Raw genomic sequence first — 57,255 nt, forward strand, 5'->3', positions numbered from 1 at the left:
GGGGAGAGGTGGCTCGGCGAAGCCGAGACGGAGTGGGGGTCGACCAGCGCTACATTAGCCAATGCATGCGCCAAGCTCCAATGCACGCTATCGCCATAGACCAGCCACTTGGAAATGTGTGCATCCCCCAGGCAATTCCGGGCGGAATTGCTCTACTGCTTGCGCAACGACTTGCCGGTCTCGGCGTCAAACAAGTGAATGCTTTCCTCGTCGAAGCTGTAGCGCACGGGCGCGCGTAACTCTGGGCATTCGCGCGCCGGCACCAGCGCGCTGATCTCCTTGCCGCCGGAGCCGAAGGTCACCAGCGCGTCATTGCCGTGGAACTCGATGAGATCGGCGGTGCCTTGCAGGACGTTGCTTGCACCCACGCCGGCCAGCGTCAGGTCGGGCGGCCGGATCCCGAGCACCACGCGATCGCCGTGCTGCAGGTGGAAACTCTGGCCACCGAGCGACAGCACCGTCCCCGCGCCGGTCAGCGTCCAGCCATCCTTGCCCTTGCCGACCGTCACGTCGATGAAATTCATGTTAGGCGTTCCGATGAAGCCGGCCACGAACAGATTGCCTGGGCGGCGATAGATCTCCGCCGGCGAGCCGATCTGCTCGATCACGCCGTCCTTCAACAACACGATGCGGTCGGCCAGCGTCATCGCCTCGAGCTGATCATGCGTGACATAGACGGTGGTGGTCTTCAACGATTGGTGCAGCCTGGCGATCTCGACGCGCATATGATTGCGCAGCTTGGCGTCGAGGTTGGAGAGCGGCTCGTCGAACAGGAACACTTTCGGCGTCTTGATCATGGCGCGCGCGATCGCCACGCGCTGTTGCTGGCCGCCGGAAAGCTCTGTAGGCTTGCGGCCGAGATAGGACTCCAGCCCGAGCGTCTTCGAGACCGCCTCGACCCGCTTCCTGATCTCGTTCGCCGGCACCTTCTGCCGCTTCAATCCGAAGGCGATGTTGTCGAAGATCGTCATGTGCGGATAGAGCGCATAATTCTGGAACACCATGGCGATGCCGCGGTCACCCGGCTCGAGATCGTTCACCACCTTGCCGCCGATCGACACCTCGCCGCCGCTGATATCCTCCAGCCCGGCCAGCATCCTGAGAAGCGTGGACTTGCCGCAGCCGGACGGCCCCAGGAACACGACGAATTCATGTTCCTCGATCGCGAGGTTGAGATCGCGGATGACGGTCGTGGCGCCGTAGGCCTTGTCGACATGGGAGCAAACGATGGCGGACATGCCTTATCCCTTCTCGCCGGTCAGCAGGATCTGCAGCTTGACGTCCTGCGGCTTGCCTTGGGCGGCGCGCTCGAACGCCTTGATGCTCTCGGAGAAATCATAGGTGCCGGTGATCAGCGGCTTGAGGTCGACCTTGCCGGAGGCGATCAACTGCAGGGCGCGGTCGAAGATGTTGGCATAGCGGAACACGGTCTCGATGCGCACTTCCTTGGAAATCGCCGCCGGCACGTTGAGCTCGACCGCCTCCACCGGTAGCCCGACCAGCACCACCGCGCCGCCCGGCCGCACCACGTCGAACAGGTTGGCGAAGGCCTTCGGGCTGCCGCTCGCCTCGAACACGATATCGGCGCCCCAATTGTCGGTCGCCGCTCGCACCGCATCGACCAGCGACTGCTTGCCGATATCGACCGGCACGATGCCGGGATACTGGGCAGCGATCGCAAGCTTCGGCGCGGAGAAGTCCGAGATCAGCACTTTTGCGCAGCCGCCCGCCAGCGCGGCGAGCGCGATCATGATGCCGATCGGGCCGCAGCCGACGACGACGGCGACATCGCCGGGCACGATGCGCGCGCGCGCCGCCGCCTGCATGCCGATGGCGAAGGGCTCGACCATCGCGCCCTCGGCGAAGGAGACATTGTCCGGCAGCTTGTAGGTAAAGGCCGCCGGATGGACGGCATAGGGCGCGAGAACGCCATGCACCGGCGGCGTTGCCCAGAAGCGGACGTCCGGGTCGACATTGTAGATGCCGAGCTTCGTCGCGCGCGATGAAAGGTTCGGCACGCCTGGCTCCATGCAGACGCGGTCGCCGACCTTGAGATTCGTGACATTGGCGCCGACCTCGACGATGGTTCCCGAAGCCTCATGGCCGAGCACCATGGGCTCGCGAACTATGTAGCTGCCGATGGCGCCGTGCGTGTAGTAATGCACGTCGCTGCCGCAGACCCCGACCGTGTGGATGGCGATCCTGACGTCGTCCGGTCCGACGTCTTGCGGCAGCGCGATCTCGCGCAGCGACAGTTCGCCTTTTTTCTCAAGCACCAGTGCCCGCATCGGGTATCCTCGCATCAACTTTTCTTTTGCCGGAAAACGGAATTCAGGAAGCCGCTCAAAACGCCGAGGAACAAAAGCGGCGGCAGCGACAGAAGCACGACCGAGGCGTTGAGGATTCCCCACGGCACGTTCATGCCTTGCTGGGAGAGCTCGGAAGCCACGATCGGCAGCGTCTTGGCGTTGGAGCTCGACAGCATCAGCGCGATCAGGAACTCGTTCCAGACCAGCACGAAGCTGAAGGCGATGGCGCCGATCAGCGAGCGCGCCGCGACGGGAAGCGCGATCCGCCAGAAGACGGCATAAGCGCCGTAACCGTCGACGAAGGCCGCCTCCTCAATCTCCTTCGGCACGCCCTGGAAGGCGGGAATGGCGAGCCACATGATCACCGATATGGTCAGCAGCGAATAGGTGACGATCAGCGCCGGCAAAGTGTCGTAGAGCCCGACCTGCAGCCAGATCACCATCAGCGGGATCGCCACCGCCACCGGCGGCAGGAAACGCAGCGACAAGACGAAGAACTGGATGTCGCCGGCGAAGCGGTTGGGATAGCGCGCCACCGCATAGGCCGCCGGCAGGCCGAGCACGACGCCGATCAGCACCGCCGAACCGCAGGCGACGACCGAGTTGTAGAGCCCGGTCAGCACGCTGTCGCGGCCGAGGATGTAGCCGATGTTGGCCAGCGTCGGCGTGAAGATCACCTTCGGCACCCGCGTGATGATGTCGACATTGTTCTTCAGCGCGTTGAGCGCCGTCCACAGAAGCGGGAACACGGCCAGGAACCCGGCCAGCGCCAGGATGGCCTTGGCGACCAGACGGCCCGGTCTTATCGGATATGGCTTCATGCCTGCACCCGCTTCCACAGCATGGTGAAGGTGATGACCGTCGCGATCATCATCAGCACCGCCATGGCCGAAGCGTAGGAGACCTTGCCGGACTCGATGAAGCCTTGCGAGAAGGCATACATGTCGAGCGTCTCGGTCGCGACGCCGGGCCCGCCGCGCGTCATCACATAGATCAGGTCGAAGGAGCGCAGCGACTCGATCATCTTGACGAACATCAGGCTGATCAGCGGCGCCTTCAGCATCGGCAAGGTGACATAGGCGTGGATCTGCCAACGCTTGGCGTGGTCGAGCCTGGCCGCCTCGATCGGCTGCGGCGGCAAGGTTTCAAGCAGCTTCAGCACGATGACGGCGAAGAACAGCCCCCATTGCCAGACGTCCACCGAAGCGACGGCGAACAATGCGGTGCCGGGCTTGGACAGCGGATCGAAGATCAGCCCGCCGGTGATCAGCCGGTAGGGATAGGTCGCGATGCCGTAGAGCGGGTGATAGGCGAACTTCCAGACGAAGGCGGCCGAGACGCGCGGCAAAAGCACCGGGATGATGAACAAAAGGCAATAGAAGTTGCGCAGGCGTGGGCCGGCGACCTCGAACATCAGCACACCCAGCCCGATCGCCACCACCATCGTCGCTACCACGGTGACGATCTCCCATTTCACCGAAACCCAGACGGCGTTGAGGAAGCGGCGGTCGAGGAAGAGATCGGCGAAGTTCGAGAACCACACCCAGGAGTAACCGGTCGTGCTCAACTCGCGGTTCTGCAAGGCGATCACGATGGCGTAGAGCGTCGGCACCATCGACAGCACCAGGAGGATGGCGAGGGTAGGAACCAGAAATGTGACCGGCAGGGAAGAGCGTCGGCGCATTGCCTATCCTTGGATATTTACTGCTGTCTGGTGAAGGTCCCGCGGCGCGCAGGTTCTGGCATTCGGACGAATGTCGCGAACCGCGCGCCGCGGGCGGGAGGATTACTTCTTCTTCACAAGCTCGTTGGCATAGGCCTCGAGCTCGTTGAGGCCGCCCTTGATGTCGGTGCGGGTGCCGGTGACCAGTTCCTCGAGGATGATGCCCCAGCGGTCGCCGAGATCCGGCCAGCGCGGATCCTGCCAGAAATTCACCGCCGTCACCTTGCCGGTGTCGGCCAGCGCCTTGCCGAGGTCGGCACCGTAGATATCGGCGAATTCCTTGCTGGAGAGGACGCTGGTACGGTTGAGCTCGCCGAACTGATGCGCATCGAGCCGGCGCTTCTCGTTCTCCTTCGAGGTCGCCCAGGCGATGAACAGGCCGGCGCATTTCTTCGCGGCGTCATCCGCATTGGCCTTGGTGCCGATGGCAAGGCCATGCCCGTAGCCGCCGCCCGGCAGCGGCGAGGGCGGCGGCAGGAAGCCGACCTTGCCGACCACTTGCGAGGTCTTCGGGTCCACCGCCATGCCCGACAGCGGCGTCGATTCGACGAGGATGGCGACCTGGCCGGAGAGGAAGGCGCCGGTCGATTCATCCCAGCTGCCGGTCTGCGTGCCCGGGGCCGAGTCCTTGAACAGCTTCAAATAGGCCTCAGTCGCCTTCACGGCGGCGTCCGAATTGAAAGCCGGCTTGTCGCCGTCGAACCACTTGCCGCCATAGGCCTTGAAGAACGGCATCCAGCGCCAGACATTGGCACCGGAGCCCCGCGCGCCGCGCAGCGCGATGCCGTACATGCCCTTGTCGGCATTGGTCAGCTTCGGCACGTCGGCGATCAGCTCGTCCAGCGTCTTCGGCGGCTGGATGCCGGCGGCCTCGAGCACGTCCTTGCGGTAGACCATCAGGTCGCCGCCGCCGGTCAGCGGCGCGAACCAGACTTTGCCGTCATAGGTGGCGACCTTCTGGCGGCCCGGATCGAAATCGGCGAAATCGTATTCAGCCGGATAATAATCGGTCAGCGGCGCGATCCAGCCCGAGGAAGCGAACAGCGCGACATTGGCCTCGTCGACATAGTAGACATTGTAGTTGCCGACGGTCGAGGCGTCGGCGCGCGACTTGGCGCGGCGGTCGTTCTCGTTGAGATAGTCGATCTGGAACGAGGCGCCGGACAACTTCTTGAACTCGTCCTTGGAGTCCTCCAGAAGCGTCAGCCCGTCGCGCGGCTGCGCCAGCACCTTGACCGGCGCCGAGCAGACCGGCGCTTGCGCCAGTGCTGCGGTTGAAACGGAAGCGGTAAGCACGAAAGCTGCACCGAGGCTGGCAGCGAGCCGGGTTGATTTCATTGATGTTTCTCCTCCAGGAACAAGCAAGTCCGCGGGCTAAGCGACCCTCACCGTCGCCCGCATGACTGCGACCCGCCGCCAAAATGAGGAGTTGGAAGGGGCGAAACTAGAAGCCCCGTTGCAGCAGACCTGTACTTTTATGCATTGTGCGGCGCAAAAAATGGCACCGGCAGAGTCTGTCCGTCACACGAGTATCAGTACGATTAGAGCAATTCCAGGAAAAGTGTGCAGCGGTTTTCCGTCCGGAATTGCGATGAAACAAAAAGCTAGGTGGCGAAATCAGGCCCGCAGCGTCAGCCGCTGCCGCGACAGCTTGCGGTAGGATGACGGCGTCATCTTGTGCTTGCGCAGGAAGGCGCGGTTGAAGTTCGAGATGTTCATATAGCCGACCTGGAAGCAGATGTCGGTGATCGGGATCTCGGTGTCGGCAAGCAGCTTGCAGGCCTGCCAGAGCCTGAGCTTGGCGACGTGGTCGCTGAACGAGTTGCCGGTGTTCTTCTGGAAGAAGCGCGAGAAAGTGCTTTCGCTCATCCCGGCCAACGCCGCCACCTCCGGCAGCTTCAGATCCTCAGCAAAGTGCTGGAACAGATAGGTCAGCGAGCGCTGGATAATATCCAGCGATTCCGCGTCGAGAAGCGGAGAAAAATCCGGCGACGACAGAAGCTCGTATTCCTGAGTGGTGGCCAGAAGGTCCAGCAGTTCGAGGAACATGCGGAACCTCGCCAGCCCATGCACCTCGCCCATTCGTTCCATCAGCTCGGCGCCGTCGAGCGCCGTCTCGCCATGGAAGACCATGCCGCGCAGCGAGCGTTCCAGGAACGGCTCCAGCTCGCGCAGCTCCGGCAGCAGCCCCGAGGAGCCGCGCAGCCGTTCGGGATCGAATTGCAGCACGATATCGCGGCCTTCGATTAGCTCGCCGGGTTGCACTGCCGTCACCCAGTCATGCGGCAGCCCGCCGCCGACGATGGTCAGATAGCCCGGCCCGAACTCGCCGATATGGTCGCCGACCAGCACGACGCCGGACGATTTCCGCAAGAGATGGATTTCGTATTCGGGATGGAAATTCCAGACATTGCGCTCCCACGGATAATCGTCCAACCGCCACAGGAAGCTCTCGCTGGCCTCCGTCACGATGTGCTCGAAGGCGGGCGCCGTGCGCGGGATCGCGGCTGTGTTCTTTCTGCGCCTAAACGGCATTCGTTCCTCCCGGCATGGCGCGCCGGCTTAATATGCCAGGGCATCCGTAGCAGCCCCCGGCCGGCAAATGAAAGAGGCGTCGCGGAATCCCGGCTCCGCCTGGATCAATCGCTAGCCGGGGCTCGTCCCTTGCCAATATGTCGCATTTCGTTCACAAGGCGACGCAAATGGCGCCATTTTGCGCCATTGTTGTGCGGCTTCCGGCCCTTTGGCCGACGCGCCGTGTTCTGAAAGAGCGGAACAATGTCTGCGATCGAAGCCGGCGCTCGCGCGCCGGAAAACCTTTGGCGTCAGGAAATCAGGGCAACGATCGCGCTCGCCTGGCCGATGGTGCTGACCAATCTCGGCCAGACCGCCATGACCGCGACCGACGTCATGATGATGGGCCGCCTCGGGCCCGACACGCTCGCCGCCGGCGCGCTCGGCTCCAATCTCTATTTCATGCCGCTGATCTTCGGCCTCGGCCTGATGCTGGCGACCTCGCCGATGATGGCGACCGAGCTCGGCCGTCGCCGCCATTCGGTGCGCGACCTGCGCCGCACCGTGCGCCAGGGCCTGTGGCTGGCGATCCTCATCTCGATCCCGATCTGGATTTTTCTCTGGCATGGCGAAGCGGTGCTTTTGGCCATGGGCCAGAAGCCGGAGCTCGCGCATGAGGCGGGCATCTATCTGCATTGGCTGCAATGGGCGGTGCTGCCCTTCTATGGCTATATCGTGCTGCGCTCCTTCATCTCGGCGCTGGAGCGGCCCGGCTGGGCGCTGATCATCGTTTTCGTCGCGGTCGCCTGCAACGCCTTCTTCAACTGGGTTTTCATGTTCGGCAATCTCGGCGTCAAGTCGATGGGCATTGCCGGCTCCGGCCTCGCCACCACTCTGTCAAGCATGCTGATGTTCGCCGGCCTGGCGGCGGTGGTGTTCAAGGAGAAGAAGTTCCGCCGCTACCGTCTGTTCGGCCGCTTCTGGCGCTCCGACTGGCCGCGCTTCCGCGGCCTGCTCAGGCTCGGCCTGCCGATCGCCGGCATCCTCGCCTTCGAGGTGACGATCTTCAATGCGGCCGCCCTGCTCATGGGCCTGATCGACGCGGATTCGCTGGCCGCTCATGCCATCGCCATCCAGATCGCCTCGATCTCCTTCATGGTGCCGCTCGGCCTCAACCAGGCCGTCACGGTACGGGTCGGCCTGGCGCATGGCGCCGGCAACCCTGAAGGCGTTTCGCGCGCCGGCTGGACGGCCTTCGTCATCGGCGTCTCCTTCATGGCGCTGATGGGGCTGGTGATGATTCTGTGGCCGCATGCGCTGATCAGCGCCTTCATCGATCTCACCGATCCGGTCAACGCCAGGGTGATCACGCTTGCCGTATCGTTCCTGGTGTTTGCAGCGCTTTTCCAGATTTTCGACGGCGCCCAGGCGGTGGCCGCCGGCATGCTGCGCGGCTTGCACGACACCAAGGTGCCGATGATCTACGCCGCGATCGGCTATTGGGGCGTCGGCCTGCCGCTCGGCGTGCTGCTCGCCTTCCATTTCGGCCTGAACGGCGTCGGCATCTGGATTGGCCTGGCCTCGGGACTGGCCGTGGTGGCGGCGCTGCTCCTGGCGCGCTGGCTCAGGCGCGACCGCATCGCGCCGCAGCTCGCCTTCGGGCATTGAGGCGGCATACTCTAACGCTACAGACTAATCTCGCGCGAGCCGTAGCTGTCCGGAGAGAGCACGACATAGCCGAGAGCTGCGAGCCGTCTGCCCCAATCGGCGTGGCATGGGCTGAGCCTTATGGTCCTGCTGTTCCACAGCCCGCTGCAACCCTGTGGCCTGAACAGCCTTGCGTCCAGCACCCCCGGCCGGTTCTCGCCGGCGGCCGAGATACTGACCCTTTCAGGCTTCTGCCCGGCGACCATGACCGACTGGGTCAGCCAAACGACGAACAGGCCCGCGAGAGCGACAAGATATTCGCGTGCATCGCCGACCGTCCCCCTCCCAAATTGCCGTTGCTCACAGTGAGGCGTACGCCGGCTTTGCTGCAAATCACGGTTGCGTGGTGTGAGGGGGCGAGGCACCACACCTGCTACTTGAATGTACGGACAAAGAGCCGTATATTACGTACAAAATACCGTACAGATGGCGAAATCTGGAGAATAGCAATGGTTCCGAAAACCGAGCGCTTTGAAATGAGGCTGGACCCGCGGACCGTCGAGTTGATCGACAATTGGGCAGATGAGCACCCTGAGGTGGCATCCAGAGCGGAAGCGATGCGGCAGCTCGTCGAGGCCGGCCTCGCGGCTGATGCCAGCCAAGCTCGGCTTAATCCTTCGCGGAGCGAGAAGCTGATCATCTGGTTGCTGACTGAGCTTCTCAAGCAACAGGACGACTATGAAGATCAGGAGACGGTTAAGCTCATCCAAGATGCCATCTACGGAGGGCATTTCTGGGCGCTCGAATGGAAGTTGACGGGCCTCTTCGACCCCCAGAACGCCAAGCCTCACGAAGTCGATTTCGTGGCTCGCACGATGACGATGTGGCGCCATATCGAAAGTGCAGCCGCCAAGTGGAGTGACAAGGACCGCGATCGTGTCAAAGCGGAGACAGGAGAGTGGAACCGCGATCCCAAGTTCGACGGGTTCGATGGCAACGAGGAAGGCACCTACTTCGGTATTGCACGGTTCCTCGTCCGAAACATGGGACGATTCGAAGAGTTTAAGAACAGGTCGCTCAACTCACATTCCAACCGGGTCGCCGAATACCGGGCGATGCTGGCCGTGTACGATCGCATCGAATGGAGCCCCACGCGCGATGGTCTTACGCTCGACGACGTGATCAAGATCCTGAAGCACGGATAGCCTTACCGTACCGCCTACCGATGAATATCGGCAGGCTGACTTCTTTCTGCCGACTTTGCACTCATCGGACTTTCCCGCTGTACGAGCAGGTGAGTCGTGCGATCACTAATAGCTTGGTTGCCCTCTGCTCAGCGCGCCCCTGCACGCTGCTCCAGCCGCCGTGCATATTGCGTCAGCGGAAAGCACATGACGAAGAAGATCAGCGCCACCAGCCCGTAGACCTTGAACGGCTCGAAGGTCGCGTTGTTGATGGCGTTGGAGGTCCTGACCAGTTCTTCGAAGCCGATAATCGAGGTCAGCGCCGTCGATTTGATGAGCTGCACCAGGAAGCCGACGGTCGGCGCGCGGGTGATGGCGAAGGCCTGCGGCAGGATTATCAGCCTCAGCTCCTGCAGATAGTGAAGCCCAAGGCTGGCGCCGGCGTCCCATTGGCCGCGCGGCAGCGCGTCGACGCCGCTGCGCCAGATCTCGGCCAGATAGGCGCTGGCGAAAAAGGTGAGGCCGAGCGCCGCAGCCGTCCAGGGTTCGATGCGCAGCCCCAGCATCGGCAGGCCGAAGAACATCAGGAACAGCTGCATCAAGAGCGGCGTGCCCTGGAAGAGCGCGATATAGCCCGAGGCTATCCGTTTGACCCATTTGTTCCTGGCGATGCGGAAGAACAGCACCGCCAGCCCGACCAGCGCGCCGCCGACGAAGGCGGCGAGCGACAAGAGCACCGTCCAGCGCGCGGCGAGCAGCAGGTTGCGGACGATGTCCCAGAAGGTGAACTCGATCATGACACGCCCGCCCCCAGAACACGGCGGCCGCCGCCGACCAGCAGCCGGCGCAGCCCCATAGACAGGCCGAGATACACTATCGTCACCACGAAATAGGTCTCGAAGGCGCGAAAAGTGCGCGCCTGCAGCATGTCGGCCTCGTATGTCAATTCGCGCACCGCGATCTGCGACACCACGGCCGATTCCAGCATCATGATGACGATCTGGCTGGTCAGCGCCGGGTAGATCACCTTCAGTGCCTGCGGCAGCACGATCTTGACGAACACCTGGCGGGGCCTGAGGCCGAGCGCTAGCGCGGCTTCCGTCTGCCCGCGCGGCACGGCGTCGAGGCCGGCGCCGACGATCTCGATCGTATAAGCCGCCATGTTGAGCGTCATCGCCAGCATCGCGGCCAGGATCGGGTCGAGCCTGACGCCTAGGCTGGGCAGTCCGAAAAAGATGAAGAACAGCTGCACCAGGAATGGCGTGTTGCGCATCACCTCGACATAGATGCCGATCGCCAGCTGAAGCGGCTTCGGGCCGTTTCTCTTGCCGGCCGCGCCGAGGATGCTGAGGAACGTGCCAGCCAGCGTGGTGACGGCGATCAGAAGGATCGTCGTCGCCGCGCCGCGCGTGATCGCGCCCACAGCGCCCGCAAGCCAGCCGAAGTCCAGGCTGTAGCCCATGGCGATTGACCTTGTTGGAGCTGCCTGACCGAAGAGAGGGTTCGGTGCCCCTTACGGCGCCGAACCGATAGGCAGATCAGTCCTTCAGGTTGTCCGGATTAAGCGGCGTTTTCAGCCAGGCCTTCGAGCTCTCGTCAAGCTTGCCGTCGGCCAGCATCTTGGCGACGGCGTCGTTCACCGCCTTCTTCAGCCGGTCTTCATTCTTGTTGAGGCCGATATGCGAGGGCGAGGTGAGCAGCTGGAATTTCTGCTCCGGCTTCAGCGCGTCCTGCTTGGCTAGCACCTGGGCGCCGACATCGTTGCCGACCACCATCAGCTGCGTCTGGCCGGAGATGAAGGCCTGGATGACGGAATTGTAGTTGTCGAAGCGGCGGATGTCGGCCGAAGAAGGCGCCGCCTGGGTCAGCGAGGTATCCTCAAGCGTGCCGCGATTGACGGCGACCGACTTGTCGGCGAGGTCTTCCTTGCCTTTGACGGCAAGCTCGGCCGGGCCAATGACGGCGATGTAGTAGGGCGCGTAGGCGGCGGCGAAATCGATCACCTGCTCGCGCTCCTTGGAGTAGCCGACGCTCATCAAAATATCGACCCGCTTGTCGGTGAGATAAGGGATGCGGTTCTGGCCGGTGACGCTGACCAGGTTGAGCTTCACCTTGAGTGAATCGGCGATCGCCTGTGCGACGTCGATGTCGTAGCCCTTGATGCTCATGTCGGCGCTGGCCGACGAGAAGGGCGGGAAGTCGGAGAAGATGCCGACATTGATGGCGCCGGCCTTGGTGATGTCGTCGACGGCGTCGGCCTTCGCTTGCGTGGCGAGGCCGGCGGCGCCGAGCAGTAAGGCTGCCGTGATGGCGGATTTCAGTGCGTTGCGAAGTAACATTGTTATTCCCCTGCGGAAGCTTGTTGTTGAAACCGGCCGCCGGCTCCAGCGCGGCGGTCGTGTTGGTAGAGCAATTCCGGAAGACGCGGTTTAGGCTTGGCGCCTTGGCCATAGCTTCCGTCCGGAATTGCGCGAGGCATCAGCCCTTCTTGATCGCCGGGCTGAACACCATCAGGCTCAGAATCTCGAACAGGACTTGGGCGCCGACATGGGCGGTGTTGGTGGTCGCGTCATATTGCGGCGCCACCTCGACCACGTCGCCGCCGACGATGTTGAGGCCCTTGAGGCCGCGCAGCAGTTCGAGCACCTCGCGCGTCGTCAGCCCGCCGACTTCCGGCGTGCCGGTGCCGGGCGCGAAAGCCGGATCGATGCTGTCGACGTCGAAGGAGATGTAGGTCGGGCCGTCGCCGACGATTTTCCGAGCCTTCTCGATGATGGCAGGAATGCCGAGCCCGGTCACCTCCTCGGCATGCACGACGGTCATGCCGGACTCGTAGGTGAACTCCCACAGATATTCGGCCGAGCCGCGGATGCCGATCTGAATCGTGCGCGAGGGGTCGAGCACGCCGTCCAGCACCGCGTTGCGGAACGGTCCGCCATGGTGGAACTTGGTCATATCGAACAGCCCGCTGGTATCGCAATGGGCGTCGATATGGATCATGCCGACCGGCCCCTTCTTGCCGACCGCCTTCAGGATCGGATGGCTGATCGAATGATCGCCGCCGACGGAGAGCGGCAGCACGCCGGCGTCGACGATCTGATTGGTCCGCTTTTCAATGTCCTCGTGGCTGATCTCCAGCCGGTAGCGGCTGCGGAACGGCGTGTCGCCGATATCGGCGACGCGCAGCTCATGCGTCGGCGCGCATTCCAGCACATGATTGTAGGGGCCGATGCGCTCGATGGCGCGCAACGCGCGCGGCCCGAAGCGCGAGCCGGGACGGTTGGTGACGCCGAGATCCATCGGCACGCCGATCATCGCCACCTGCAGGTCGCCAAAATCCGGATTGTCGGCCGCGATTTCGCGGTAGGGCGCGGCGAGGAAAGTCGGGATGCCGGAATAGGGGGCGAGGCGTGTGCCCGACTTGTTGAAGATCTTGTCGGCGACCTTGCGGAATTTCGGGTCGAACATCTCGCCGCCATGGCTCTCGCCATATTTGCGGCGCAACGCTTCGAGCTTGCCGCGATCATAACCCATGTCCGGTCCTCCTCTTGCCTACCTGCAGCGCTGCCCGCATGGACGATTTGCCAAGCCAGCCTGCTGTCCGGCTGGATCGCTGTCCGCCGCTGCGTTGCGGATTCCACGTCTCTTGAAAGCTGTTTCCGGGCAAAAGTGTCGGGCAGCCGCATTGAAAAATCAATTGATATTGTTAGGGTCTTGGCTGTGAGAAAATCTCACAAAGGAGGAGCCCCTCATGGCCAAGCGCCTGCCGCCGCTGAACCCTCTGCGCGCCTTCGAGGCCACGGCGCGGCACGCCTCACTGACCAAGGCGGCGGGTGAGCTCAATGTCACGCACGGCGCCGTTAGCCACCAGATCAAGGCACTCGAGCAGTCGCTGGGCGTAAAGCTCTTCGAGCGCAGCGGGCAGCGCGTGAAGCTCACGCCGCATGGCGCCGAATTCCTGCCGGCGGTATCGGCCGCCTTCGAGGGCATTGCCGCCGCCACCCAGCGCATGACGCGGCCGGCAAGCGCCGGCGCGCTGTCGGTCTCCTGCGTGCCGGCGCTGCTCTTGCTCTGGATGACGCCGCGGCTCGGCTCCTTCACGGCGCAATATCCGGACATCCAGCTGACGCTGATCCCGTCCAACGATCCCAAAGACATCCGCGCCGCGGACATCGACGTCTGCGTGCATTATGGCGACGGCAGCTGGAGCGACTGCTGGATACGCAAGTGGTCCGGCCTGGAGCTGTTTCCGGTTGTCAGTCCGACGCTGATCAACAACCGCCCGATCCGCAGCGTCCGCGACCTCGCCGACCACGTCTTCCTGCATGGCGACGATGGCCGTGAATGGCACACCTGGCTGGCCGCCGCCGACGCGCTCGATCTCGAACGCGGCCGCCGCCATCGTCTGGGCGATGCCCGCATGGCGACGGAGGCCGCCGTGCACGGCCATGGCGTGGCGCTCGGCGATTCCGTCACCGCGCGCGCCTTGCTCGCCAGGGGCATGCTGGTGGCGCCCTTCAGTTTGTCGGTTCCGGCGGTCGATGATTTCTACGTCGTCTGCCGCAATGAGATGCGCTCGGCGCCGATCGTCCAGCTCTTCATCGACTGGCTGTTCGCCGAGAAGGAACAGGACGAGGCCCGCGCCGATGCGCCGGTCGCCGGCCGCGTGCCGAGCCGCAGAAAACGCCCCGCCCTCAAGGTCATAGGCGCCAGGACCGCATCCTGACGGCTGGACTTGCAAAGCTGCTTTTTGTCGGGCCAGCTTGCAAAGCAGCAAGCGCGTTCGAAAATACGGTGCTAAGAGGCAGTTGCTAAAGCAATTCCGCGCAACGGGGTTCCGTCCGGAATTGATCGAACAAGGATTTGAAGCGTGGCGCCCGCGTTCCCGTGCGTTGTGCTTTATGGGTGAGCGAGCATGGCAAAGACCGATATAGCGCGGCGCGTCTACAACCACACCTGGAAGCTCGACCCGATCGTCCGCAGCCTGCTGGACACCGACTTCTATAAGCTTCTGATGCTGCAGATGATCTGGGGCATGTATCCCAAGGTCGATGCCACCTTCTCGCTGATCAACCGAACCACGTCGGTGCGGCTGGCCGATGAGATCGATGAGGGCGAGTTGCGCGAACAGCTCGACCACGCCCGCACCTTGCGCTTCTCGAAGAAGGAAATGATCTGGCTGGGCGGCAACACCTTTTACGGCCGCAAACAGATCTTCGAGCCGGAATTCCTCGCCTGGCTCGAGGATTTCCGCCTGCCCGAATACGAGCTTTCCAGGCGCGGCGGCCAGTTCGAGCTCTCCTTCGCCGGGCCGTGGATGTACACCACGCTTTGGGAAATCCCGGCACTTGCGATCATCAACGAGCTGCGCTCGCGAGCGGCGATGCGCTCCTTCGGCCCGTTCGCGCTCGACGTGCTCTATGCCCGCGCCAAGGCCAAGATGTGGGCCAAGACCGAGCGGCTGAAGGCGCTGCCCGGCATCCGCATTTCCGACTTCGGCACAAGACGCCGCCATTCCTTCCTGTGGCAGCGTTGGTGCGTCGAGGCGCTGAAGGAAGGCATCGGCGATGCCTTCACCGGCACCTCCAACGTGCTTCTGGCCATGGATAACGACCTCGAGGCTTTGGGCACCAACGCGCATGAACTGCCTATGGTCTTCGCGGCGCTTGCCAATTCCGAAGAGGGGCTGAGGCAGTCACCCTACAAGGTGCTGCAGGACTGGCAGCGCTACTATGGCGGCAATCTGCTGATCGTGCTCCCTGACACTTTCGGCACGGCCGCGTTCCTGCGCGATGCGCCGGACTGGATCGCCGACTGGACCGGCTTCCGCCCCGACAGCGCGCCGCCGATCGAAGGCGGCGAGAAGATCCTCTCCTGGTGGCGTGAGAAAGGCAGGGATCCCAAGCAGAAGCTGCTCATCTTCTCCGACGGCCTGGAAGTCGAGACCATCGAGGAGACCTACAAGCATTTCCGCGGCAAGGTGCGCATGTCCTTCGGCTGGGGCACCAACCTCACCAATGATTTCGAGGGTTGCGCGCCGACCGAAACCAAGAGCCTCGACGCCATCTCGCTCGTCTGCAAGGTCAGTGAAGCCAATGGCCGGCCGGCGGTGAAGCTGTCGGACAACCCCGCCAAGGCGACTGGGGACGAGAAGGAGATCAAGCGGTATCTGAGGATTTTTGGCGAGAAGGGCCGGGTGGAGCAGCTGGTGAAGGTGTGAGGCTTAAGGCCCGGACGAATGGAATTCCCGGATAAGCCGAGTTCCTTCGCGCCCCCCTCTGTCCTGCCGGACATCTCCCCCTCTAGGGGGGAGATTACGCTGTCATCTCCGCTTTCGCCAATCTCCGACGTCGCAGGAGGAGAGCTGGCGCCGAAACTGCTAATCTCCCCCCAAGAGGGGGAGATGCCCGGCAGGGCAGAGGGGGGCGCCGTAGAGCGCTATCGTCATAGGTTGGCTTTTCTAGCCGCCGCCCTTGCCTTCCTCCCCACCCCCGTTTTCGCCCATGCCTCCGACCGCGGCCACGTCCTGCTCCTCCCGACCGGTTACTACATCGCCGGCGGCGCGCTGGCGGTAGCCGTCAGCTTCCTCGTCCTGGCCCTGCTGCCGGCCGCTGCCCTCGGCAATTTCTGGCGTCGGCGCCTACCCCTATTTGCCTTCAGCGACACCCCCCGCATTGTCGTCAGCCTGATTTCCTTTGCCGGCTTTGCGCTTCTCGTCGCTGCCGGTCTCTCCGGCAGTCGCGACCCGCTTTCCAACCCTCTCCCACTGGTGATTTGGACGCTGCTCTGGGCCGGCTTCACCCTGCTGCAGGGCATGCTCGGCGACCTGTGGGCGTGGCTCAACCCATGGTATGGGCCCTGGCGCGTCGTGAGCCGGCTTGTGGGCGACCGATGGAGCGAAGCCCAGCCGTCACATCTGCCGTTAAGACTCGGCTACTGGCCGGCCTTCGTGCTGTTCTTCGCCTTCACCTGGTTCGAGCTGATCGATCCGGCACCCGACGATCCGGCCCGCCTGGCCCTTGCCGCCGGCCTCTACTGGCTGGCCAGCCTCGTCGCGATGCTCATCTTCGGCTACGACCCCTGGAGCAAGCGCGGAGAATTCCTCACTGTCTTCTTCGCCATGGTCGCCCGCTTCGCGCCTGTCGAACGTCTCGATGGTCGGCTCTCGCTCTGCTGGCCCGGTGCGAAGCTGCTTGCCGGCGACCCGCTGCCGCTGAGCGGCACGGCTTTCCTCCTGCTGGCGCTTTCTTCAGTGTCCTTCGACGGCCTGTCGAAGACCTTCTTCTGGCTCAGCCTGTTCGGCGTCAACCCGCTGGAATATCCCGGCCGCACCGCGCTGGTCGGCATCGGCAGCTTCGGCCTCGTGCTGACCCTTGTCCTGCTCGCGGCGGTGTTCGCTTTGGCCGCCTTTCTTGGACAGCGCCTCGCCGGCGATGCGCAGTCGTTCGCAAAAGCCGCCGGCCTGCTGGTCTGGTCGATCGTGCCGATCGCGCTCGCCTATCATGTCGCGCATTACCTCGCCGTGCTCCTGGTCGACGGCCAGTATGCGCTGGTCGCGCTCTCCGATCCTTTCGCGCTCGGCTGGAACCTGTTCGGTACCGCCAACAGGATGGTCGAGGCCGGCGTAGTCGCCGGCGCCGAGTCCGCCTGGTGGCTGTGGAACCTGCAGGCCGGCGTCATCATCGCCGGCCATGTGCTGGCGGTCCTCGTCGCGCATGGCCTTGCCTGGCGTCTTCATCCTCAGCCGTCGCGCGCAGCGCTCAGCCAGCTTCCACTCACGCTGCTGATGATCGCCTACACAATGTTCGGCCTGTGGCTGCTTGCCACGCCGACGGCGGGATGAGACAAGGGCCGCCGCCATGACGCGAGGGAAGCTAGCTTGCCACGTCGCGGCTTTGGTGATTTAGTTTGTACACATGCAATTTTCCCATCCCTCGGAAGGGGATGGCTTAGCCGCCTTATCGCTGGTCAAGACTGAAAAAAACAGGGGAACCGACATGGCTGACAAGAACGGATTTTTCGACCTCTCCAAGACGACGCTGTCGCGCCGCACCGCGCTGAAGGGTATCGCCGCCGGGGCCGGCCTGGCGCTGGCGCCGGGCTTCGTCCGTTACAGCCAGGCGCAGAGCTCGGCGCCGATCAGAATAGGCTTCCAGTTGCACCGCACCGGCATCGGAGCCGCCTATGGTCGCTGGTACGAGAAGACGAGCGCCGCCGCTGTCAAGGCGATCAACGACGCCGGCGGTATCGGCGGCCGCAAGGTCGAGCTGGTCATCGAGGATGACGGCACCGATCCGGCGCGCGGCGCCGAGGTGGTCAACAAATTCGCCAAACAGCATAAGACCGACATCGTCTTCGGCACCTTGTTCTCGCATGTCGTGATCGGCTCGGCGCCCGCCGCCGGCGAGAACAAGATCCCCTATTTCGTCGTCAGCGAAGGCCATCACGTCGCCTCCACCAAGCTTAACCGCTACGTCTTCCAGCCCGGCATCACCGACGTGAAGAGCCAGATCCAGTCGATGGCGCCGTGGATCGCGGCGAACGCGGGCAAGAAGGTGACGCAGATCTTCCCCGACTTCGCCTTCGGCTACGACCATCGCGACTACCTGCCGCCGGCGCTGAAGGCGCAGGGCGCCGACGTGATCGCTCAGATCGCCATCCCGCCGACGGAGTCGTCCTTCACGAAATATTTCCCGCAGATCCCGGCCGAGACCGAGGTGATCTACCATGTCATGGTCGGCCCTGCGGTGCTCACCTTCGTCAAGGAGCTCGGCGAATTCTATGGTTCGCAACGGCCGCAGCTCTTCGGCTTCATCGACTCGCTCGAAGCCGTCGACATCAACAGCCCCGGCCTCGAATTCCTCGACGGCAGCCATTTCTGGGAAGGCTCTCCGCGCTATGCGCAGCCTGACGATTCTGCGGCGCAGAAAGCCTACCGCGCCGCGGTCGGCATCGACGACAACGGCGCCGCGGTCGGTGACCCCAAGGACGTCTCCACCGCCGCCCACATGTTCGGCTGCTGGGAAACGCTCTACGTGGTCAAGAAGGCGATGGAAGACGCCGGCTACAAGGGACCCGAAGACCGCGCCAAGCTGGTCGAGGCGACCGAGGCGCTGAAGGAGTTCGCCGAAGGGCCGGAGCATCCGCAGGGACCGAAGACCTTCAACGGCAAGATCCACCAATGCTTCGGCGTCCAGAACATCTCCAAGGTCGAAGGCGGCAAGCTTAAGGTCGTCCACAAGACCAAGATCGAGGACGGTCTCTACGAGCCGGAAGGGGACTACACGACGCAGGCGCTGTGAGCTTAGCTGCTCCTGCAAACGTGAGCGCCAAGGCACCCCCCTCTGGCCTGCCGGCCATCTCCCCCGCAAGGGGGGAGATCGGCAGTTCGTGCGGCAGCGCCTATTTTCTTCCTTTTGAGATTGGCGAAGCCTTAGGTGAAGGCCAATCTCCCCCCTTGAGGGGGAGATGCCCGGCAGGGCAGAGGGGGGTGCCTCGCGCATCCGTTCGCGTTTAGATGCACTTCGGACCCCATCTCCTCCTCGCCGCCCTCGAAGGCCTCGTCACCTCCGCCGTGCTGGCGCTGACGGCGCTTGGCCTGTCTCTGGTGTTCGGCGTCATGCGCGTCGTCAATGTCGCGCATGGCGAGTTCTTCATGCTGGGCGCGGTGCTCGCCTGGGCGGTTTCGACGGCGATTTCCGGCCACCCGGCGATCGGTTTCGTCGCCGCGCTGGTGATCGCGCCCTTGCTGGTCGGGCTGGTCGCGCTGATTGCCGAACGCCTGGTGCTGCGCCGCCTCCACTACAATCCCGAAGGCACCATCGTCGCCACCATCGGCATGCTCTACATCATCCAGCAGCTGGCGCTGACCTTCTATGGTCCCGAGGCGCGCCCGGTCGAGCCGCCTTTCAGCTACCGCATTCTCCTGCCGTGGTTCGGCTATTCCGGCTACAAACTCTCGGTGGTCGCCGCCTCCGCCATTCTGCTGGTCATCACCTGGCTGGTGCTGACGCGAACGAAGATCGGCCTGATCATGCGGGCAACCCAATATGACCGCGAGACGGCGCAGGCCTTCGGCATCCCGGTCGAGCGCGTCTATGCCGGCGTCTTCGCCGTCGGCGCCATGCTGGCGGCGATCGCCGCGGTGCTGATCGTGCCGATCAGCCAGGCGCATTACCTGATGGGGCAGGATCCGCTGCTGCTCTCCTTCATCGTCGTCATCATCGGCGGCCTGGGATCGCTGCGCGGCACCGTGGTGGCCGCCGTCCTGATCGGCCTTTCCGACGGCATCATCTCGATGTTTTTCTCGCCGACCCTGGCGAAGATTATCGCCACGCTGGTCGTCGCCATGGTGCTGGTGTTCCGGCCGCAAGGCCTGTTCGGGACCACGCCGCGATGAGGGATGCTTCGCCGGCAAAGACCTATGCGCTGCATGTCGGCGTCATCGCGCTTCTCTTCGCGCTGAACTTCGTCCTGCCGGACTACCACCAGGGCCTGTTCGCCCGCATCATGGCGCTCGCCGTCTTCGCCATGGGCTACAATCTGCTCTTCGGCTATGTCGGCCTGCTCAGCCTCGGCCACGCCATGTTTTTCTCGGCCGGCCTCTACGGCGCCGGCTTGACCGTCTATCATCTCGGCTGGGGCGTCCCGGAAGCTTTTGTCGCCGGTATCGCCTGTGGCGCGCTGCTCGCCTTGGTCATCGGCCTGCTGGCGCTGCGCACGTCCGGTGTTGCCTTCATGATCGTCACCATGATGTTCGCCCAGGTCTTCTATCTGCTCATCCTCTATTTCGCCGCATGGACGGGCGGCGACCAGGGCTTGGTCATCCAGCAGGCGTCGCGGGTGATCGCGATCGGCGGCGCATCCTTCGACCTGACCGACCCGACCGTGCGCTACATGAGCGCGCTGGCGCTTTTCTCGATCATTCTGCTCGTCACTCTAGCCGTCGTCCGCTCCCGCTTCGGCCGCGTGCTGGTCGCCATTCGCGAGAATGAGGAGCGCACCAAGATGCTCGGCCACGACACGGTCGCCAACAAGCTCGCCGCGGTCGTCGCCTCCGGCGCCATCTGCGCGGCCTCGGGCGCCGCCTATGCCTTGCTCTTCGGCTATGTCGGCTCGGGCTTCGCTTCCGTGCAATATTCCATCCTGCCGCTGCTTTGGGTGCTGCTCGGGGGTGCCGCAACCACGCTCGGGCCGCTGATCGGCACGCTGTTCATGTATTATGTCACCGACATCACCAGCGGCTTCACCTCCGCCTATCTGCTGATCGTCGGCGTGGCGCTGATCCTGTTGGTGCTGTTCTTCCCGAAAGGCATTCTGGGCAGCATCCGCGAGCGCTGGCTGGGGTGGCTGCCATGATGCCGCTGCTCACCACCAAGGGCCTGTCGCGCCGTTTCGGCGGCCTGCGCGCGGTCGACGGCGTCGACTTCGCGCTGATGCCGGGCGAGATCCGCGCCATCATCGGCCCGAACGGCGCCGGCAAGACCACCTTCGTCAGCCTGCTTTCAGGCCGCATCCGGCCGTCCTCCGGCATGGTCGTCTTCGACGGCGCCGACATCACCGCCATGCCGGCTTACAAAAGGGTTCGCCTCGGCGTCGCCTATACATTCCAGATCACCAGCGTCTTCGCCAATCTCACCGCCTTCGATAATGTCGCGCTGCCGGTGCAGCGCACGTTGACCGACGGCCGCACGAATGGCCAGGTGAGAAGCGGCGTGATGGCGGCACTCGAACGGACCGGTCTCGCCGACCGCGCCGGCACGCTTGCCGGGCAGCTTTCCTATGGTCACCAGCGCCTGCTCGAAGTCGCGATGGGCCTGGCGCTGAAGCCGCGCCTGCTGATCCTCGATGAGCCGACGCAAGGCTTGGCCGACAGCGAGATCGACAATTTCATCATGCTGGTGCGCGAGATCGCCAGGGACGCCACGGTGCTTTTGATCGAGCACAACATGCCGGTGGTCATGCAGCTTGCCGACCGCATCACCGTCTTCAATTCGGGAAAGATCCTCGCCGAGGGCACGCCGGAGCAGATCCGCGCCAACACCGAGGTGCAGGACGCCTATCTCGGAGCGACCCATGGCTGACTCCGTTAGAACCAATGGCGGATTGCTCACCATTTCCGGCCTCGATTGCTTCTACGGCGAGGTGCAGGTGCTCTACGGCCTGGACCTCACGCTGAACAAGGGCGAGGTGCTTTGCCTGTTTGGCCGCAACGGCGCCGGCAAGACGACGACGCTGAAGGCGATCATGGGTGTGGTTCCGGCGGCTGCCGGCTCGATCAGGCTGGACGGCAAGGAACTGACCGGGCTCGCCGCGCATGACGTGCCCAAAGCCGGCGTCGCCTATGTGCCGCAGGGCAGGCGGCTGTTCGCCGAGATGACGGTGGCGGAAAACATCGAGATCGGCCTGATGGCGCGCGGCAAGGGCAAGCAAACCCGCGAGAGCGTGCTCGATCTCTTCCCTTTGCTCAGGGAGCGGCTGAGGCAGCGCTCCGGCACGCTCTCGGGCGGCGAGCAGCAGATGCTGGCGATGGCCCGCGCGCTCTGCCTCGAGCCGCAAGTACTGCTGCTGGACGAGCCGACCGAAGGGCTGATGCCGTCGATGATCGCCAAAATCCGCGAGACGGTGGCGAAGCTGCGCGAGCTTGGCGTTTCGACGATCCTGGTCGAGCAGCGCGTCGACGCCGTGCTCTCGGTCGCCGACCGCGTCTCGTTCATCGAGAACGGCCGCAAGCGCGAGACGGTAGAGGTCGAAGCACTGCGCGCCGACCCGTCGGCGGTGCGCAGGTATGTGGGGGTGGGATAGGGCGCCGAATGCGCGTCGGTGCCAAGACTATCGGCGGCTGCGCTGCCCCTCATTGCCCTACCGGGCATTTCTCCCCGTGAACGGGGAGAAAGAAGCTGGCCGCGACCTCGGCGGTCATTCTGCAACGTTGGTGATTGGCGAAATCGGCGATGCCAGCCCCCTTCTCCCCGTTCACGGGGAGAAGATGGCGGCAGCCAGATGAGGGGCAGCGCCGGCGGTGGAAATTGAGTAGCTCAGCTCAACTAAAAAACAAAATCCCCGCAACCAAGAACGTCGGGATCAGCACCAGCCCCGACCACGCCATATAGCCGAAGAAGCCGGGCATCTTGAAGCCGCGATGCCGGGCGATGGCGAAGACCATGAAGTTCGGCGCATTGCCGATATAGGTGTTGGCTCCCATGAACACGGCGCCCGCCGAGATCGCGGCCAAAGTCGAGGCGGCCTCGGTCATCAAGTGGTGCGCCTCGCCGCCGGCAAGCTCAAAGAACACCAGATATGTCGGCGCATTGTCGAGAAACGACGACAACGCCCCGGTCAGCCAGAAATAGGCGAGATTGTTCGGCTGGCCGTCGGCGGATGTGACCAGGGCCACCAGCGGCGCCAGCGCGCCGTTATGGCCGGCCCGCAGGATGGCGATCACCGGCACGATGCAGGTGAAGATGCCGGCAAAGAGCTTCGCCACCTCGGCGATCGGCTCCCAGGTGAAGCCGTTCGCCTCGCGGTGGCTCTTGTACGACACCTTGAGGGACAGCAAGGCGAGCGCCATGATGATGGCGTCGCGCACCAGGTTCTGCAACTCGAGGCCGACGCTGAGGATCGGGATGCTGACGCCCGGCTTCCAGCTCGCCGAAAGCAGGATCGCGCCGATCACGCCGGCAAGCAGCGGCAAATTGGCGAGGCCGCGCAGGCGCACCTTCGTGTCCGGCGTCGGATCCTTGATCTTCGGCATGCCGCCTTCGCGGCGATGCAGCATGATGTCGAGCGCCAGGAAGACGGTGAGCACCAGCCCGCCGCTGAACAGCGTCTCGCGCCACAGATTCGCGGTCGTCCAGAAGAAATCGACGCCGCGCAGGAAGCCGACGAACAGAGGCGGATCGCCAAGCGGCGTCAGCGAGCCGCCGATGTTGGAGACCAGGAAGATGAAGAAGATCACCACATGCGCGTTGAACGGCCGGTTGTCATTGGCGCGCAGCATCGGCCGGATCAGGATCATCGAGGCGCCGGTGGTGCCGATCACCGAGGCAAGCAGCGCACCGATGAGCAGCAGGCCGGCATTGACGAGCGGCGTGCCATGGATATTGCCGGCAAGCAGGATGCCGCCCGAGATGGTGTAGAGCGCGAACAGGAGGATGATAAAGGACAGATATTCGGTAAGCAGCGTGTGCAGCACCGCTTCGCCTGCCGATGGAAGGCCGAAGGCGATCGTCAGCGGCACCACCGCCAGCATGGCCCAGGCAGCGGCGATCTTGCCGTAATGATGCTCCCACGCATGCGGGAAAAGCAGCGGTCCGGTCGCGATCGACAACAGCAGGCCGGCAAAAGGCAATCCCCACCACAGCGGCATCGCGGCGCCCGGCAGCCCGTGAATTTCGGAGGCGAAAGCCTGGACCGGAAGCAGCATCGCGATGGCGAGCGCGATGAATGCGAAAAGCTCCTTCCTTCGGCCGCGGCGCGCCCTCCCCTTCTCCCCTTGTGGGAGAAGGTGGATCGGCGCGTAGCGCCGAGACGGATGAGGGGTGTTCCAGCGGAGTGAGGCGCTGGCGTTCCCTGGAACACCCCTCATCCGTCGCCTTCGGCGACACCTTCTCCCACAAGGGGAGAAGGGGGAGCCCGCATCTTGGCTCCGCAAACTGGTGGCCTCTCCCCACCAGGAAGATACGAAAGGAACCGTCGCTTGCCCCACGATCCGGTCAGTCCGCCGAATGGTCTTCGAGCGTCACGCCGGCGTCGCGCATCCGCTTCAGCATCGCCTCGACCGAGCCGTTGAGGTCGATGCCGCGGCAGGCGTCGAGCCGCACGGTCGTCCTGAAACCCTGCTTCACCGCGTCGAGCGCAGAGAAGGCGACGCAGAAATCGGTGGCGAGGCCGACCAGGGTGATCGTGTCGATGCCGCGTTCCTTCAGATAGCCTCCGAGACCGGTCGGCGTCTTATGGTCATTCTCGAAGAAGGCGGAATAAGAATCGATCGCCGTGCGGAATCCCTTGCGGATCACCAGTTCCGCCTTGGTCCACGCCAGTCCCGAATGGAAATCGGAGCCGAGGCTTCCCTGGATGCAGTGATCGGGCCACAGCGTCTGCGGCCCATATGGCATCTCGATGCCCTCGAAAGGCTGCTTGCCCGGATGGCTGGAGGCAAAGCTCGAATGCCCGGCCGGGTGCCAGTCCTGGGTCAGGATCACGTGCTCCGTTCGCCGGATCAGGTCGTTGACCAAAGGCACGATCTCGTCGCCGCCGGCAACCGCCAGCGCGCCGCCGGGGCAAAAATCGTTCTGCAGGTCGATGACGATGAGCGCTTCTTCGGCCATGCGGTCCCTTTCGTTCCGGCCCTCTCGTCTGGCTTGGGGCACCTGTCCAAAAGCCGCTGACGCGACCGGACACGGAACCTTGACCAGATGGCCGGCGGCGTCAACCTCCGGCGTCATAACAATCGCGTTCAGCTCCTCGCGGCGTCAACTCCGGCTTTGACAATTCCGGCCGGCCTGATATCATTTGCATACGAATGAATTTGACCGGTCCGGAGACCGGCAAGAAGACCTGAAGCGGCACTTCGGGAGGCCAGGGGAAGGCCTAAAGGTCTGGGAAGGCCCTAATTGTCTGGAAGGCAGAGCGTGATCCGTTACGCAAAACCCACCACGGTCGACGAAGCGCTCGCTTTGCTTGGCGAGGACCGCTGGCGCATTCTCGCCGGCGGCACGGATTTCTATCCGGCGCAGGGCGCGAAACCCTTCCGCGACAACGTCCTCGACATCAACGGTCTCGCCGAACTGCGCGGCATCGCCGAGACCGGGGAGCATTGGCGCGTCGGCGCGCGCACGACCTGGACCGACATCGTGCGCCACCCGTTGCCGGCCGCGTTCGATGCGTTGAAATCGGCCGCGCGCGAGGTCGGTTCGGTCCAAATCCAGAATGTCGCCTCGGTGGCCGGCAATCTCTGCAATGCCTCGCCGGCAGCGGATGGCGTGCCGGCGCTTTTGGCCCTCGATGCCGATGTCGAATTGCGCTCGGCGAAAGCCGTCCGCTATCTGGCCCTCGGTGACTTCATCCTTGGCAATCGCCGCACCGCGCTGCAGCCGGGCGAGATGGTCACCGCCATTCGCGTGCCGAAGCGCTCCGCGGTTGGCACCTCTGCCTTCGTCAAGCTCGGCGCCCGGCGCTATCTCGTCATCTCGATCGCCATGGCGGCGGCGCGGCTGGTGGTCGAGAATGGCGTCGTCGCCGATGCGGCGATCGCCGTCGGCGCCTGCTCGGCAGTCGCCCGCCGTCTCGCCGGTGTCGAGGCGGCGTTGCGCGGGCAGCCAGTTACTTCTGCCCTTGCCGATGCGGTGCTATCCGCGCCGATCGACGAACTGTCGCCGATCGCCGACGTGCGTGGCAGTGCGGAATACCGACAGGATGCCGCGCGCGAGATCGTAGCCCGCGCGGTGCGCGCTGCGATCGGCCACGGCGAAAGCAAGGTGGCCGCATGAGCATGACCCAGTCCGGTGCTGCCAAATCCGGCATGGCTCAATCTGGCATGGCCCGATCCAGTATGGACCGCTCCGAGATCGCCTTCGAGGTCAACGGCGCCGCCGTCAGCGTGTCGGTGCCGCCGGTCAGGCGTCTGTCGCAGGTGTTGCGCGACGAGTTGCGGCTGACCGGCACCAAGGTCGGCTGCGATGCCGGCGACTGCGGCGCCTGCACGGTGCTGGTCGACGGCAATCCGGTCTGCGCCTGCCTGTTGGCGGTGGCCTCCGTGGCCGGCGCCTCCGTCACCACTGTCGAGGGCCTCGCCGACGGCCGGCTGTCCGCCTTGCAGGCCTCCTTCCTCGAACATGGTGCCGCGCAATGCGGCATCTGCACGCCCGGCCTGCTTGTGGCGGCCACCGCGCTGCTGGATCGCAATCCCACGCCGAGCGAGGCCGAGACGCAGGACGCGCTGGGCGGCGTCCTTTGCCGCTGCACCGGCTACAGGAAAATCGTCGCGGCGGTGATGCAGGCCTCGCAGCACATGAACAGCGTGGATCTTCGCCTGCCGGAAGCCGGCCATGCCGTCGGTGCCTCGCCGATCCGGCTCGACGGCGTGCCGAAAGTCACCGGTGACGAAAAATTCGGCGGCGATTCCTTCCCGTCCGACGCACTGGCGGTGCTTGTGGTGCGCTCGTCGCATTATCATGCCTGCTTCAGCGTCGGCGATCTCGATGCCTGGTCAAAAGCGCACCCCGGCATAGCAGGCGTCTTCACCGCCAAGGACATTCCGGGAAAGAATTGCTTTGGCGTCATCGGCCCCTTCGCCGACCAGCCGGCGCTGGCCGATGGTTTTGCGCGCCTGCGCGGCGAGGCCGTGGCCCTGGTGGCCGGCGAGCGCGAGGCGATCCTCGATCTCGACCTGACGGATTTCCCTATCGCCTGGACCGAGCTGCCGCATCTGCTGCAGCCGCGCGAGGCGAAAGCCGAAGGGGCGACGCTGATCCATCCGCACCGGCCGGCAAACCTGCTCACCTCCGGCTATGTTGAGCGCGGCGATCCCGATGGCGCGCTCGCCGGCGCAGCGGTCACTGTCTCCGGCGCCATCGAGACCTCCTTTGTCGAGCACGCCTATATCGAGCCGGAAGCCGGCTACGCTTACATGGATGGAGACACGCTGGTCGTCGTCGCCTGCACCCAGGCGCCCTATATGGACCGCGACGACACGGCGAAAGTGCTGGGCCTTCCTGTGGAGAAGGTGCGCATCGTGCCGACGGCGACAGGCGGCGGCTTCGGCTCGAAGCTCGATGTCTCGCTGCAGCCTCTCATCGGCCTTGTGGCGATGAAAACGGGTCGGCCGGCCGCACTTGCCTATACCCGTAATGAATCGATGATGTCGACCACCAAGCGCCATCCGGCCGAGATGAAGGCGACCATCGGCGCCGATGCCGAAGGCCGTGTCACAGGCATGGTCTTCGAGGGCGATTTCAACACCGGCGCCTATGCCAGTTGGGGCCCGACCGTCGCCAATCGCGTGCCGGTGCATGCCTCCGGCCCTTACCTCACGCCGAACTACCGGGCGACGGGCTACGCCATCCACACCAATGGTCCGATCGCCGGCGCCTTCCGCGGCTTCGGTGTGCCGCAAGCCACCATCATGCAGGAAACGCTCTATGACGAGCTCGCCGCAAAGCTCTGCATGGATCGTCTCGATTTTCGGCTGAAGAACTGCCTTCGTAACGGACACGAAACGGTCACCGGTCAGCGCCTGGAATCCGGTGTCGGTATCGGCGAATGCCTGGAACAGCTCAAGCCGCACTGGGCGCGTGCGCTGGCGGATGCGGAGGCGTTCAACGCAACCCATGCCGCGAGCAAGCGCGGCGTCGGTATCGCCTCCTGCTGGTATGGCTGCGGCAACACTTCGTTGCCCAATCCATCCACCATCAAGGTCGGCATCTCGGCCGCGGGTGACGTCGTCCTGCACCAGGGCGCGGTCGACATCGGCCAGGGCTCCAACACCGTCATCAGCCAGATATGCGCCGACGCGCTCGGCCTGCCGCTGGCCAGTTTCAAGCTGAAGAGCGCCGACACCGCCATCACCCCCGATGCCGGCAAAACATCCGCCTCGCGGCAGACTTTTGTAACGGGCAAGGCGGCGGAAAAGGCAGGCCGCGCCCTGCGCGAGAAGATCCTGCGCTTTGCCAATGTCTCGGAACAAGCGACGATCGCGCTCGACGGCACCAGCATCTCCATCCGCGAAGGCGATGCCGCGCGGCGCATCGATCTCGCGACGCTGAAGGCCGATGCCGACGGCTTCGTTTTCGTTGCGGAAGAAACCTACGACCCGCCGACGCTGCCGCTCGACGCCAAGGGCCAGGGCAAGCCTTACGCGGTCTACGGCTATGGCGCGCAGATCGCCGAGCTCGAGGTCGATCTCAAGCTTGGCACCGTGAAGCTGATCAAGATCGCCGCGGCGCATGATGTCGGCAAGGCGATCAACCCGGTCCTGGTCGAAGGCCAGATCGAAGGCGGCATCGCGCAAGGCATCGGCATGGCGCTGATGGAGGAATATATCCCCGGCCGCACCGAGAACCTGCACGACTACCTCATCCCGACCATCGGCGACGTGCCGCCCATCGAACATATATTGGTCGAGGTTCCGGATCCGGAAGGCCCCTTTGGCGCCAAGGGGTTGGGCGAGCATGTGCTGATCCCGACCGCGCCGGCGATCCTCAATGCCATTCGCCATGCCACAGGCGTCCTGGTCACCAAGGTGCCGGCGACGCCGAGCCGCATCCTGGCGGCGATCCGCGAGAAGGAGGCGCGCCGATGAGCGAGCTTGCCGAACGTTTCGAAACCCACGATCCCGGCGAGAAGCAGGTGGCGGAAAAGATCCGCTGCGATGCCTGCCCGGTCATGTGCTACATCGCCGACGGCCGCACAGGCGCCTGCGACCGCTACGGCAATGTCGGCGGCCGCATCGTGCGCATGGATCCGCTGACCATCCTCGACCACGCGGCCGAGGCCGGCGGCGCGGTCGTGCCGTTCATTGCCGAGGGCGAGGAGTGGCGCGGCGAGCTGGTCAACACCGGCCGTCGCTTCGTCACGGCGATCGGCGCCGGCACCACCTATCCGGACTATAAGCCGGCGCCTTTCATCGTCAGCCAGGAAGTCGAAGGCGTCGATCTCGTCACCGTCGTCACCGAAGGCATCTTCTCCTATTGCGGCGTCAAGGTGAAGATCGATACCGACCGCCACATCGGTGACGAGACGGCGACCGTGCGCTCTGAAGGCGAGGCGATCGGCCATGTCACGACGGGTGAATATGGCTCGCAGATGCTGTCGCTCGGCGGCGTCCATCATTTGACCGGCGGCTCGAAAGCGGAGGGACGTGCCACCTGCGATGCGCTGCTCAATCTGTGCAACCGCAACCCGGTCGAGCTCACCATCGACGGCGGCGCGACGGTCGTCGTCGAAGCCGGCAAGGCTCCGATCATCGACGGCAAGGTCGAGCACCGCATGCGCGTCGGCTGCGGCTCGGCCACCATCGGCATGTTCGCCACGCAATGGCGCGGCCTGGTCGACGAGGTGGTGGTGGTCGACGACCACATCACCGGCGTCGTTTCCGAGCACCAGGCCGGCAAGGTGCTGGGCTGGGAGGATACCGGGATAAAGATCATCGGCCGTCGTTCGACCCCCGGCCGCTATTTCAAGGTGTCCGAGCCCGGCCTCGGCTGGGGCGGCACCACGATTTCCGATCCGCTGTCGATCCTCGGCGATTGGAACGCCAAGAAGGGCGCGCGTCCCGGCCTGTCGCTGCTGATGGTCTCGACCACCGGCGAGCAGTTCGCCTATTACGAGCTCGACGACCAACTAAAGCCGGTCCAGAAGCCATTTCCCGAGCGGCTGCAAAAGTCCGTCGGCCTGATCGAGGACAATTGCGAGCCGGCGCTGTGCACGGTTCTGTTCATCGGCGGCGCCGGCGGCTCGCTGCGCGCCGGCGTCACCGAAAACCCGGTCAACCTCACCCGCTCGGTGCAAGGGTTGAAGACCTATGTGACCGTGGGCGGCGCGCCGGTCTATGTCTGGCCGGGCGGCGGCATCACGCTGATGGTCGACGTCACCCGCGTGCCGGAAGGCGCCTTCGGCTATGTGCCGACGCCGGCGCTGGTGGCGCCGATCGAATTCACCATGCGCCGCGACGATTATGTCCGGTTGGGCGGCTACGAGAACGAGATCCGCAGCATCGAGGACATCCTCGCCAAGGGCGGCGAATATCTCAACCCACGCCGCGGCGCGGGCGCGCCGGCCGATAACCCCTGGCCGCCGTTGGCGCAGTTGCGGCGATCAGCGGCGAATGGGGCCGGCTGATGAACGGCCCGCAGGCGCATTGGCTTGCCGACGGCAGGCGGCTCCATCTCAACCATGGGCCGATCGATCTGATAGTCGAGGCTTTTGGCGAGCCGAGTGAATGCCGCGCCGCTTACGAACAGGCGGTCGCCCGCTTTCAGACGATTCTGATCGAAGTGGTCGAGGAACTGCCTGAATTGCGCTTGCCGGCCTTCTTCCTGGCGCCGCGCGACTTCGCCACCCCGACCGCGCGCCGCATGGAGGCTGCCGTCATGCCGTTGGCAGAATGCTTCATCACGCCGATGGCCGCCGTTGCCGGTTCGGTAGCCGACGAAATTCTCAGCTCAATGCTCGCCGGCCGTCGGCTCGATCGCGCTTACGTCAACAATGGCGGCGACTGCGCTCTCCATCTTGGCATCGGCCAGACGATGACAGTGGCGATCGCCGGCACCGGGAATGGCATGGCCGACCGCGTCGCCATTCGAGCCGAAGACGGCGTGCGCGGCGTCGCCACGAGCGGCTGGCGCGGCCGGTCGTTTTCGCTGGGCATAGCCGATGCCGTCACGGTGCTGGCGCCGACCGGCGCCGAGGCCGACGCGGCGGCAACGCTGATTGCCAACGCCGTCGATCTACCCGGACATCCCGCCATTGCACGCGCCGCCGCGCGCGATCTGGCGCCGGACAGCGATCTCGGCGAGATGCTGGTGACGCAAAGCGTTGGCCCGCTTGACGCCGCCGAGATTGCGCGCGCGCTGGACAACGGCCTTGCCGTCGCCGAAGATTTTCGCCGGCGCGGCCTGATCGCCGCCTCGGCGCTGTTTCTGGCGGGCGAGGCCCGCATCAGCGGCTCGGTGACGCTCGCTGCGCCCAACAAACATAAAGCGAAGGAAACTGCCCATGCCTGACTTTCCGATCCGCAAGGTAGCGGTCCTGACCGAGGAGATTTTTCACGACGGCGGCCCCGTCGCGAAAGAACCCCGCCTGCGCGCGGCGGCTCTTGCCGTGGTCAAGAACCCCTTCGCCGGCCGCTATGTCGAGGATTTGCAGGGCGCGATGGAGGACCTGAAGCCGCTCGGGCTTCTGCTCTCGGACAGGCTGATCGCGGCGCTCGGCGGCGACGTGAAAAAGATCGACGGCTACGGCAAGGGCGCCATCGTCGGCACGGCAGGGGAGCTGGAGCACGGCGCGCTGTGGCATGTCCCTGGCGGCTATGCCATGCGCGAGCGTCTCGGCGACGCCAAGGCCATCGTGCCCTCGGCCAAGAAGGTCGGCGCCTTCGGGTCAAGGCTCGACGTGCCGCTTGGCCACATCAACGCCGCCTATGTGCGCAGCCATTTCGACGCCATGGAGGTCGGCATCAGCGACGGCCCGCGTCCGGACGAGATCTTGTTCTGCCTCGCCATGACCTGCGGCCCGCGTGTCCACAACCGCATGGGCGGCCTGGCTGCCGAGGACATCAAGGCATGGGACGGCCTGAGATGAGCGCCGAGGACAATCTGCTGCGGCTGGTCGAAGCCGAAGACGGAGACGAGAACAACTACCACCTGCAGGACCAGGTCGGCTTCATCCTGCGCAAGGCGCACCAGCGCCATGTTTCGATCTTCGCCTCGCATATCGGCGACCTGACGCCGCCGCAATTCGCCGCTTTGGCCAAGCTTTACGATATCGGCGAAACCTCGCAGAACCAGCTCGGAACGCTGATCGCCATGGACGCCGCGACCGTGAAGGGCGTCATCGACCGGCTGAAGGCGCGCGGCCTGGTCGAAGTCTCCAAGCATGAGGTCGACAAAAGGCGGCTGCTGGTCAATCTGACGCCGGAAGGCCGCGAGGCGATCGAGCGGCTGATCCCGCTGGCGCGCGCGATCACCGAGGAGACGCTGGCGCCGCTGACGGCCAAGGAGGCCGCGACATTCCTGCGGCTGCTTGCGAAGCTGGCGTGAAGGGTTGCTTTCGAGAGGATCTTTAGGCGCTGGAGGGACAGCACCCCCTCTGGCCTGCCGGCCATCTCCCCCGGGGGAGATTAGCAGCTTCTCACCCCGGTGCCTTCCTAAGGCGCTGGCGATTGGCGAAAGTGCCGGTGACATCGATCTCCCCCCTTGCGGGGAGATGCCCGGCAGGGCAGAGGGGGGTTGGCGAGAACTCGACGCGGGCGATTGGATTGGATCGCGACCTGTCCGCCACGCCCGTCCGCCTACGCTACACGTCCACCCCGAACATCTCCCTGGCCTGCTCAGCCGTATAGTACCCGAGCCTGACATCCTCGGCGACCTGCTTCGGGTCGCGCTCGCGCGGATCGCCGTAACCGCCGCCGCCGGGCGTGCCGACACGCACGCGGTCGCCGGCCTTGAGCGCGATGTCCTGTTCCTTGGAAAGATGCGGCGGCACATGCGCTTCGCCGTTCCGGAACACCGTCACGCTGTTCGGCGCGCCATCCTTGCCGCCGAGCGCGCCTTGCGGCCCGAAACGGCCGTGATCCATGACGAAGGATGCGCGGGCTTCACCGCGCAATAGCTCGACTTCATAGGCGAGCCCGAAGCCGCCGCGATGTTTTCCTGCGCCGCCGGAGCCTTCGCGCAGCGCGTAGTGCCGGTAGAGCACCGGAAAGGCCTGCTCCATGATCTCGACCGGCGGCGATTTCGAAATGCCGATGGTCGAGCAGCCATTGCTCAACCCGTCATGGCCGGCATTGCCGCCATAACCGCCGCCCGAGATCTGGTACATGACATAGTCGCGCCCGCGCGCCGGATCGTTGCCGCCGAGCGCGAAATTGCCGCTGGAGCCGGCGGGCGCCGCCGTCACCTTTTCCGGCAGCGCCTGCACCATCGCGGCGAATACGGCTTCGGCGATGCGCTGCGAGACCTCCGCCGCGCAGCCCGAGACCGGGCGCGGATATTTGGCGTCGAGGAACGTGCCTTCCGGCCGCTTGACGTTTAGCGGCTCGAAGGCGCCGGCGCTGATCGGCACTTCTGGAAAAATATGCCGCATGGCCAGATAAACCGACGACAGCGTCGTCGCCAGCACGCTGTTCATCGGCCCGGCGCAGGGTTTCGATGAGCCGGCAAAGTCGAAGGTCAGCGTGTCGCCTTGCTTCTCGACGGCGAGATTGATGGTCAGCGGCTCGTTCACCACGCCGTCGGAATCGACGAAGGCCTGCGAGCGGTAGACGCCGTCCGGGATCACGGCGATCGAGGCGCGCATCTGCTCAGCGGCGCGGCGGCGCAGTTCGGCAATGGCCTCAACGACGGTTTCGTCCCCGTAACGATCCAGGATTTCGTTGAGCCTGTCCTGACCGATCAGCAGCGCCGCAGCCTGCGCGCGGATGTCGCCGATGCGCTGGTCGGCGACGCGGATGTTGGAACAGATGATGGCGTAGATTTCCGGATCGAGCGAGCCCTGCTTGAATAGTTTTACCGGCGGCAGGCGCAGGCCTTCCTGTTCGACCGCCGTGGCCGAAGCGGAGAAGCCGCCCGGTACCGAGCCGCCAATATCCGGCCAGTGGCCGGTGTTGGAAAGCCAGCAGAAGATCTTGCCGCCGCGATAGGCCGGCATGACGAAGCGCACATCCATCAGATGCGTGCCGCCGAGATAGGGGTCGTTGACGATGTAGATATCGCCGGGCTCCGGCGCCAGGCATCGTCCTTCGGCGATCATCTCGATGACGGTCTTGGTCGAGTATTGCATGACGCCGACGAAGACCGGCAGGCCCTGGCTGCCCTGCGCGATCAGCGAGCCGTCGACGGCCGAATAGATGCCGTCCGAACGGTCATTGGCTTCCGCGATGACCGGCGAGAAGGCCGCGCGCGAGAAGGTCAGGTCCATCTCGTCGCAGACCTGCTGCAGCGCGGCCTGCAGCACCGAAAGCGTGATCGTATCGAGCTTTGCCATCTTAGCCCTCACCGATGTCGATGATGATGTTGCCGTCGGCATCCGAGCGCGCCCGGTCGCCGGGTTCGAGCACGGTGGTCGCATCCATCTGTTCCAGGATCGCCGGACCCTCGATTGTTGTATCGAGCGGCAGTTTTTCGCGGGCGTAGACCGGCGTGTCGTGCCAGGTCCCGTGATACCAGACCGGCCGGATTTCGCGCCGCACCTCCTCGAGTGTGGCCGCGCGTCCCGCCGGGTCGATCAGCTGCGACAGGTCTATCTGCGGCCGCACGCCGGTAACCGATGTGTTGAGGTTGACGAGGTTGGCACGGATCTCCGGCAACTCGACCTTGAAGCGGGCGAAATAGGCTTTTTCGAACAGAAGCTGCAGTGTTTCTCGTGAAACTGACGAGGAGGGCAGCGGCACGTTGATGATGTGCGTCTGGCCGACGAACTGCATGTCGGCCGAATGGGTGACGCGGATCGCGTCGGGTTTCACCGCTTCCTTGGCAATCAGCGCCTCACCTTCGTTACGGTGCCGTTCCAACACCTCGCGAAGCGCGGTTTCATCGAGGCCGCCGACCGGCTGGTTGATTGTGTTGACGAAGTCGTGCCGCAGATCGGCCACAACGCAGCCGAGCGCGTTGGTGATGCCCGGGCGCGCCGGCACGAGCACCCTCGGCAGGCCGAGCTCGCGGGCGAGCGCCGTCGCGTGCAGCGGTCCGGCGCCGCCGAAGGCGAACAGCGCGAAATCGCGCGGATCGTGGCCGCGCGAGACCGAGACCATGCGGATGGCGCCCGCCATCTTCATGTTGCCGAGCCTCAAGACGGCCCCCGCCGCTTCGACGCCGGAGAGCCCTGTGCGCTTGCCGATCCGGTCTTCGAAAATGTCGGTGACGTGCTCGACCGTGACGGGATTGTCGACGGCGAGCAATTTCTTCGGCGCCAGGCGGCCGAGCACCAGATTGGCGTCGGTGATGGTCGGCTCGATGCCGCCGCGCCCGTAGCAGATCGGGCCAGGATTTGCGCCGGCGCTTTCCGGGCCGATCTGGATCAGCCCGGCCGCATCGACGCGCGCGATCGAGCCGCCGCCGGCGCCCACCGTGTGCACCGCCACCATCGGCACATGGATCGGCATCGCATATTCGATCTCGATCTCGTTGGAGACGGCGGGTTCGGCGTTGCGGATCAGCGCCACGTCGGTCGAGGTGCCGCCCATGTCGTAAGTGACGAGATTGCCGAAGCCGGCGCGTTTTCCCGTATAGGCGGCGGCGATCACGCCGGAGGCCGGGCCGGACATCACGGTCTTGGCCGATTCCTGCGTGACGAAGCGGGCCGAGATCATGCCGCCATTGCCGTTCATGATCAGGAAGTCGCGGGCGTAGCCCTTTGCCGCCAGCTCCTTGCGCAGCCGCTCGACATAGCGTTCGAGAATCGGCTGCACCGAGGCGTTGACCGCCGCGGTGACGCCGCGCTCGAACTCGCGCGCTTCCGAAAGCAGCGCATGGCCGGTGGTGATGTGGCCGTTCGGCCAGAGCTCCGCCGCGATCTCGGCGGCGCGCCGCTCGTGCGAGGGGTTGGCATAGGAGTGCAGGAAATGGACGACCAGCGACTCGCAGCCGGCGTCGAGCAGCGCCTTCACCGCATCGCGCATCTCGGCTTCGTCGAGTTGAATGCGCACGGCGCCCGACGCCTCGACCCGCTCCGACACTTCCAGCCGAAGGTCGCGGGGAATGATGGGGACAAAAGTGCCCGTCATCCCATAGGCCTGCGGCCTTGTGCGGCGCCCAAGCTCGATCACGTCGCGAAAGCCTCGGGTGGTGATCATGCCGGTCCGCGCCAGGCGACGTTCCAGCACGGCGTTGGTCGTGGTCGTCGTGCCATGCACGATGAGGTCGATGCCGTCGATCGGAAAACCGGTGGCGCCAAGTGCCGCGACGACGCCGAAGGCCTGGTTTTCCACCGTGGTAGGTGTCTTTGCGATATGGACCTTGCCGCCCGCCTTGCCGTCGATCAAAAGCAGATCGGTGAAGGTTCCGCCGACATCGATGCCAGCCACGACGCTTCCCGCCGACGCCGAAAATTTCTCATTCATTGCCGAAACCCGAAATGCCAGGACTACGGATATGCCTCGGTTTGGAAAGGCGTTTTACGCCGCCATCTTGACCTGGAGATCATTTGTATACTAATAAATTGTCGACACAAGAGCTTACCGCTTGACAGTGTGCAGGGAGCACGCCGGAACCTGACCGTTCGGGCGCGCAGGAGAAGGTTTGGCGCCAGAAGGTTCCGTCTGGGCCGGAAAGTTGGGTTGGAATGAACACGACATCCGCGTTGAACGTCGCCGGCGCAAAGCCGCTGCAGTTCCCGATCCCGGCCAATGTCTATGCCGAGACCGTGGTGTCGGTGAAGCATTATACCGACCGGTTGTTCTCCTTCCGCATCACCCGGCCGCAGTCGCTGCGCTTCCGCTCCGGCGAGTTCGTCATGATCGGCCTGCCCAATGCCGAGAAGCCGATCTTCCGCGCCTATTCGGTTGCAAGCCCCGCCTGGGACGACGAGCTTGAATTCTTCTCGATCAAAGTCCCGGACGGTCCGCTGACCTCCGAGCTGCAGAAGATTGAGGTCGGCGACACCGTCATCATGCGTCAGAAGTCGACCGGCACGCTGGTGCTCGACGCGCTGACGCCCGCCAAGCGCGTGATCATGATCTCGACCGGCACCGGCATCGCGCCCTTCGCCAGCCTGCTGCGCGACCCCGATACCTACGAGAAGTTCGACGAGGTCATCCTCACCCACACCTGCCGCGACAATGCCGAGCTCACCTATGGCCAGGAGCTGGTGGCGGCGCTCGAAAGCGATCCGCTGATCGGCGAGCTGACCGGCGGCCGCGTCACGCTCTACAATTCGACGACCCGCGAGGAATCGGCGCGCATGGGCCGCATCACCGCGCTGATCGGCTCGGGCAAGTTCTATGCGGACCTCGGCATCGAGAAACTCAATCCCGAGACCGACCGCATCATGATCTGCGGCTCGATGCACATGCTGAAGGACGTCAAGGAACTCGCCGAAAGCCTCGGCTTCCAGGAAGGCTCGCTCAGCCATCCGGCCAGCTTCGTCGTCGAGCGCGCCTTCGTCGGCTGAGACATATCGCGGTCCGCCTGCTCTGTTGGAGGCGTCTGAGATTAGCGACGGCATTCGCGCTTCGTCATTCTAGGGCGGAGCAAGGAGCGGAGCGACGCGCGCAGACCCTCCATGCCGTTACGCTAAGGCATTGCGGCGGTTACGGAATTCTGCACCGTTGCACTCTGCGGCAGAGGTCACGGCATGGATACTCGGGTCAAGCCCGAGTATGACGAAGGGATGGGCATTTCGGCCAATCTCCAACGCAGGGAGCATGATGTTTTGACCATACGGTCAAAAATCTGCTGCCTGAGCGGCCTTTTTGCGCTATGACCCTTTGAAAGACTCGTGAAGCATCGCTTCACGGGCTATCTTCGTTCGTGCCACCCAATGACACCCACGAAGGCATAAAAGCGCAAAGGCGCTGAGTGAAAGGGCAGGAGATGAGCACGATCCGCGAGGCCGGCGCAGGCGCGCCCAAGGTGATGCCGCTGCCGGCGCGCGCCGCCGCCAACACGCCGCTACCGCTGGACCACGGCATTGCCCGCAATCCCGGCATGAAGCTCGATCTCGGTTTTCTGGAATCGGTGCGCAGCGTCAACCGCTCGGCGCTGGAGCGTCGGGTCGCGACGCTCACCAAGCGGCGCTCGATCAAGGCCGACAACCAGGCCGCCTGGCTCTTGCGCGCCATCGCCTGCATGGATCTCACCACGCTGAACTCCAACGATACCGACGAGCGCGTGCGCCGGCTTTGCGCCAAGGCGATCAACCCGCTGCGCCGCGATATCGTCGAGGGCCTCGGCATATCGGGCGAGGCGATCCGTCCGGCGGCGGTCTGCGTCTACCATCCCTTCGTCGCCACCGCGGTCGACGCCGTGCGCGGCACCGGCATCCATGTCGCCGCCGTCTCGACTGCTTTCCCGCACGGCCTTGCGCCGCTCTCGACCCGCCTGCAGGAGATCGAGGCTTCGGTGAAGGACGGCGCCGACGAGATCGACGTCGTCATTCCGCGCGGCCTGGTCTACGGCGCCAAGTGGCGTGAACTGTTCAACGAGATCGTCGCCATGCGCGCCGCCTGCGGCGATGCGCATCTCAAGGTTATCCTCGGCACCGGCGACCTCGCCACGCTGCGCAACGTCATGCTCGCCTCGATGGTTGCGATGATGGCGGGCGCCGATTTCATCAAAACCTCGACCGGCAAGGAAAGCGTCAACGCCACGCTTCCCGTCGGCCTTGCCATGGTGCGCGCCATCCGCGCCTATTTCGAGGAGACCGGCTATCTCATCGGCTTCAAGCCGGCCGGCGGCATTTCGACGGCAAAAGTCTCGCTCGACTGGCTGGTGCTGATGAAGGAGGAACTCGGCCGTCCCTGGCTCGAGCCGGACCTGTTCCGCTTCGGCGCCTCCAGCCTGCTCACCGACATCGAGCGCCAGCTCGAGCATCATTTGACCGGCCACTATTCGGCCAACCACCGCCACGCGATGGCGTAGGCTACGAGTGCGCCCCATGAACATCCTCGAACGCTATCACGCCATGGAATACGGCCCGGCGCCGGAAGCGCGCAACGAGGCCGACGCCTGGCTTGCCGGCCGCGACTTCTCCAAGGCGCTGTTCATCGACGGCGGCTGGAAAGCGGCGACAAGCGGCAAGACTTTCGACACCAGCGAGCCGTCTTCCGGCAAGCTGCTTGCCAAGGTCTCGGATGCCGGCGCCGCCGATATCGACGCGGCGGTCGCGGCGGCAGCAAAGGCGCTGCCAAAATGGTCGGCATCCTCGGGCTACGCCCGCGCGAAAGTGCTCTATGCTATCGGCCGCGCCATGCAGCGCCACCAGCGCCTGTTCGCGGTGCTGGAATCGATCGACAACGGCAAGCCGATCCGCGAGAGCCGCGACATCGATGTGCCGCTGGCAATCCGTCATTTCGTCCATCATGCCGGCTGGGCGCAGACGCTCGAGAAGGATTTTCCCGACCATAAGCCGGTCGGCGTCGTCGGCCAGGTCATCCCGTGGAACTTCCCGCTGCTGATGCTGGCCTGGAAGATCGCGCCGGCCTTGGCCGCCGGCTGCACTGTGGTGCTGAAGCCGGCCGAATTCACGCCGCTCACCGCCATATTGTTCGCCGAGATCTGCGAGCGGGCCGGCGTGCCGAAAGGCGTCGTCAACATCGTCCAGGGCGACCCGGAGGCCGGTGCTGCCATCGTCAATCATCCCGGCATCCAGAAGATCGCCTTCACCGGCTCGTCGGAAGTCGGCAAGATCATCCGCAAGGCCACCGCCGGGTCGGGCAAGAAGCTTTCACTGGAGCTCGGCGGCAAGTCGGCCTTCATCGTCTTCGAGGATGCCGATCTCGACAGCGCCGTCGAAGGTCTGGTCGACGGCATCTGGTTCAACCAGGGCCAGGTCTGCTGCGCCGGCTCGCGTCTGCTGGTGCAGGAAGGCGTTGCGGAAGCCTTCATCGCCAAGATCAAGGTCAGGATGAGCCGGCTGCGCGTCGGCAGCCCGCTCGACAAGAACACCGACATCGGCCCGCTTGTCGACCGCACCCAGCTCGACCGCGTCAAGGGTCTCATCGCCGAGGGCGCGAAACAGGGCGCCGTCTGCTGGCAGCCGGACGCTGCCTTGCCGACGACAGGCTACTATCACCTGCCGACGCTCGCGACGAGTGTTTCGCCGGCTAACATTCTGGCGCAGGAAGAGGTCTTTGGCCCTGTCCTGGCGACGATGAGCTTCCGCAACACCGAGGAGGCGATCGAGCTTGCCAACAACACGCGCTACGGCTTGGCCGCTTCGGTGTGGAGCGAGAACATCAATCTGGCCCTGCATGTCGCGCCGCAATTGAAGGCGGGCGTGGTGTGGGTCAACGGCACCAACATGTTCGACGCCGCCTGCGGCTTCGGCGGCTATCGCGAAAGCGGTTTTGGCCGCGAAGGCGGCCGCGAGGGCATGTTCGAATATCTCGCAGCCAAGCTGCCGGTCGGGTCCGTCATCAAGCCAGCCGTGGCCGGAACAGCCCAGCCGGTCGAACAGGCCGAGGGTACGGCGATCGACCGCACGGCAAAGCTGTTCATCGGCGGCAAGCAGGTGCGCCCGGATGGCAACTATTCGCTCGCCATCGCCACCGCCAAGGGCAAGCTTGCCGGCGAAGTCGGCCTCGGCAACCGCAAGGACATCCGCGATGCCGTCGCCGCCGCCCGCGCCTGCAAGGCCTGGCCGGAGGCGACCGCCTATAACCGCAGCCAGGTGCTCTATTATTTCGCAGAGAACCTTTCGGGCCGCGCCGATGAGTTCGCCGCACGCCTTGTCCAGTTGACCGGCGTCACCGCCAAGGCCGCGCGCGAAGAGGTCGAGCAGTCGATTGAGCGGTTGTTCCTTTATGCTGGCCTCACCGACAAGTTCGAAGGCCGCGTGCACCAGCCGCCGGCCCGTGTCGTGACACTTGCGCTGCATGAGCCCGTCGGCGTCGTCGGTATCGTCGCGCCGGACAACCAGCCGCTTTTGGGCTTCATCTCGCTGGTCGCGCCGGCGCTCGCCATGGGCAACACAGTCGTCGCCGTCCCGTCCGAGCGGCATCCGCTTTTGGCCACCGACCTCTACCAGGTGATTGAATATTCTGACTTGCCTGCCGGCGCCATCAACATCGTCACCGGCCGCAGCGCCGAGCTCGCCGGCGTTCTGGCCAAGCATGACGATGTCGACGGGCTCTGGGTGTTCGCCAATGCCGACATCTGCGCCAAGGCGGAGGCCGACTCCATCGGCAACCTCAAGCGCGTCTGGACCGGCAATGGTCGTAGCCTCGACTGGGCCTCGGGCGAGGCGGCCGGCGAGGCCATCCTGCGCCGCGCCATCGAGGTCAAGAATGTCTGGGTGCCTTACGGCGATTGATCGCTTACGAAGCGCGGCGTGCCCGAATGGTCCAGGGCAGCGGAACTTGTTGCCCGGTTGTCATACAAGTCCTTGCGCCGCGACAGACTATATGCATTAAAGCAGCTGCCGCGAAGGTGATCGCGTTCGGGCTTGACGCTTGTGCGGGTGTTCTTTAACCAGAAAAAACATCTTTATCTATGGGCAAGAACTTAGGCCGTACGGTGCTGACGGTCTGGCGCATGACGCCCGGACTGGCCATCAATAGACGCGGACGCACCAGGCAGGTGAGGAGAAAAGCATGGCGGATCTGGCAGGTAAGGTGGTCGTCGTCACCGCGGCGGCGCAAGGCATCGGCCGGGCGAGCGCGCTGGCTTTCGCCAAGACGGGCGCGACCGTTCACGCCACCGATATCAACGAGCCGCTGTTGGCCGAGCTGGGCAAGACGCCTGGCATCAAGATACGCAAGCTCGATGTGCTGAACGATGCGGCCGTCGCTACTGCCTTCGCCGAGATCGGCCAAGTCGACGTGCTGTTCAACTGCGCCGGTTTCGTCCATGGCGGCTCCATCCTCGAGATGAAGGACGAGGATCTCGACTTCGCGCTCGACCTCAATGTCCGTTCGATGATCCGCACCATCCGCGCCGTGCTGCCCGGCATGCTGGATCGTGGCGACGGCTCGATCATCAACATGGCGTCGCTGGCGAGTTCGCAGAAGGGCGTGCCGAACCGCTTCGTCTACGGCCTGACCAAGGCGGCCGTGGTCGGCCTGACCAAGGCGGTTGCCGCCGATTATGTCGCCAAGGGCATACGCTGCAACGCGATCTGCCCGGGCACGGTCGAAAGCCCGTCGCTGCAGGACCGCATGCATGCCCAAGGCGACTATGAGGCAGCGCGCGCGGCCTTCATCGCCCGCCAGCCCATGGGCAGGCTTGGCACGCCGGAGGAGATCGCCGATCTCGCCGTCTATCTTGCTGGCGCAACCTACACGTCGGGGCAGGCCTATAATATCGATGGCGGCTGGTCGATCTGACGAGAGGCTCGGATATCGGTGGGGCGGTCGGATCGAACGTCTGAAAATCTCGACGATTTGGTCGGCATAGCAGCGAGGCTTGCTTGCCGTGGACGGGGTCGGCAACTACGGTCCGCTGGCTTTGATGGCAATTTGCAAAACCGGCCCTTGGCCGCAAGGTGGAGAACGTTGAGATGAAGTTGTTGCGCTATGGCGAAGCTGGCAGTGAAAAGCCCGGCCTGCTCGATGCGGATGGGACGATCCGCGATCTTTCGGCTCATGTCGCCGACATCGCCGGCACGGCGCTTCATCCGGCTTCGCTGGAGATGCTCTCGAAGCTCGATCCGAAGTCGCTGCCGGTGGTCCCCGGCAAGCCGCGCCTGGGCGCCTGCGTCGCCGGCACCGGCAAGTTCATCTGCATCGGCCTGAACTATTCCGATCACGCCGCCGAGACCGGCGCCACCGTGCCGCCGGAGCCGATCATCTTCATGAAGGCAAGCTCGGCGATCGTCGGGCCCGATGACGACGTGCTGATCCCGCGCGGCTCGGTCAAGACCGACTGGGAAGTCGAGCTCGGCGTGATCATCGGCAAGACGGCGAAGTATGTCTCGGAGGACGACGCGCTGGATTATATTGCCGGCTACTGCGTCGCGCATGACGTCTCCGAGCGTGCCTTCCAGGCCGAGCGCCAGGGCCAGTGGACCAAGGGTAAGTCGTGCGACACCTTCGGCCCGACCGGGCCATGGCTGGTCACCAAAGACGAGGTCGCCGACCCGCAGAACCTCAAGATGTGGCTGACCGTCAACGGCAAGACGATGCAGAACGGCTCGACCAGGACAATGGTCTTTGGCGTGAAATATCTGGTCGCCTATCTCAGCCAATTCATGTCGCTGCATCCCGGCGACATCATCTCCACCGGCACCCCGCCCGGCGTCGGCCTCGGCATGAAGCCGCCGGTGTTCCTGAAGCCCGGCGACGTCGTCGAGCTCGGCATCGAGGGATTGGGCCAGCAGAAGCAGACGTTCAAAGCGGACGAGTAAGGTGCGACGATCCCTTCTCCCCTTGTGGGAGAAGGTGGATCGGCGCGCAGCGCCGAGACGGATGAGGGGTGCTCCAGCGGAGTGCCGCCTTGAAGATTGAAGATATCCCACGCTTCATTCTGCCGCGACGAGATCCTTCCAACCCGTCTCATCCGGCCGCTTCGCGGCCACCTTCTCCCACAAGGGGAGAAGGGGAAGCCGGCGCTACTTCAGCACCTTCCCATCCGCCCCAAACCGATACGTCTTCGCCGCATCCGGCGTCGCGTAGAGCGTCGCGCCCGGCTCGGCGTTGTAGACGCCGAAGATGCGCACGGTGATCAGCCCGGCCTTCTCGCAGTCGAGATAGAGATTGGTGTCGGCGCCGAGATGCTCGGCATGCACGACCGTGCCTTTCCAGGCGCCCGACGTCGCGTCGACGGTGACGTGCTCCGGCCGCACGCCGATGGTCTTGGCCGTCTCGCCCAGCCTGGCGCCGTCGATGAAATTCATCTTCGGCGAGCCGATGAAGCCGGCGACGAATTCGTTGGCCGGCGAATTGTAGAGCTCCATCGGGCTGCCGATCTGCTCGATGCGGCCGGCGTTGAGCACCACGATCTTGTCGGCCAGCGTCATCGCTTCGACCTGGTCGTGGGTGACGTAGATCATCGTCGCCTTCAGCCGCCGGTGCAGCTGCGCGATCTCAAGCCTGGTGTTGACGCGCAGCGCCGCATCGAGGTTGGACAGCGGCTCGTCGAACAGGAACAGCTTCGGCTCGCGCACCACGGCGCGGCCGATGGCGACGCGCTGGCGCTGGCCGCCCGACAGTTCCGCCGGGCGGCGCTCGAGATAGGGCTCCAGCGACAGCATCGCGGAGGCGATCTTGATGCGCCGCTCGATCTCGGCCGCCGGCGTGCCGGCCTGCTTCAGGCCAAGCGCCATATTGTTCTTCACCGTCAGGTGCGGGTAGAGCGCGTAGGTCTGGAACACCATGGCGATGCCGCGTTTGGCCGGCGGCGTGACGGAAACGTCAGTGCCGTCGATCAGCACGCGGCCGGAGGTCGAATCTTCCAGGCCGGCGATGACGCGCAGCAGCGTCGATTTTCCGCAGCCGGACGGGCCGACGAAGACGACGAACTCGCCGTCCGTCACTTCGAGGTTGATGCCCTTCAGCACCTCGACCGGCCCGAAAGCCTTCTTCACATTCTCGATCTTCAGCGAACCCACGGCGTCGTCCCTGTTCTAGAGTTTCACGGCGTTGCCGCTGCGCACGCTCTCGTCGGCGGCAAGGCAGACGGCGAGCGATTTCACGGCATCGTCCATGTGGCGGGTGAGGTCGATGTTTTCGCGGATGGCCTTGAGCAGGAAGGCCTGTTCGAGGTCGCAAAGCTCCTGGTGGCCCGGTTCGCCTTCCATCGACAGCAGCTGGTCCTCCCGGGCGAATTTGCCGTCCGGCCCGGTCGCCGCGCTATGCAGCCTAATCGTCGAGGTCTTGGTATGGGTGTCGATGTCGTCGGACCTGACGCCCTCCTTCATCACGATCGAGACGCAGCCCTTCGGCGACATCACGTCCTTCACGAAGAAGGCCGTTTCCGAGATCATCGGCCCCCAGCCGGCCTCGTACCAGCCGACCGAGCCGTCCTCGAACAGCACCTGCAGGTGCCCGTAATTGTACATTGACGGAGCCACCTCATCGCTCAGCCGCACCCCCATGCCGCGCACCTCGACGGGTCTCGAGTCGGTGATCTGCAGCATCACGTCGAGATAATGCACGCCGCAATCGACGATCGGCGACGTCGTCTGCATCAGCTGCTTGTGCGTCTCCCAGGTGTGGCCGGAGGATTGCTGATTGAGGTTCATGCGGAAGACATATGGGCCGCCGAGCTTGCGCGCCTCGGCGATCAGCCGCACCCAGGACGGATGGTGACGCAGGATATAGCCGATCACCAGTTTCTTGCCGTTGGCCTTCGCGGCATCGACGACTCGCTTTGCGTCGGCAACCGTGGTCGCCAGCGGCTTCTCGACGAAGACATGGCAGCCGGCCTCGAAGGCCCGCACCGCATAGTCGGCATGGCTGTCGGAATAGGTGGCGACCGCCGCGACATCCGGCTTCTCGTCGCGCAGCGCGTCGTCAAAGGAGCGCCTTATGCCGTAGCCGGCGAGCCCGTCCGGCAGCGGCACGTCGGAACGGTTGACGAGTGCGGCGATCTCGAAGCCTGGGTTGCTGTGGTAGGCAAGCGCATGGCTGCGGCCCATATTGCCGAGGCCGGCGACGACTACGCGAAGAGGGGTTTTATCGCTCACCTGACTGCTCCATTTTTTCCTGAGAGGGTGAAGCGCAGCCCTATCAAAAGTTGGCTATTGCGGCTCACTTCACCGCTCCCGACGTGATGCCGCGGATCAGCTGCCGCGAGAAGATGACATAGAGGATCAGCACCGGCAGGATCGCCAGCGACAGCGCCGCCAGGATCGCATTCCAGTTGGTGACGAACTGACCGAGGAAGAGCTGCGCGCCGAGCGTCACGGTCTTGGTCTCCTCCGAAGGCGCCAGGATCAGCGGGAACCACAGATCGTTCCAGATCGGGATCATGGTGAAGACGGCGACGGTCGCCATGGACGGACGCACCAGCGGCAGCACCAGCCGGAAGAAGATCGTGTACTCCGACAGCCCGTCTATGCGGCCTGCATTCTTCAGGTCGCTGGACACCTGCTTCATGAATTCCGAAAGGATGAAGATCGCCAGCGGCAGGCCTTGCGCGGTATAGACCAGGATCAGCGCCGTCAGCGTGTTGACCAACCCGGTCGCCACCATCAATTGCAGGATGGCGACAGTGCCGAGCCTGATCGGGATCATGATGCCGAGCGCCAGGTAAAGGCCCATCATCGTGTTGCCGCGGAAGCGGTATTCCGACAGCGCGAAGGCCGCCATCGCGCCGAACAGAAGCACGAAGAACAGCGAGGCGACGGTGACGACGAGGCTGTTCTGGAAATAGTGGATGAAGTCGCCCTGGCCGATCACCGTGGTGTAGCCGATCAGGTCGAAGGTCTTCGGCGTCGGCGGCGTCAGCGGCGCGCCGAAGATGCCCGCGCGCGACTTGAACGAATTCATCACCACCAGGATCACCGGAAACAGCGCGATCGCCGTGTAGGTCAGGAGGATCGCATGCGCGCCGATGGCGCGGGGAAGCGAACGTGTGGCTGTGCTCATGGTGCGCCTCAGAACTGGTAGCGACGCAGGCGCGTCTGCACGAGGAACAGATAGACGCAGACGCCGGCGAGGATGATCAGGAACATGATCGTGGCGATGGTCGCGCCCATGTTGGGATCGCCGACCTGCAGCTGGAAGCCGAAGAAGGCGCGGTAGAGGAAGGTGCCGAGGATGTCGGTCGAATAGTTCGGCCCGGCCAGCGCCCCTTGCGCCGTGTAGATCAGGTCGAAAGCATTGAAGTTGCCGACGAAAGTCAGGATCGAGATGATGCCGATCGAGGGCAGGATCAGCGGCAGCTTGATCTTCCAGAACTGCGCCATGCCGGTGACGCCGTCGCATTCGGCCGCCTCGATCACCTCGTCGGGGATCGACAGCAGCGCTGCATAGATCAGCATCATCGGGATGCCGACAAACTGCCAGACCGAGACCAGGCTGAGCGCGGTCAGCGCATATTGCTCCTTGCCGAGCCACGGCGTGAAGAAGCTCTTCAATCCGACGAAATCCATCAGATGCGGCGCCACGCCCCAGATCGGCGACAGGATCAGCTTCCAGGCGAAGCCGACGATGACGAAGGACAGGATCGTCGGCACGAAGATCGCCGTGCGGTAGAAGGCGGTGAAGCGCAGCCGAGGGCTGGAAAGAAGCGCCGCCAGAAGCACACCGATCGGGTTCTGCACCAGCATGTGGATGATGAAGAACCAGACATTGTTCCTCAGCGCGTTCCAGAAATTCACCGACCAGTTCGGATCGCCGAACAGCGTGCGGAAATTGCCCAGTCCGACAAAGACCTGGGACTGCTCGATGTTGCGGAACAGCGAAAGCTGCAGCGTGCCGAACAGCGGCAGGATCATGAATGCGGTGTAGACCAGCACTGCCGGCGCCAGGAAGACGCCGACATGCCAGCGGATCGCTCTTTTCGGTCGCGTTTCTGCAGCCATGAGTTCGGTAGCCATGAGTTCGGTTCCCCGCCGTCTCTGGGTTCCAGGTCGGTTGATGCTAGCTGATGCCTCGATGCCCGGCTTGGCTGTCCCCTTGAGGAGAAAGACAAGGCCAGCGACAGATCGGCTCCGTCTTCCCCGCACGGCGAGGGTAAGGCCGGGAGGCTGCGCCGACAATCGCTATCGGGAACTGTTTGATGCCGGCCGGGCCCGAGCCCGGCCGGCATCGCAATCGATGCTCTTACTTCGCCGGCTTGTACCAGCTGTCGAGGCCGTCCTGCAGCTTCTTGGCCGCAGCTTCCGGCGTGTCGGTACCGTTGATCACATTGGCCGATTCGACCCAGGTCTCGTTCTCGAGGTTCGGCGTGCCGCGCGACAGGATCTGGTAGGTCGAGCGGATCGTCGACTTGCACTTGCCGCGCCAGGAGACGAACTCCTGCGCCAGCGGGTCTTCCATCTTCACCGGCGAGGAGTTCAGGCTGAAGAAGCCGGGCAGCGCGTTGGCGTAGATGGTGGCGAAATCCGGCGAGGCGACCCAGGACAGGAACTTCTTGGCCTCTTCCGCATGCTTCGACGCCGCATTCAGGCCCATGCCGATGTCGGTGTGGTCGGAGATGTAGCAGGTGTCGCCTGCCTTCTCGACCGGCGGCGGGAAGGCGCCCATCTTGAACTGCGCCTGGGTGTTGAACAGGCCGATTTCCCACGAGCCGGCCGGGTAGATGGCGGCGCGGCCGAGCGTGAACAGGTTCTGGCTGTCCGGATAGGTCTGCGCCTCGAAGCCGTCGCCGAGATAAGGCTTCCACTTGGCCAATTCCTTGAAGGGCTCGACCCACTGCGGATCGGTGAGCTTCTGCTCGCCCTTGATCAGCGCCTGGCGGCCTTCCTCGCCCTTCCAGTAGTTCGGGCCGACATTCTGGTAGCCCATGGTCGCGGCTTCCCAGAGGTCCTTGGTGCCCATCGCCATCGGGATATAGGTGCCGTCCGCCTTGATCTTGTCGAGCGCGGCGAAGAACTCGTCGCGGGTCTGCGGCACCTTGATGCCGAGCTTGTCGAAGGCATCCTTGTTGTAGATGAAGCCGTGGATGACCGAGGCCATCGGCACGCAGAAGCTCGACTTGCCGTCGTCGGTCTGCCAGGCGGCCTTGGCGACGGGCGAGAAGTTCTCCATGCCAGGCAGCGAGCTCAGGTCGGCGAGGTTGCCCTTCTTGAACAGCTCCAGCGACTTGTCGAAGGGGCGGCAGGTGATCAGGTCGCCTGCCGAGCCGGCGGCGAGCTTGGCGCCGAGGGCCGCATCGTATTCGGTCGGCGCCGAAGGCGCGAACACCACCTTGATGCCGGGGTTCTTGGCTTCGAAAGCCGGGATCAGCTTGTCCTTCCAGATGGTCAGGTCGTCGCCGCGCCAGCTTTCGATGTTGAGCGTCACGTCCTCGGCCAGCGCCATCCCGGTCGTGCCGAGGATGCCCGTACCGAGAATGCTTGTGCCGAGCAGAAGGGCCGTCAGTAGTTTGGTCTTCATCTTCAGTCTCCCTGTTGACCTTTTTCAGGTTCGGTTTTGAGAACAGAGGCTCAGCGCCCCTTGCTCCCCTCGCAAGCCCGTTTCACCCCGATGGAAATCGGGATGAAAAGGGCCCTACCTCTTTGTTAGGGCATGATCTTTTCCGAAAAGCGGGTTCCACTTTTCGGAATCATGCCCCAGCGCGGAAAGCGCCGGCCTGAGCTTCTGGCCGGTTCCTTCCAGTATCTTCTCGGCCGCGTCGGCGCTGGCGGCGCCCGCGGCGAGCAGAATGGCGGTCTTGACGCCGCCGCGGCTCTCTTCGAGCAGGCGGGCGGCGTCGTCGCGGCTCTTGCCGCTGATGGCGGCGACCATGCGCACGGCGCGGTCGCGCAGCTTGATGTTGTCTGCGGTGAGGTTGACCATGTAGCCGTCATGGACATGGCCGAGATGGATGGCAGTGAGCGTCGAAAGCATGTTGAGCGCGATCTTCTGCGCCGTGCCCGCGCCCATGCGCGTCGAGCCGGCGATCAGCTCAGGCGGCGTTTCGAGCAGGACGGCAACGTCGGCCTGCTCGAACAGGACGGCGCCCCGGTTGTTGGCAATCGCGATGGTGGCGGCGCCTCGGCGCCGCGCGTCCTGCAGCGCCTGGACCGCATAAGGGGTCGAGCCGCTGGCCGAGATGGCGATCAGGCAGTCGCCCTTGCCGATGGCGGCCGCGGCAACCGCCGCCGCCGCTTCCTCGGTATCGTCCTCCGGTCCGCCGGCCAGCGTGCGGAAGGCGTCGTCGCCGCCGGCGATGAGGATGGCGATGCGGTCGCGCGCAATGCCGAAGGTGCCCGGCAACTCCAGCGCGTCGGCCAGCGCCATCAGGCCGGAGCTGCCGGCCGCCGCATAGGCAAGCTTGCCGCCGCTCTTCAATTGCTTCGCGATGAGTTCGGCGGCAACGGCAATCGCCGGAATGGCGCCGTGCACGGCCTTGCCGGCCTCGATCTGGGCATTGGCCAGGAACGCCAGAATGGTTTCCGGGGCCTGGACATCCAGCCCCTCGGCATTCTGGTGGAGCGCTTCGGTGCGCGTCTCGGCCATGCATTTTCCTCCGATTGAGCGAACAATACCAAAAAAATACCACTTGTCCACACGCATTAATGAATTTCAGGCGGCGGACCTCCCTTGTCGGCAAATTGGCGTGATTTTTCAATAAAATGCGCCTTAATCTTTTTTGAACAGAAATTAACTCTTGGCTATTGGTATTTTATTGGTATTATCCGGCTCCGAGGAGAAATCGCGTGAAATTCGTGCTTGGCATCGATGGCGGCGGCACCAGCTGCAGGGCGGCCCTTGCGACCGTCGGGGGCGCCGTAGTCGGTCGCGCCAAGAGCGGCGCCGCCAACATCCGCACCGACCTCACTGGCGCCCGTGCCAACATTGTCGAGGCGGCCAGGCAGGCTTTTCTGGCCGCCGGGGCGGATCCGGAACTGATTCCCCAAACGCCGGCCATTCTCGGTCTCGCCGGCGCCAATGTCGGCACCTACCGGCAGCAGCTCGAGGCGATCCTGCCCTTCAGCCGGAGTCGTGTCGAAACCGACGCCGAGATCGCGCTAGAGGGCGCGGTCGGCTCCGGTGACGGCGCCATGGCCATTCTGGGCACCGGCACCGCCTATATGGCGCGTAAGGACGGCAAGTCGCGCGCCATCGGCGGCTGGGGTTTCCAGGTCGGCGACCAGGGCAGCGGCGCCCGCATCGGCCGCGACCTGCTGGAACAGACGCTGCTTGCCTATGACGGCATCCGTCCGGGCTCGCCCTTGACCGACGCCATGCTCGCCGTCTTCCGCAACAATCCCGAAGACGTGGTGGAATTCACCACCAACGCCAAGCCGGGCGATTTCGGCGGCTTCGCGCCAAAGGTTTTCGAGCATGCAGAAAAGGGCGACCTCGTCGCCAATTTCATCCTCGGCAAGGCGGTCGCCGATGTCGAGGCCTCGCTCAACGCGCTCGAGCTTGCCGACCATGCTCCGCTCTGCCTGCTCGGCGGCCTGGCGCCGCTTTATGCGCCGCGCCTTTCGGCACGCTATCAGGCGCTGCTCAAAGCCCCGCTCGACGATGCGCTGGGCGGCGCCGTGCAGATGGCCGTGCGCATCTTTGCCAAGGGTCCGGAGGCCGCCCGATGAGCGCCGCCGACCAGATCTTCTCCATGCTGAAAGAATCCTCGCAGAGCGGCGCGCCGCTCTATTTGCAGCTCAGGCGCAGCATCGAGGAAGCGGTCAATCGCGGCCTGATCGGTCCGGGCGACGCGTTGCCCTCCGAGCGCGACATCGCGAGCAAGGCCGACATCTCGCGCGTCACCGTGCGCAAGGCGGTGCAGGACCTGGTCAAGGGCGGCATCCTCGTCCAGCGCCACGGCTCGGGCACCTTCGTCGCGCCGCGCATGGAGCGTGTCGAGCAGTCGCTGTCGCGGCTCACCTCCTTCACCGAGGACATGGCGCGCCGCGGCATGAATGTGCGCTCGGTCTGGCTCGACCGCGGCCTCTATGCGCCGTCGCCGGAGGAGATGATGGTGCTGGGCCTCTCCTCTACCGAGCTGGTGGCGCGCGTCGCGCGCCTGCGCATTGCCAACGACACGCCGCTGGCGATCGAGCGCGCGGCGCTCTCGGCCAGCGTCCTGCCCGATCCCGAAGCGATCGGCTCCTCGCTCTATGCGGCGCTGGAAACGACCGGCAATCGCCCGGTACGCGCCGTGCAGCGCATCTCCGCCACCAATCTCGGCGACGCCGATGCGCGCCTCTTGGAAGTGCCTCCGGGGGTTGCCGGACTGCAGATCGAGCGCATTTCCTATCTGGCGAGCGGCAAGGTGATCGAGTTCACCCGCTCGGTTTACAGGGGCGACGCCTATGACTTTGTCGCGGAACTCCGGCTGACCGGGCCGGGAGAGGAGCTCCGGCCATGAATGCCAGCACCACCCATATGCGGCGCGAGATCGACGAGATCCCGGAAGCGGCCGCGCGCCTTCTCGACGGCTCGTCCGCCATGTTGGCCGAGGCTGGTCGCGGCCTTCGCGAGCGCGATCCGCATTTCGTCGTCACCGTGGCGCGCGGCTCGTCCGACCATGCCGCGACCTTCATGAAATATGCCGTCGAGCTGACGGCAGGCCTAGCGGTCGCCTCCGTTGGGCCGTCGATCGCGTCGATCTATGGCGCCAGGTTGAGGCTCCGGGGCTCGGCCTGCCTGGCGATCTCGCAGTCGGGCAAGAGCCCGGACATCGTTGCCATGGCCGAAACGGCAAGGGCCGGCGGCGCGCTCACCGTCGCCATCACCAACACGGCGGACTCGCCGCTGGCGCGGGCCTCCGACTATGCCATCGATATCTTGGCCGGACCTGAGCGCAGCGTCGCGGCCACCAAGACGTTCGTCAATTCGGCCGTCGCCGGCCTTGCGCTGATGGCGCATGCCACGGATGACCAAGCATTGATCAAGGCGCTCGCCGGCCTTCCCGGCCATTTCGAGAAGGCGATCGCCTGCGACTGGATGGCGCTCGCCGGCGCTCTGGAGAACCCGCAGTCGCTGTTCATCCTCGGCCGCGGCCCCTCCTTCGCGATCGCCAGCGAGGCGGCGCTGAAATTCAAGGAAACCTGCGCGATGCACGCCGAGGCCTACAGCGCCGCCGAAGTCATGCATGGGCCGCTGGCGCTGGTCGGCCCCGGGTTCCCGGTCCTGGCGCTTGCCGCGCGCGATGCGTCCGAACCCTCGGTCGCCGAGGCGGCCGACGGCCTGACGGCCAAGGGCGCCGCCGCCTTCATCACCTCCGACAAGGCGAGGGCCGCGCGGCTTCTTCCCCATGTCGCCACCGGCCACCCGCTGACCGATCCGCTGCCGCTAATCGTGTCCTTTTACGGCTTCGTCGAGGCCTTCGCGCGCCATCGCGGCCTCGACCCCGATGCGCCGCGCAACCTGCGCAAGGTAACGGAAACCGTATGAGCGACCGTTTCGCACTCACCGGCGCCCGCATCTTCGACGGCGCCGACTGGCATGACAACGCCGCCCTCGTCGTCAAGGGCGACGTCATCGAGGCCATCCTGCCCACCGGCGCCATTCCGTCCGGCGTTTCGACGGTCGAGACCGGCGGCGGCCTGCTTGTGCCCGGTTTCGTCGACATCCAGGTCAATGGCGGCGGCGGCGTCATGCTCAACGATCATCCCGACGTCGCCTCGATCGAGACCATCTGCCGGGCTCACGCGCCTTTCGGCACCACGGCGCTGCTGGTGACGCTGATCACCGACACGCCGGCGATCACCGCCGCCGCCATCGCCGCCGGCGCCGAGGCCGCCCGGGAAAAGGCGCCAGGCTTCCTCGGCCTGCATCTGGAAGGGCCGCATCTCTCGGTAGCCCGCAAGGGCGCGCACGATCCGGCGCTGATCCGGCCGATGACCGACGCCGACCAGGCGGCGCTGATCGCGGCGCGCAAACAGCTTCCCGTCCTGCTCACCACGATCGCGCCGGAATCGGTCGAGCCGGCACGTGTCGCGGCGCTGGCCAAGGCCGGCGTCGTCGTCAGCCTCGGTCACAGCGATACCGACTACGCGACGGCCACCGCCTTCGCCGAAGCCGGCGCCACGGTGGTCACGCACCTCTTCAACGCCATGAGCCAGGTCGGCAACCGCGAGCCGGGCCTGGCCGGTGCGGCGATCGACACCGGCGGCCTGTATGCTGGGATCATCGCCGACGGCATCCATGTCCATCCGGCGACGATGATGCTTGCGCTGCGCGGCAAGCAGGGGCCTGGCAAGATCGTGCTGGTCACCGATGCCATGGCGACGATCGGCACCGACATGACATCGTTCACGCTCAACGGCCGCACCATCTACCGCAAGGACGGGAGCCTGCGGCTTGCCGACGGCACGCTGGCCGGCGCCGATCTCGACATGATTTCCGCCGTGCGCTACGTCCATCGCGTCGTCGGGCTCGATCTCGACGAGGCTCTGCGCATGGCCTCGCTCTATCCGGCCGAGGCGATCGGCCAGGCCCACCGCCTCGGCCGCTTCGCCAACGGCACCGCCGCCGACATTGTCCGCCTGTCGGAGGACCTGGATGTCAGCAACGTCTGGATCGGCGGCAGGAAGGTGTTTGGAGCGTAGGCCTTCGCAGTTTCGTCATCCTCGGGCTTGACCCGAGGATCCATTCCGTGACCTCTGCCGCAGGGCGCAACGGTGCAGAATTCTGTAATCTTTGCAACGCCTTAGCGTCACGGCATGGATCCCTAGGGTCTGCGCGCGTCGCTTCGCTCCTTGCTTCGCCCTAGGGTGACGACGCAGTGTTGTTAGCCGGCTGTATAGATATCCTTATACGCCTCGCGCAGCACGTTCTTCTGCACCTTGCCCATCGTGTTGCGCGGCAGTTCGTCGACGAAGATCACCTGCTTCGGATGCTTGTATTTCGCCAGCCGGCCGGCGATGGCGCCGGCAATGTCGGCGGCGCTGATCGCCGAGCCCGGCTTGCGCACCACGACCGCCGTGACGCCTTCGCCGAAATCGGGATGCGGCACGCCGATCACCGCGCTTTCGCTGACACCGTCCAGCGCGTCGATCTCGCTCTCGATCTCCTTCGGATAGACATTGTAGCCGCCGGAGATGATCAGGTCCTTGCCGCGCCCGACGATGTGGACATAGCCGTCGGCATCGATCAGGCCGAGGTCGCCGGTGATGAAGAAGCCGTCGTCGCGGAAATCGGCCTTGGTCTTGTCGGGCATGCGCCAATAGCCGGCAAAGACGTTCGGCCCCTTGACCTCGATCATGCCGATCTCGCCCTGGGCCAGCGGCTTGGCCGTCTCGGGATCGGTGATGCGCAGCGAGACTCCGGGCAAGGGGAAGCCGACCGTGCCCGGGCGCCGCTCGCCGTCATAGGGGTTGGACGTGTTCATGTTGGTCTCGGTCATGCCGTAGCGCTCGAGGATGGCGTGGCCGGTGCGCTCGCGCCAGGCCTTGTGCGTCTCGGCGAGCAGCGGCGCCGAGCCGGAGATGAATACCCGGATCGTCTCCGCCGCCTCGCGTGTCAGGCCGTCCTGCTGCAACAGCCGCACATAGAAGGTCGGCACGCCCATCAAAGCCGTCGCGCGCGGCATCAGCGACAGAATGCGCGCGGGATCGAATTTCTGCTCGAAGAACATTGTCGCGCCGGCCATCAAGACGACGTTGGTGGCGACGAACAGGCCGTGTGTGTGGAAGATAGGCAGCGCATGGATCAGCACGTCGTCGGCGCCGAAGCGCCATTGCTCCACCAGCACGCGGGCGTTGGAGGCGAGATTCTCGTGGCTGAGCATCGCGCCCTTGGAACGGCCGGTGGTGCCGGAGGTGTAGAGGATCGCGGCAAGATCGTCCGGCCCGCGCGCGACATCGCTGAAATCCGTCGCCTGTCGCGAAGCCTGGCTGGCCAGCGTTCCCTGTCCGTCGCGGCCGAGCGTCAGCACCGTGGCGCCGATCGCCGCGGCAAGCGGTTCGACGCCGGCAAGGCGGTCCGGATCGCAAACGATCAGTTTCGGCCCGGCGTCACGGAAGAAATAGTCGAGCTCGGGCAGCGTATAGGCGGCGTTGAGCGGCAGGAAGACCGCGCCGGTGCGTAACGAGGCGAGATAGAGCAGCATCGCCTCCGGGCTCTTCTCGACCTGGACCGCGACCCGATCGCCGGGCTCGACGCCGGCCTGCGCGAGGGCATGCGCCAGCTGCGCCGACTTCGCCACCATGTCGCCATAGGTGATCGAACGGCCGTCATCCGTCTCCATCAGCAGCCGGCCGGGCGCCGGCATGCGGGAACGGAAAGCGCTGAAGAGATGATTGGTCATGAGATGTCCTCAAGGCGGACGAAGGCCGAATGGCGCATGCCTTGCGCTCGCCTGAGCGAATACCAGATTTGGCGCCCGGAGCAAAAACTGCGTTGATTTTTCGATCCGCTATTTACGGCCGCGTTGGGACTTGCCGGCCCTCGGATCATAACCCTGGGCGAGGCGTTCCATGCACATCGCCGCGGTGAGGCGGTAGTGATTGAGAAGCGCCTCGACCGCGCCGTCGGCGTCGCCGTCCAGCGTGCGTTCGGCGATGATGCGATGCTCGCCGAGATCGTCGCGCCCCGTGCCTGGCGCGTTTTGCGCGATCAGGCGGTAGCGCGAGGCCTGGTCGGAAAGCTGATCGCAAAAGCCGATCAGCCAGTGCGACCTGCAGGCCGCGATCAGGGCGCGATGGAAGGCGCGGTGCAGCTTTTCCCATTCTGGATTGTTGGTTGCCGGGTCATCCGGCAGGCGGCGCTCGGCGCGCGCCAGGCGGTGCAGGGCAAGCACCAGTTGCTCTTCCCATTCTGCGGTGCGGTGCGCAATGGATTCGCGCAGCGCCCGCTCCTCCAGCCAGCAGCGCGTACGCGTCAGCTCCTCCAGTTCCGCGGCGCTGACCGGCATCAGGAAAAAGCCGCGTTGGTCGTGACGGCCGAGCAGGCCCTCGGCGGCCAGGCGGTTGAGCGCCTCGCGCACCGGCGAGGCGCCGGCGCCATAGCGGGAAACGACCCACTCGACACGCAGTTTCGTCTCGGACTCCAGGGCTCCGCGCAGCAAGTCGTCGCGGAGTTGCTGGTAGACCGAACTGGCAAGCGTGCTTTTGGCGCCCTTGCTCTCGCCCGGCTCGGTGCTTCCGTTTGTCAATCGAACTCCTGTTGCTTTGCCCCTGGTTTGCCAGGGCCCCGCGGCGAAGCAATTCCCGTACATGTATCATACAGCCGGGCAATGAGGTGTCTCAAGCGGAAGATGACGATATTCGACTTTAAGACAAGCGGATCGTCTATTTATTGAACAGAGTAGAATCTCAGGGAAAAGTCGATGTTCCTGCGTCGCTTCATAGAATGAACAATCGTTCAATCCCTGTCGCGGTTGTACAACTCCCGCGAGGCTCGCACCGTTATATGTTTAACTGGCGGCCCTGTCGGCAGCCGTTCGAATTGCTTCGATATTTGCCCTATAGGCTTCGACGCTGCCGCCCTTGAAGACTGCGGCGCCCGCTACCAGCACATTGGCTCCGGCCGCGGTCACCAGCGGCGCCGTTTCGGCCGAAACACCGCCGTCGATCTCGATACGGATCGGCCGACCGCCAATCAGCGCCTTCACCCGTTTCACCTTGTCCACGATCGCCGGGATGAAGGCCTGCCCGCCGAAGCCCGGATTGACGGTCATGATCAGGATGAGGTCCAGCCGGTCGAGCACATACTCGATCGCCGTTTCCGGCGTTGCCGGGTTGAGCGAGACGCCTGCCTTCTTGCCGAGGTTCTTGATGGTTTGGAGCGAGCGGTCGAGATGTGGCCCGGCCTCGGCGTGCACCGTCATGCCGTCGCAGCCCGCTTCGGCGAAGGCCGCCAGGTAAGGATCGGCCGGCGCAATCATCAGATGGCAGTCGAAGAAGGCCTTGGTGCGGTTGCGGATCGCCTTGATCACCGGCGGGCCGAAGGTGATGTTGGGCACGAAATGGCCGTCCATCACGTCGAGATGGATCCAGTCGGCGCCGGCCGCGGTGACGGCCT

At 64.6% G+C, this 57,255-nt stretch carries 49 protein-coding genes (1 of these 49 only partly in view); 25 read left to right on the top strand and 24 right to left on the bottom strand.

Annotated elements, in window-relative coordinates:
* Window positions 1-152 precede the first annotated feature (152 nt).
* The 6 genes from LB525_RS15410 to LB525_RS15435 form a co-directional block, all read right to left on the bottom strand.
* On the bottom strand, window positions 153-1,238 hold the full coding sequence (locus tag LB525_RS15410; protein ID WP_224545247.1) for an ABC transporter ATP-binding protein: 1,086 nt from the start codon (window positions 1,236-1,238) through the stop codon (window positions 153-155).
* A gap of 3 nt (window positions 1,239-1,241) precedes the next feature.
* A complete protein-coding gene (locus LB525_RS15415; protein WP_224531618.1) occupies window positions 1,242-2,288 on the bottom strand; it encodes an NAD(P)-dependent alcohol dehydrogenase in 1,047 nt (348 codons plus the stop codon).
* A 14-nt stretch (window positions 2,289-2,302) separates the two neighbouring features.
* The gene (locus tag LB525_RS15420; protein WP_411971030.1) at window positions 2,303-3,115 is read right to left on the bottom strand and encodes a carbohydrate ABC transporter permease; all 813 of its coding nucleotides are present in this window, start codon (window positions 3,113-3,115) and stop codon (window positions 2,303-2,305) included.
* Between the two features lie 11 nt (window positions 3,116-3,126).
* The gene (locus tag LB525_RS15425; protein ID WP_224531626.1) at window positions 3,127-3,993 is read right to left on the bottom strand and encodes a carbohydrate ABC transporter permease; all 867 of its coding nucleotides are present in this window, start codon (window positions 3,991-3,993) and stop codon (window positions 3,127-3,129) included.
* A gap of 102 nt (window positions 3,994-4,095) precedes the next feature.
* On the bottom strand, window positions 4,096-5,370 hold the full coding sequence (locus LB525_RS15430; RefSeq protein WP_140846400.1) for an ABC transporter substrate-binding protein: 1,275 nt from the start codon (window positions 5,368-5,370) through the stop codon (window positions 4,096-4,098).
* 279 nt (window positions 5,371-5,649) lie between these two features.
* Window positions 5,650-6,567, bottom strand: coding sequence for an AraC family transcriptional regulator (locus LB525_RS15435; protein ID WP_224545248.1), 918 nt, complete (start codon window positions 6,565-6,567; stop codon window positions 5,650-5,652).
* A gap of 243 nt (window positions 6,568-6,810) precedes the next feature.
* Between LB525_RS15435 and LB525_RS15440 the strand changes: the two genes are divergently transcribed.
* Complete coding sequence (locus tag LB525_RS15440) at window positions 6,811-8,214, top strand: MATE family efflux transporter (RefSeq protein WP_224545249.1); 1,404 nt, start codon at window positions 6,811-6,813, stop codon at window positions 8,212-8,214.
* Between the two features lie 17 nt (window positions 8,215-8,231).
* On the opposite strand, the gene LB525_RS15445 is transcribed toward LB525_RS15440, so the two are convergent.
* Window positions 8,232-8,459: a hypothetical protein gene (locus tag LB525_RS15445; protein ID WP_224545250.1), complete on the bottom strand. Its 228-nt coding sequence runs from the start codon at window positions 8,457-8,459 to the stop codon at window positions 8,232-8,234.
* Window positions 8,460-8,702: 243 nt separating this feature from the next.
* Between LB525_RS15445 and LB525_RS15450 the strand changes: the two genes are divergently transcribed.
* Window positions 8,703-9,398: a YfbU family protein gene (locus tag LB525_RS15450; RefSeq protein ID WP_224545251.1), complete on the top strand. Its 696-nt coding sequence runs from the start codon at window positions 8,703-8,705 to the stop codon at window positions 9,396-9,398.
* A gap of 128 nt (window positions 9,399-9,526) precedes the next feature.
* Here the strand turns inward: LB525_RS15450 and LB525_RS15455 are convergent, their stop codons facing one another.
* The 4 genes from LB525_RS15455 to speB all read right to left on the bottom strand — a co-directional run bounded on the left by LB525_RS15455 (window position 9,527) and on the right by speB (window position 12,911).
* The gene (locus LB525_RS15455; protein ID WP_224545252.1) at window positions 9,527-10,174 is read right to left on the bottom strand and encodes an amino acid ABC transporter permease; all 648 of its coding nucleotides are present in this window, start codon (window positions 10,172-10,174) and stop codon (window positions 9,527-9,529) included.
* Complete coding sequence (locus LB525_RS15460) at window positions 10,171-10,839, bottom strand: amino acid ABC transporter permease (RefSeq protein ID WP_224545253.1); 669 nt, start codon at window positions 10,837-10,839, stop codon at window positions 10,171-10,173. Before LB525_RS15460 ends, LB525_RS15455 begins: the two co-directional genes overlap by 4 nt.
* 76 nt (window positions 10,840-10,915) lie before the next feature.
* Entirely contained in the window at window positions 10,916-11,716 is an 801-nt protein-coding gene (locus LB525_RS15465) for a transporter substrate-binding domain-containing protein (RefSeq protein ID WP_224545254.1), read from the bottom strand.
* A gap of 139 nt (window positions 11,717-11,855) precedes the next feature.
* Entirely contained in the window at window positions 11,856-12,911 is a 1,056-nt protein-coding gene (gene speB, locus LB525_RS15470; protein WP_224545255.1) for an agmatinase, read from the bottom strand.
* A 217-nt stretch (window positions 12,912-13,128) separates the two neighbouring features.
* Between speB and gcvA the strand changes: the two genes are divergently transcribed.
* From gcvA to LB525_RS15515, 8 genes are all read left to right on the top strand, one after another.
* Window positions 13,129-14,103 (top strand): transcriptional regulator GcvA, encoded by a 975-nt coding sequence (gene gcvA, locus LB525_RS15475; RefSeq protein WP_095768121.1) that lies wholly within the window; start codon window positions 13,129-13,131, stop codon window positions 14,101-14,103.
* A 189-nt stretch (window positions 14,104-14,292) separates the two neighbouring features.
* On the top strand, window positions 14,293-15,597 hold the full coding sequence (pncB, locus tag LB525_RS15480; RefSeq protein ID WP_224545256.1) for a nicotinate phosphoribosyltransferase: 1,305 nt from the start codon (window positions 14,293-14,295) through the stop codon (window positions 15,595-15,597).
* A 183-nt stretch (window positions 15,598-15,780) separates the two neighbouring features.
* The gene (locus LB525_RS15490; RefSeq protein WP_224545257.1) at window positions 15,781-17,220 is read left to right on the top strand and encodes a hypothetical protein; all 1,440 of its coding nucleotides are present in this window, start codon (window positions 15,781-15,783) and stop codon (window positions 17,218-17,220) included.
* 154 nt (window positions 17,221-17,374) lie between these two features.
* A complete protein-coding gene (locus LB525_RS15495) occupies window positions 17,375-18,679 on the top strand; it encodes an ABC transporter substrate-binding protein (RefSeq protein ID WP_224531642.1) in 1,305 nt (434 codons plus the stop codon).
* A 215-nt stretch (window positions 18,680-18,894) separates the two neighbouring features.
* On the top strand, window positions 18,895-19,776 hold the full coding sequence (locus tag LB525_RS15500; protein WP_224545258.1) for a branched-chain amino acid ABC transporter permease: 882 nt from the start codon (window positions 18,895-18,897) through the stop codon (window positions 19,774-19,776).
* Complete coding sequence (locus LB525_RS15505) at window positions 19,773-20,735, top strand: branched-chain amino acid ABC transporter permease (RefSeq protein ID WP_224545259.1); 963 nt, start codon at window positions 19,773-19,775, stop codon at window positions 20,733-20,735. The genes LB525_RS15500 and LB525_RS15505 overlap by 4 nt, the downstream gene beginning before the upstream one ends.
* Entirely contained in the window at window positions 20,732-21,460 is a 729-nt protein-coding gene (locus LB525_RS15510) for an ABC transporter ATP-binding protein (protein ID WP_224545260.1), read from the top strand. The genes LB525_RS15505 and LB525_RS15510 overlap by 4 nt, the downstream gene beginning before the upstream one ends.
* Entirely contained in the window at window positions 21,453-22,181 is a 729-nt protein-coding gene (locus LB525_RS15515; protein WP_224531649.1) for an ABC transporter ATP-binding protein, read from the top strand. The genes LB525_RS15510 and LB525_RS15515 overlap by 8 nt, the downstream gene beginning before the upstream one ends.
* A gap of 238 nt (window positions 22,182-22,419) precedes the next feature.
* On the opposite strand, the gene LB525_RS15520 is transcribed toward LB525_RS15515, so the two are convergent.
* Together LB525_RS15520 and pncA are read right to left on the bottom strand one after the other, a co-directional pair.
* Window positions 22,420-23,802: a sodium:proton antiporter gene (locus tag LB525_RS15520; RefSeq protein WP_224531651.1), complete on the bottom strand. Its 1,383-nt coding sequence runs from the start codon at window positions 23,800-23,802 to the stop codon at window positions 22,420-22,422.
* Between the two features lie 289 nt (window positions 23,803-24,091).
* On the bottom strand, window positions 24,092-24,706 hold the full coding sequence (pncA, locus tag LB525_RS15525; protein ID WP_224531653.1) for a bifunctional nicotinamidase/pyrazinamidase: 615 nt from the start codon (window positions 24,704-24,706) through the stop codon (window positions 24,092-24,094).
* 303 nt (window positions 24,707-25,009) lie between these two features.
* Here pncA and LB525_RS15530 point away from each other — a divergent pair, with 303 nt between their 5' ends.
* The 6 genes from LB525_RS15530 to LB525_RS15555 are packed head-to-tail and all read left to right on the top strand — an operon-like array spanning window position 25,010 to window position 32,134.
* Entirely contained in the window at window positions 25,010-25,867 is an 858-nt protein-coding gene (locus tag LB525_RS15530) for an FAD binding domain-containing protein (RefSeq protein WP_224531654.1), read from the top strand.
* A 47-nt stretch (window positions 25,868-25,914) separates the two neighbouring features.
* The gene (locus LB525_RS15535; RefSeq protein ID WP_224545261.1) at window positions 25,915-28,677 is read left to right on the top strand and encodes a molybdopterin-dependent oxidoreductase; all 2,763 of its coding nucleotides are present in this window, start codon (window positions 25,915-25,917) and stop codon (window positions 28,675-28,677) included.
* Window positions 28,674-30,215, top strand: coding sequence for a 6-hydroxynicotinate reductase (locus LB525_RS15540; protein ID WP_224545262.1), 1,542 nt, complete (start codon window positions 28,674-28,676; stop codon window positions 30,213-30,215). The genes LB525_RS15535 and LB525_RS15540 overlap by 4 nt, the downstream gene beginning before the upstream one ends.
* The gene (locus LB525_RS15545) at window positions 30,215-31,099 is read left to right on the top strand and encodes a UPF0280 family protein (RefSeq protein WP_224545263.1); all 885 of its coding nucleotides are present in this window, start codon (window positions 30,215-30,217) and stop codon (window positions 31,097-31,099) included. The genes LB525_RS15540 and LB525_RS15545 overlap by 1 nt, the downstream gene beginning before the upstream one ends.
* Window positions 31,092-31,676 carry an amino acid synthesis family protein gene (locus LB525_RS15550; RefSeq protein WP_224545264.1) on the top strand — a complete coding sequence of 195 codons (585 nt, stop codon included), beginning with the start codon at window positions 31,092-31,094 and terminating at the stop codon, window positions 31,674-31,676. The genes LB525_RS15545 and LB525_RS15550 overlap by 8 nt, the downstream gene beginning before the upstream one ends.
* Window positions 31,673-32,134 (top strand): MarR family winged helix-turn-helix transcriptional regulator, encoded by a 462-nt coding sequence (locus LB525_RS15555; RefSeq protein ID WP_224545399.1) that lies wholly within the window; start codon window positions 31,673-31,675, stop codon window positions 32,132-32,134. The genes LB525_RS15550 and LB525_RS15555 overlap by 4 nt, the downstream gene beginning before the upstream one ends.
* A 256-nt stretch (window positions 32,135-32,390) precedes the next feature.
* On the opposite strand, the gene LB525_RS15560 is transcribed toward LB525_RS15555, so the two are convergent.
* Both LB525_RS15560 and LB525_RS15565 read right to left on the bottom strand, forming a co-directional pair.
* Window positions 32,391-34,079, bottom strand: a complete 1,689-nt coding sequence (locus LB525_RS15560) for a hydantoinase B/oxoprolinase family protein (protein WP_224545265.1) — start codon at window positions 34,077-34,079, stop codon at window positions 32,391-32,393.
* Window position 34,080: 1 nt separating this feature from the next.
* Window positions 34,081-36,153 carry a hydantoinase/oxoprolinase family protein gene (locus LB525_RS15565; protein ID WP_224545266.1) on the bottom strand — a complete coding sequence of 691 codons (2,073 nt, stop codon included), beginning with the start codon at window positions 36,151-36,153 and terminating at the stop codon, window positions 34,081-34,083.
* Between the two features lie 221 nt (window positions 36,154-36,374).
* Here LB525_RS15565 and LB525_RS15570 point away from each other — a divergent pair, with 221 nt between their 5' ends.
* From LB525_RS15570 to LB525_RS15590, 5 genes are all read left to right on the top strand, one after another.
* Entirely contained in the window at window positions 36,375-37,202 is an 828-nt protein-coding gene (locus tag LB525_RS15570; protein WP_224531671.1) for a ferredoxin--NADP reductase, read from the top strand.
* A 422-nt stretch (window positions 37,203-37,624) separates the two neighbouring features.
* Complete coding sequence (gene deoC / locus LB525_RS15575) at window positions 37,625-38,671, top strand: deoxyribose-phosphate aldolase (RefSeq protein WP_095768140.1); 1,047 nt, start codon at window positions 37,625-37,627, stop codon at window positions 38,669-38,671.
* Between the two features lie 16 nt (window positions 38,672-38,687).
* Window positions 38,688-41,063 carry an aldehyde dehydrogenase family protein gene (locus LB525_RS15580; RefSeq protein ID WP_224545267.1) on the top strand — a complete coding sequence of 792 codons (2,376 nt, stop codon included), beginning with the start codon at window positions 38,688-38,690 and terminating at the stop codon, window positions 41,061-41,063.
* Window positions 41,064-41,343: 280 nt separating this feature from the next.
* Window positions 41,344-42,075 (top strand): SDR family oxidoreductase, encoded by a 732-nt coding sequence (locus LB525_RS15585; RefSeq protein ID WP_224545268.1) that lies wholly within the window; start codon window positions 41,344-41,346, stop codon window positions 42,073-42,075.
* A 173-nt stretch (window positions 42,076-42,248) separates the two neighbouring features.
* A complete protein-coding gene (locus LB525_RS15590) occupies window positions 42,249-43,094 on the top strand; it encodes a fumarylacetoacetate hydrolase family protein (RefSeq protein WP_224545269.1) in 846 nt (281 codons plus the stop codon).
* A gap of 204 nt (window positions 43,095-43,298) precedes the next feature.
* Here the strand turns inward: LB525_RS15590 and LB525_RS15595 are convergent, their stop codons facing one another.
* The 6 genes from LB525_RS15595 to LB525_RS15620 all read right to left on the bottom strand — a co-directional run bounded on the left by LB525_RS15595 (window position 43,299) and on the right by LB525_RS15620 (window position 49,797).
* The gene (locus tag LB525_RS15595; protein ID WP_224545270.1) at window positions 43,299-44,297 is read right to left on the bottom strand and encodes an ABC transporter ATP-binding protein; all 999 of its coding nucleotides are present in this window, start codon (window positions 44,295-44,297) and stop codon (window positions 43,299-43,301) included.
* 15 nt (window positions 44,298-44,312) lie between these two features.
* A complete protein-coding gene (locus LB525_RS15600; RefSeq protein WP_224545271.1) occupies window positions 44,313-45,374 on the bottom strand; it encodes a Gfo/Idh/MocA family protein in 1,062 nt (353 codons plus the stop codon).
* A 64-nt stretch (window positions 45,375-45,438) separates the two neighbouring features.
* Window positions 45,439-46,278: a carbohydrate ABC transporter permease gene (locus LB525_RS15605; protein WP_140546948.1), complete on the bottom strand. Its 840-nt coding sequence runs from the start codon at window positions 46,276-46,278 to the stop codon at window positions 45,439-45,441.
* Window positions 46,279-46,286: 8 nt separating this feature from the next.
* A complete protein-coding gene (locus tag LB525_RS15610; RefSeq protein ID WP_095768146.1) occupies window positions 46,287-47,216 on the bottom strand; it encodes a carbohydrate ABC transporter permease in 930 nt (309 codons plus the stop codon).
* Window positions 47,217-47,457: 241 nt separating this feature from the next.
* A complete protein-coding gene (locus LB525_RS15615) occupies window positions 47,458-48,732 on the bottom strand; it encodes an ABC transporter substrate-binding protein (protein ID WP_224545272.1) in 1,275 nt (424 codons plus the stop codon).
* A gap of 114 nt (window positions 48,733-48,846) precedes the next feature.
* Window positions 48,847-49,797, bottom strand: a complete 951-nt coding sequence (locus tag LB525_RS15620) for an N-acetylmuramic acid 6-phosphate etherase (RefSeq protein WP_224545273.1) — start codon at window positions 49,795-49,797, stop codon at window positions 48,847-48,849.
* Between the two features lie 200 nt (window positions 49,798-49,997).
* Here LB525_RS15620 and LB525_RS15625 point away from each other — a divergent pair, with 200 nt between their 5' ends.
* Genes LB525_RS15625 through nagA form a run of 4 tightly spaced genes read left to right on the top strand, consistent with a single transcriptional unit; the run spans window position 49,998 to window position 53,840 of the window.
* Window positions 49,998-50,879: a BadF/BadG/BcrA/BcrD ATPase family protein gene (locus tag LB525_RS15625; protein ID WP_224545274.1), complete on the top strand. Its 882-nt coding sequence runs from the start codon at window positions 49,998-50,000 to the stop codon at window positions 50,877-50,879.
* The gene (locus LB525_RS15630; protein WP_224545275.1) at window positions 50,876-51,655 is read left to right on the top strand and encodes a GntR family transcriptional regulator; all 780 of its coding nucleotides are present in this window, start codon (window positions 50,876-50,878) and stop codon (window positions 51,653-51,655) included. The genes LB525_RS15625 and LB525_RS15630 overlap by 4 nt, the downstream gene beginning before the upstream one ends.
* A complete protein-coding gene (locus LB525_RS15635; RefSeq protein ID WP_224545276.1) occupies window positions 51,652-52,683 on the top strand; it encodes an SIS domain-containing protein in 1,032 nt (343 codons plus the stop codon). The genes LB525_RS15630 and LB525_RS15635 overlap by 4 nt, the downstream gene beginning before the upstream one ends.
* Window positions 52,680-53,840: an N-acetylglucosamine-6-phosphate deacetylase gene (gene nagA, locus LB525_RS15640; protein ID WP_224545277.1), complete on the top strand. Its 1,161-nt coding sequence runs from the start codon at window positions 52,680-52,682 to the stop codon at window positions 53,838-53,840. Before LB525_RS15635 ends, nagA begins: the two co-directional genes overlap by 4 nt.
* A 182-nt stretch (window positions 53,841-54,022) precedes the next feature.
* On the opposite strand, the gene LB525_RS15645 is transcribed toward nagA, so the two are convergent.
* The 3 genes from LB525_RS15645 to rpe all read right to left on the bottom strand — a co-directional run.
* The gene (locus LB525_RS15645) at window positions 54,023-55,540 is read right to left on the bottom strand and encodes a malonate--CoA ligase (protein ID WP_224545278.1); all 1,518 of its coding nucleotides are present in this window, start codon (window positions 55,538-55,540) and stop codon (window positions 54,023-54,025) included.
* Window positions 55,541-55,648: 108 nt separating this feature from the next.
* Complete coding sequence (locus tag LB525_RS15650) at window positions 55,649-56,386, bottom strand: GntR family transcriptional regulator (protein ID WP_224545279.1); 738 nt, start codon at window positions 56,384-56,386, stop codon at window positions 55,649-55,651.
* 261 nt (window positions 56,387-56,647) lie between these two features.
* Window positions 56,648-57,255, bottom strand: the 3' portion of a protein-coding gene (rpe, locus tag LB525_RS15655; RefSeq protein ID WP_224545280.1) for a ribulose-phosphate 3-epimerase. It continues 70 nt past the right edge of the window; only the last 608 of its 678 coding nucleotides appear in the window; its start codon lies off the right edge, out of view; its stop codon occupies window positions 56,648-56,650.

Source organism: Mesorhizobium sp. CA16, assembly GCF_020165175.1.
Taxonomy (GTDB): Bacteria; Pseudomonadota; Alphaproteobacteria; order Rhizobiales; family Rhizobiaceae; genus Mesorhizobium.

What these genes read in the sequence shown, in the direction of transcription:
- LB525_RS15410 (WP_224545247.1), bottom strand. Translation starts at nt 1,238, where the DNA reads ATGTCCGCCATCGTTTGCTCCCATGTCGACAAGGCCTACGGCGCCACG.
- LB525_RS15415 (WP_224531618.1), bottom strand. Translation starts at nt 2,288, where the DNA reads ATGCGGGCACTGGTGCTTGAGAAAAAAGGCGAACTGTCGCTGCGCGAG.
- LB525_RS15425 (WP_224531626.1), bottom strand. Translation starts at nt 3,993, where the DNA reads ATGCGCCGACGCTCTTCCCTGCCGGTCACATTTCTGGTTCCTACCCTC.
- LB525_RS15430 (WP_140846400.1), bottom strand. Translation starts at nt 5,370, where the DNA reads ATGAAATCAACCCGGCTCGCTGCCAGCCTCGGTGCAGCTTTCGTGCTT.
- LB525_RS15435 (WP_224545248.1), bottom strand. Translation starts at nt 6,567, where the DNA reads ATGCCGTTTAGGCGCAGAAAGAACACAGCCGCGATCCCGCGCACGGCG.
- LB525_RS15440 (WP_224545249.1), top strand. Translation starts at nt 6,811, where the DNA reads ATGTCTGCGATCGAAGCCGGCGCTCGCGCGCCGGAAAACCTTTGGCGT.
- LB525_RS15445 (WP_224545250.1), bottom strand. Translation starts at nt 8,459, where the DNA reads ATGGTCGCCGGGCAGAAGCCTGAAAGGGTCAGTATCTCGGCCGCCGGC.
- LB525_RS15450 (WP_224545251.1), top strand. Translation starts at nt 8,703, where the DNA reads ATGGTTCCGAAAACCGAGCGCTTTGAAATGAGGCTGGACCCGCGGACC.
- LB525_RS15455 (WP_224545252.1), bottom strand. Translation starts at nt 10,174, where the DNA reads ATGATCGAGTTCACCTTCTGGGACATCGTCCGCAACCTGCTGCTCGCC.
- LB525_RS15460 (WP_224545253.1), bottom strand. Translation starts at nt 10,839, where the DNA reads ATGGGCTACAGCCTGGACTTCGGCTGGCTTGCGGGCGCTGTGGGCGCG.
- LB525_RS15465 (WP_224545254.1), bottom strand. Translation starts at nt 11,716, where the DNA reads ATGTTACTTCGCAACGCACTGAAATCCGCCATCACGGCAGCCTTACTG.
- speB (WP_224545255.1), bottom strand. Translation starts at nt 12,911, where the DNA reads ATGGGTTATGATCGCGGCAAGCTCGAAGCGTTGCGCCGCAAATATGGC.
- gcvA (WP_095768121.1), top strand. Translation starts at nt 13,129, where the DNA reads ATGGCCAAGCGCCTGCCGCCGCTGAACCCTCTGCGCGCCTTCGAGGCC.
- pncB (WP_224545256.1), top strand. Translation starts at nt 14,293, where the DNA reads ATGGCAAAGACCGATATAGCGCGGCGCGTCTACAACCACACCTGGAAG.
- LB525_RS15490 (WP_224545257.1), top strand. Translation starts at nt 15,781, where the DNA reads ATGCCCGGCAGGGCAGAGGGGGGCGCCGTAGAGCGCTATCGTCATAGG.
- LB525_RS15495 (WP_224531642.1), top strand. Translation starts at nt 17,375, where the DNA reads ATGGCTGACAAGAACGGATTTTTCGACCTCTCCAAGACGACGCTGTCG.
- LB525_RS15500 (WP_224545258.1), top strand. Translation starts at nt 18,895, where the DNA reads ATGCACTTCGGACCCCATCTCCTCCTCGCCGCCCTCGAAGGCCTCGTC.
- LB525_RS15505 (WP_224545259.1), top strand. Translation starts at nt 19,773, where the DNA reads ATGAGGGATGCTTCGCCGGCAAAGACCTATGCGCTGCATGTCGGCGTC.
- LB525_RS15510 (WP_224545260.1), top strand. Translation starts at nt 20,732, where the DNA reads ATGATGCCGCTGCTCACCACCAAGGGCCTGTCGCGCCGTTTCGGCGGC.
- LB525_RS15515 (WP_224531649.1), top strand. Translation starts at nt 21,453, where the DNA reads ATGGCTGACTCCGTTAGAACCAATGGCGGATTGCTCACCATTTCCGGC.
- LB525_RS15520 (WP_224531651.1), bottom strand. Translation starts at nt 23,802, where the DNA reads ATGCTGCTTCCGGTCCAGGCTTTCGCCTCCGAAATTCACGGGCTGCCG.
- pncA (WP_224531653.1), bottom strand. Translation starts at nt 24,706, where the DNA reads ATGGCCGAAGAAGCGCTCATCGTCATCGACCTGCAGAACGATTTTTGC.
- LB525_RS15535 (WP_224545261.1), top strand. Translation starts at nt 25,915, where the DNA reads ATGGCCCGATCCAGTATGGACCGCTCCGAGATCGCCTTCGAGGTCAAC.
- LB525_RS15540 (WP_224545262.1), top strand. Translation starts at nt 28,674, where the DNA reads ATGAGCGAGCTTGCCGAACGTTTCGAAACCCACGATCCCGGCGAGAAG.
- LB525_RS15545 (WP_224545263.1), top strand. Translation starts at nt 30,215, where the DNA reads ATGAACGGCCCGCAGGCGCATTGGCTTGCCGACGGCAGGCGGCTCCAT.
- LB525_RS15550 (WP_224545264.1), top strand. Translation starts at nt 31,092, where the DNA reads ATGCCTGACTTTCCGATCCGCAAGGTAGCGGTCCTGACCGAGGAGATT.
- LB525_RS15555 (WP_224545399.1), top strand. Translation starts at nt 31,673, where the DNA reads ATGAGCGCCGAGGACAATCTGCTGCGGCTGGTCGAAGCCGAAGACGGA.
- LB525_RS15560 (WP_224545265.1), bottom strand. Translation starts at nt 34,079, where the DNA reads ATGGCAAAGCTCGATACGATCACGCTTTCGGTGCTGCAGGCCGCGCTG.
- LB525_RS15565 (WP_224545266.1), bottom strand. Translation starts at nt 36,153, where the DNA reads ATGAATGAGAAATTTTCGGCGTCGGCGGGAAGCGTCGTGGCTGGCATC.
- LB525_RS15570 (WP_224531671.1), top strand. Translation starts at nt 36,375, where the DNA reads ATGAACACGACATCCGCGTTGAACGTCGCCGGCGCAAAGCCGCTGCAG.
- deoC (WP_095768140.1), top strand. Translation starts at nt 37,625, where the DNA reads ATGAGCACGATCCGCGAGGCCGGCGCAGGCGCGCCCAAGGTGATGCCG.
- LB525_RS15580 (WP_224545267.1), top strand. Translation starts at nt 38,688, where the DNA reads ATGAACATCCTCGAACGCTATCACGCCATGGAATACGGCCCGGCGCCG.
- LB525_RS15585 (WP_224545268.1), top strand. Translation starts at nt 41,344, where the DNA reads ATGGCGGATCTGGCAGGTAAGGTGGTCGTCGTCACCGCGGCGGCGCAA.
- LB525_RS15590 (WP_224545269.1), top strand. Translation starts at nt 42,249, where the DNA reads ATGAAGTTGTTGCGCTATGGCGAAGCTGGCAGTGAAAAGCCCGGCCTG.
- LB525_RS15605 (WP_140546948.1), bottom strand. Translation starts at nt 46,278, where the DNA reads ATGAGCACAGCCACACGTTCGCTTCCCCGCGCCATCGGCGCGCATGCG.
- LB525_RS15610 (WP_095768146.1), bottom strand. Translation starts at nt 47,216, where the DNA reads ATGGCTGCAGAAACGCGACCGAAAAGAGCGATCCGCTGGCATGTCGGC.
- LB525_RS15615 (WP_224545272.1), bottom strand. Translation starts at nt 48,732, where the DNA reads ATGAAGACCAAACTACTGACGGCCCTTCTGCTCGGCACAAGCATTCTC.
- LB525_RS15620 (WP_224545273.1), bottom strand. Translation starts at nt 49,797, where the DNA reads ATGGCCGAGACGCGCACCGAAGCGCTCCACCAGAATGCCGAGGGGCTG.
- LB525_RS15630 (WP_224545275.1), top strand. Translation starts at nt 50,876, where the DNA reads ATGAGCGCCGCCGACCAGATCTTCTCCATGCTGAAAGAATCCTCGCAG.
- LB525_RS15635 (WP_224545276.1), top strand. Translation starts at nt 51,652, where the DNA reads ATGAATGCCAGCACCACCCATATGCGGCGCGAGATCGACGAGATCCCG.
- nagA (WP_224545277.1), top strand. Translation starts at nt 52,680, where the DNA reads ATGAGCGACCGTTTCGCACTCACCGGCGCCCGCATCTTCGACGGCGCC.
- LB525_RS15645 (WP_224545278.1), bottom strand. Translation starts at nt 55,540, where the DNA reads ATGACCAATCATCTCTTCAGCGCTTTCCGTTCCCGCATGCCGGCGCCC.